This is a genomic window from Pseudomonas sp. 22526 (assembly GCF_052044735.1).
Lineage (GTDB): Bacteria > Pseudomonadota > Gammaproteobacteria > Pseudomonadales > Pseudomonadaceae > Aquipseudomonas > Aquipseudomonas piscium.
This window is the reverse complement of the sequence record NZ_JBQENK010000002.1, coordinates 391,675-449,345: the sequence shown is the minus strand read 5'-3', so window position 1 is coordinate 449,345 and position 57,671 is coordinate 391,675. Positions and strand designations below refer to the sequence as shown.

General features: G+C 62.9%; 45 protein-coding genes, 1 tRNA gene and 1 pseudogene (1 of these 47 running past the window's edge). 24 read left to right on the top strand and 23 right to left on the bottom strand.

What is annotated here, in order from left to right; translation table 11 throughout:
- From rpsO to ACTJKT_RS04420, 3 genes are all read left to right on the top strand, one after another.
- Positions 1-118, top strand: partial view of a 30S ribosomal protein S15 gene (gene rpsO / locus ACTJKT_RS04430; RefSeq protein ID WP_009042128.1) — the end only. The gene continues 152 nt to the left of window position 1, outside the view; 118 of the gene's 270 nt are visible here — the last part of the coding sequence; its start codon lies beyond the left edge, outside the window; it ends in the stop codon at positions 116-118.
- Between the two features lie 195 nt (positions 119-313).
- Complete coding sequence (gene pnp / locus ACTJKT_RS04425; RefSeq protein ID WP_025810051.1) at positions 314-2,419, top strand: polyribonucleotide nucleotidyltransferase; 2,106 nt, start codon at positions 314-316, stop codon at positions 2,417-2,419.
- A gap of 236 nt (positions 2,420-2,655) precedes the next feature.
- Positions 2,656-2,731 (top strand) — tRNA-Thr (locus tag ACTJKT_RS04420).
- A gap of 111 nt (positions 2,732-2,842) precedes the next feature.
- On the opposite strand, the gene ACTJKT_RS04415 is transcribed toward ACTJKT_RS04420, so the two are convergent.
- Positions 2,843-3,703, bottom strand: coding sequence for a LysR substrate-binding domain-containing protein (locus ACTJKT_RS04415; protein WP_440786309.1), 861 nt, complete (start codon positions 3,701-3,703; stop codon positions 2,843-2,845).
- Between the two features lie 133 nt (positions 3,704-3,836).
- Here ACTJKT_RS04415 and ACTJKT_RS04410 point away from each other — a divergent pair, with 133 nt between their 5' ends.
- From ACTJKT_RS04410 to ACTJKT_RS04395, 4 genes are all read left to right on the top strand, one after another.
- Complete coding sequence (locus tag ACTJKT_RS04410; protein WP_440786308.1) at positions 3,837-4,886, top strand: agmatine deiminase family protein; 1,050 nt, start codon at positions 3,837-3,839, stop codon at positions 4,884-4,886.
- Positions 4,887-4,890: 4 nt separating this feature from the next.
- A complete protein-coding gene (gene aguB / locus ACTJKT_RS04405; RefSeq protein ID WP_440786307.1) occupies positions 4,891-5,799 on the top strand; it encodes an N-carbamoylputrescine amidase in 909 nt (302 codons plus the stop codon).
- 2 nt (positions 5,800-5,801) lie between these two features.
- The gene (locus ACTJKT_RS04400; protein ID WP_440786306.1) at positions 5,802-6,905 is read left to right on the top strand and encodes an extracellular solute-binding protein; all 1,104 of its coding nucleotides are present in this window, start codon (positions 5,802-5,804) and stop codon (positions 6,903-6,905) included.
- Positions 6,906-6,987: 82 nt separating this feature from the next.
- Positions 6,988-8,112, top strand: a complete 1,125-nt coding sequence (locus ACTJKT_RS04395) for an agmatine deiminase family protein (RefSeq protein WP_440786305.1) — start codon at positions 6,988-6,990, stop codon at positions 8,110-8,112.
- Positions 8,113-8,201: 89 nt separating this feature from the next.
- Here the strand turns inward: ACTJKT_RS04395 and ACTJKT_RS04390 are convergent, their stop codons facing one another.
- A complete protein-coding gene (locus ACTJKT_RS04390; RefSeq protein WP_440786304.1) occupies positions 8,202-9,332 on the bottom strand; it encodes a hypothetical protein in 1,131 nt (376 codons plus the stop codon).
- Positions 9,333-9,670: 338 nt separating this feature from the next.
- On the opposite strand from ACTJKT_RS04390, the gene ACTJKT_RS04385 reads away from it, so the two are divergent.
- Entirely contained in the window at positions 9,671-9,967 is a 297-nt protein-coding gene (locus ACTJKT_RS04385) for a DUF6388 family protein (protein WP_025810064.1), read from the top strand.
- 58 nt (positions 9,968-10,025) lie between these two features.
- On the opposite strand, the gene nadC is transcribed toward ACTJKT_RS04385, so the two are convergent.
- Positions 10,026-10,874 carry a carboxylating nicotinate-nucleotide diphosphorylase gene (gene nadC, locus ACTJKT_RS04380; RefSeq protein ID WP_097305641.1) on the bottom strand — a complete coding sequence of 283 codons (849 nt, stop codon included), beginning with the start codon at positions 10,872-10,874 and terminating at the stop codon, positions 10,026-10,028.
- A 342-nt stretch (positions 10,875-11,216) separates the two neighbouring features.
- Between nadC and ACTJKT_RS04375 the strand changes: the two genes are divergently transcribed.
- From ACTJKT_RS04375 to ACTJKT_RS04355, 5 genes and pseudogenes are all read left to right on the top strand, one after another.
- Positions 11,217-13,421, top strand: coding sequence for a DUF1631 domain-containing protein (locus ACTJKT_RS04375; protein WP_440786303.1), 2,205 nt, complete (start codon positions 11,217-11,219; stop codon positions 13,419-13,421).
- Between the two features lie 62 nt (positions 13,422-13,483).
- A complete protein-coding gene (ampD, locus tag ACTJKT_RS04370) occupies positions 13,484-14,044 on the top strand; it encodes a 1,6-anhydro-N-acetylmuramyl-L-alanine amidase AmpD (protein ID WP_007922273.1) in 561 nt (186 codons plus the stop codon).
- Positions 14,041-14,877 (top strand): regulatory signaling modulator protein AmpE, encoded by an 837-nt coding sequence (ampE, locus tag ACTJKT_RS04365; RefSeq protein ID WP_440786302.1) that lies wholly within the window; start codon positions 14,041-14,043, stop codon positions 14,875-14,877. Before ampD ends, ampE begins: the two co-directional genes overlap by 4 nt.
- A gap of 240 nt (positions 14,878-15,117) precedes the next feature.
- Positions 15,118-16,257: pseudogene (locus ACTJKT_RS04360) on the top strand (HAMP domain-containing protein); the annotation flags it as partial.
- A gap of 144 nt (positions 16,258-16,401) precedes the next feature.
- Positions 16,402-17,115: a methyl-accepting chemotaxis protein gene (locus ACTJKT_RS04355; RefSeq protein ID WP_440786349.1), complete on the top strand. Its 714-nt coding sequence runs from the start codon at positions 16,402-16,404 to the stop codon at positions 17,113-17,115.
- A gap of 1 nt (position 17,116) precedes the next feature.
- Here ACTJKT_RS04355 and ACTJKT_RS04350 read toward each other — a convergent pair whose 3' ends face one another.
- Positions 17,117-17,905, bottom strand: a complete 789-nt coding sequence (locus tag ACTJKT_RS04350; RefSeq protein WP_440786301.1) for a TatD family hydrolase — start codon at positions 17,903-17,905, stop codon at positions 17,117-17,119.
- Between the two features lie 2 nt (positions 17,906-17,907).
- The gene (gene cra / locus ACTJKT_RS04345; RefSeq protein ID WP_053277430.1) at positions 17,908-18,903 is read right to left on the bottom strand and encodes a catabolite repressor/activator; all 996 of its coding nucleotides are present in this window, start codon (positions 18,901-18,903) and stop codon (positions 17,908-17,910) included.
- Positions 18,904-19,199: 296 nt separating this feature from the next.
- Between cra and ptsP the strand changes: the two genes are divergently transcribed.
- The 5 genes from ptsP (at position 19,200) to ACTJKT_RS04320 (ending at position 28,469) form a co-directional block, all read left to right on the top strand.
- Entirely contained in the window at positions 19,200-22,061 is a 2,862-nt protein-coding gene (gene ptsP, locus ACTJKT_RS04340; protein WP_440786300.1) for a phosphoenolpyruvate--protein phosphotransferase, read from the top strand.
- Complete coding sequence (pfkB, locus tag ACTJKT_RS04335) at positions 22,061-23,002, top strand: 1-phosphofructokinase (RefSeq protein WP_440786299.1); 942 nt, start codon at positions 22,061-22,063, stop codon at positions 23,000-23,002. The genes ptsP and pfkB overlap by 1 nt, the downstream gene beginning before the upstream one ends.
- Positions 23,003-23,013: 11 nt before the next feature.
- On the top strand, positions 23,014-25,356 hold the full coding sequence (locus ACTJKT_RS04330; protein ID WP_440786298.1) for a PTS fructose-like transporter subunit IIB: 2,343 nt from the start codon (positions 23,014-23,016) through the stop codon (positions 25,354-25,356).
- A gap of 590 nt (positions 25,357-25,946) precedes the next feature.
- On the top strand, positions 25,947-26,318 hold the full coding sequence (locus ACTJKT_RS04325) for a DUF6124 family protein (protein WP_038582134.1): 372 nt from the start codon (positions 25,947-25,949) through the stop codon (positions 26,316-26,318).
- 609 nt (positions 26,319-26,927) lie between these two features.
- Complete coding sequence (locus ACTJKT_RS04320; protein ID WP_440786297.1) at positions 26,928-28,469, top strand: alkaline phosphatase D family protein; 1,542 nt, start codon at positions 26,928-26,930, stop codon at positions 28,467-28,469.
- Positions 28,470-28,593: 124 nt separating this feature from the next.
- On the opposite strand, the gene ACTJKT_RS04315 is transcribed toward ACTJKT_RS04320, so the two are convergent.
- Both ACTJKT_RS04315 and ACTJKT_RS04310 read right to left on the bottom strand, forming a co-directional pair.
- Positions 28,594-31,119, bottom strand: a complete 2,526-nt coding sequence (locus ACTJKT_RS04315; protein WP_440786296.1) for a PepSY domain-containing protein — start codon at positions 31,117-31,119, stop codon at positions 28,594-28,596.
- Positions 31,120-31,354: 235 nt separating this feature from the next.
- Positions 31,355-33,628, bottom strand: coding sequence for a TonB-dependent receptor (locus ACTJKT_RS04310; protein ID WP_440786295.1), 2,274 nt, complete (start codon positions 33,626-33,628; stop codon positions 31,355-31,357).
- 204 nt (positions 33,629-33,832) lie between these two features.
- Between ACTJKT_RS04310 and ACTJKT_RS04305 the strand changes: the two genes are divergently transcribed.
- The 4 genes from ACTJKT_RS04305 to ACTJKT_RS04290 all read left to right on the top strand — a co-directional run bounded on the left by ACTJKT_RS04305 (position 33,833) and on the right by ACTJKT_RS04290 (position 35,902).
- A complete protein-coding gene (locus tag ACTJKT_RS04305) occupies positions 33,833-34,513 on the top strand; it encodes a Fe2+-dependent dioxygenase (protein ID WP_124337665.1) in 681 nt (226 codons plus the stop codon).
- A 3-nt stretch (positions 34,514-34,516) separates the two neighbouring features.
- Positions 34,517-35,302, top strand: coding sequence for a tetratricopeptide repeat protein (locus ACTJKT_RS04300; protein ID WP_440786294.1), 786 nt, complete (start codon positions 34,517-34,519; stop codon positions 35,300-35,302).
- 61 nt (positions 35,303-35,363) lie between these two features.
- Positions 35,364-35,627, top strand: a complete 264-nt coding sequence (locus tag ACTJKT_RS04295; RefSeq protein ID WP_009042148.1) for a CopG family ribbon-helix-helix protein — start codon at positions 35,364-35,366, stop codon at positions 35,625-35,627.
- Positions 35,624-35,902, top strand: a complete 279-nt coding sequence (locus ACTJKT_RS04290) for a type II toxin-antitoxin system RelE/ParE family toxin (RefSeq protein WP_009042149.1) — start codon at positions 35,624-35,626, stop codon at positions 35,900-35,902. Before ACTJKT_RS04295 ends, ACTJKT_RS04290 begins: the two co-directional genes overlap by 4 nt.
- Positions 35,903-35,976: 74 nt before the next feature.
- On the opposite strand, the gene ACTJKT_RS04285 is transcribed toward ACTJKT_RS04290, so the two are convergent.
- The 5 genes from ACTJKT_RS04285 to ACTJKT_RS04265 all read right to left on the bottom strand — a co-directional run bounded on the left by ACTJKT_RS04285 (position 35,977) and on the right by ACTJKT_RS04265 (position 41,331).
- Entirely contained in the window at positions 35,977-37,140 is a 1,164-nt protein-coding gene (locus ACTJKT_RS04285; RefSeq protein WP_440786293.1) for a type III PLP-dependent enzyme, read from the bottom strand.
- A 738-nt stretch (positions 37,141-37,878) separates the two neighbouring features.
- On the bottom strand, positions 37,879-39,036 hold the full coding sequence (locus ACTJKT_RS04280) for an osmoprotectant ABC transporter ATP-binding protein OsmV (protein WP_440786292.1): 1,158 nt from the start codon (positions 39,034-39,036) through the stop codon (positions 37,879-37,881).
- Positions 39,033-39,686 (bottom strand): ABC transporter permease, encoded by a 654-nt coding sequence (locus ACTJKT_RS04275; RefSeq protein WP_025806388.1) that lies wholly within the window; start codon positions 39,684-39,686, stop codon positions 39,033-39,035. The genes ACTJKT_RS04280 and ACTJKT_RS04275 overlap by 4 nt, the downstream gene beginning before the upstream one ends.
- A 14-nt stretch (positions 39,687-39,700) precedes the next feature.
- Positions 39,701-40,594 carry a glycine betaine ABC transporter substrate-binding protein gene (locus ACTJKT_RS04270; protein ID WP_440786291.1) on the bottom strand — a complete coding sequence of 298 codons (894 nt, stop codon included), beginning with the start codon at positions 40,592-40,594 and terminating at the stop codon, positions 39,701-39,703.
- 20 nt (positions 40,595-40,614) lie between these two features.
- Complete coding sequence (locus ACTJKT_RS04265) at positions 40,615-41,331, bottom strand: ABC transporter permease (RefSeq protein WP_025806390.1); 717 nt, start codon at positions 41,329-41,331, stop codon at positions 40,615-40,617.
- A 542-nt stretch (positions 41,332-41,873) separates the two neighbouring features.
- Between ACTJKT_RS04265 and ACTJKT_RS04260 the strand changes: the two genes are divergently transcribed.
- Positions 41,874-43,457, top strand: coding sequence for a peptide chain release factor 3 (locus ACTJKT_RS04260; RefSeq protein ID WP_053277444.1), 1,584 nt, complete (start codon positions 41,874-41,876; stop codon positions 43,455-43,457).
- Between the two features lie 583 nt (positions 43,458-44,040).
- Entirely contained in the window at positions 44,041-44,301 is a 261-nt protein-coding gene (locus ACTJKT_RS04255) for a hypothetical protein (RefSeq protein ID WP_440786290.1), read from the top strand.
- A gap of 120 nt (positions 44,302-44,421) precedes the next feature.
- Here ACTJKT_RS04255 and ACTJKT_RS04250 read toward each other — a convergent pair whose 3' ends face one another.
- The 11 genes from ACTJKT_RS04250 to ACTJKT_RS04200 form a co-directional block, all read right to left on the bottom strand.
- A complete protein-coding gene (locus ACTJKT_RS04250) occupies positions 44,422-45,393 on the bottom strand; it encodes a peptide ABC transporter ATP-binding protein (protein WP_053277446.1) in 972 nt (323 codons plus the stop codon).
- On the bottom strand, positions 45,393-46,361 hold the full coding sequence (locus ACTJKT_RS04245; RefSeq protein ID WP_009046966.1) for an ABC transporter ATP-binding protein: 969 nt from the start codon (positions 46,359-46,361) through the stop codon (positions 45,393-45,395). The genes ACTJKT_RS04250 and ACTJKT_RS04245 overlap by 1 nt, the downstream gene beginning before the upstream one ends.
- Before the next feature lie 10 nt (positions 46,362-46,371).
- Positions 46,372-47,298 carry an ABC transporter permease subunit gene (locus tag ACTJKT_RS04240; protein WP_097305621.1) on the bottom strand — a complete coding sequence of 309 codons (927 nt, stop codon included), beginning with the start codon at positions 47,296-47,298 and terminating at the stop codon, positions 46,372-46,374.
- An 11-nt stretch (positions 47,299-47,309) separates the two neighbouring features.
- Positions 47,310-48,320, bottom strand: a complete 1,011-nt coding sequence (locus ACTJKT_RS04235; RefSeq protein ID WP_009046967.1) for an ABC transporter permease subunit — start codon at positions 48,318-48,320, stop codon at positions 47,310-47,312.
- A 73-nt stretch (positions 48,321-48,393) separates the two neighbouring features.
- A complete protein-coding gene (locus tag ACTJKT_RS04230) occupies positions 48,394-49,989 on the bottom strand; it encodes an ABC transporter substrate-binding protein (RefSeq protein ID WP_440786289.1) in 1,596 nt (531 codons plus the stop codon).
- 82 nt (positions 49,990-50,071) lie between these two features.
- The gene (locus ACTJKT_RS04225) at positions 50,072-51,490 is read right to left on the bottom strand and encodes an OprD family porin (protein WP_440786288.1); all 1,419 of its coding nucleotides are present in this window, start codon (positions 51,488-51,490) and stop codon (positions 50,072-50,074) included.
- 172 nt (positions 51,491-51,662) lie between these two features.
- Positions 51,663-53,264: an ABC transporter substrate-binding protein gene (locus tag ACTJKT_RS04220; RefSeq protein ID WP_440786287.1), complete on the bottom strand. Its 1,602-nt coding sequence runs from the start codon at positions 53,262-53,264 to the stop codon at positions 51,663-51,665.
- Positions 53,265-53,569: 305 nt separating this feature from the next.
- Positions 53,570-55,195: an ABC transporter substrate-binding protein gene (locus ACTJKT_RS04215; RefSeq protein ID WP_440786286.1), complete on the bottom strand. Its 1,626-nt coding sequence runs from the start codon at positions 55,193-55,195 to the stop codon at positions 53,570-53,572.
- 113 nt (positions 55,196-55,308) lie between these two features.
- The gene (locus ACTJKT_RS04210; RefSeq protein ID WP_440786285.1) at positions 55,309-55,746 is read right to left on the bottom strand and encodes a hypothetical protein; all 438 of its coding nucleotides are present in this window, start codon (positions 55,744-55,746) and stop codon (positions 55,309-55,311) included.
- 261 nt (positions 55,747-56,007) lie between these two features.
- Positions 56,008-56,571 (bottom strand): cupin domain-containing protein, encoded by a 564-nt coding sequence (locus tag ACTJKT_RS04205; protein ID WP_440786284.1) that lies wholly within the window; start codon positions 56,569-56,571, stop codon positions 56,008-56,010.
- 231 nt (positions 56,572-56,802) lie between these two features.
- Positions 56,803-57,519, bottom strand: coding sequence for an SIMPL domain-containing protein (locus tag ACTJKT_RS04200; RefSeq protein WP_440786283.1), 717 nt, complete (start codon positions 57,517-57,519; stop codon positions 56,803-56,805).
- Between the last annotated feature and the right edge of the window lie 152 nt (positions 57,520-57,671).

Genomic DNA, 57,671 nt, shown 5'->3' with positions numbered 1-57,671 from the left:
CTCCCGTCGTGGTCTGATCCGCATGGTTAACCAGCGTCGTAAGCTGCTGGACTACCTGAAAGGCAAAGATCTGAGCCGCTACAGCGCTCTGATCGGTCGCCTGGGTCTGCGTCGCTAATCAGCGATTGCGCTAGAGGTTGGTTGTTTGCCGTGCGTCAGTGGGTTCCCCGCAGGCGCATGGCAGGCTCCCAGCCTCAAGTTTTATCTGGACAGTAGTTTTACCTGGACAATCTGGCCGGGCCGATTCCCGGAATTGCCCAAGAATTTCGCAAGAAACCAGTTCCCCCAAGAGCCACAAAGAAGGTAGGACACCGTGAACCCGGTAATCAAAAAATTCCAGTTCGGTCAGTCGACCGTTACCCTCGAGACTGGCCGTATCGCCCGTCAGGCCTCCGGCGCAGTATTGGTCACCGTTGACGACGACGTCAGCGTATTGGTGACCGTGGTTGGCGCCAAGCAAGCCGATCCAGGCAAGGGTTTCTTCCCTCTGTCTGTTCACTACCAGGAAAAGACTTACGCTGCCGGTAAGATCCCTGGCGGTTTCTTCAAGCGTGAAGGCCGTCCTTCCGAGAAAGAAACCCTGACCTCGCGTCTGATCGACCGTCCGATCCGCCCTCTGTTCCCAGAAGGCTTCATGAACGAAGTGCAGGTTGTCTGCACCGTGGTTTCCACCAGCAAGAAGACCGATCCGGACATCGCTGCGATGATCGGTACCTCGGCTGCCCTGGCGATCTCCGGCATTCCTTTCGACGGTCCGATCGGCGCTGCCCGCGTTGCTTTCCACGAAAGCACCGGCTACCTGCTGAACCCGACTTACGAACAACTGGCTGCTTCGAGCCTGGACATGGTCGTGGCCGGTACCGAAGAAGCGGTACTGATGGTTGAATCGGAAGCCAAAGAGCTGACCGAAGACCAGATGCTGGGCGCCGTACTGTTCGCCCACGACGAATTCCAGGCTGTTATCCAGGCCGTCAAAGAGCTGGCTGCCGAAGCCGCCAAGCCAACCTGGGACTGGGCTCCTGCTCCAGAAGCCACCGACCTGCTGGGCGCTATCCGCTCCGAGTTCGGCGAAGCGATCTCCCAGGCCTACACCATCACCGTCAAGGCCGACCGTTATGCTCGCCTGGGCGAGTTGAAAGACCAGGTCGTCGCCAAGCTGTCCGGTGAAGAAGGCCAGCCTTCCGCCAGCGACGTCAAAGCCGCTTTCGGTGAAATCGAATACCGCACCGTTCGCGAAAACATCGTTAACGGCAAGCCACGTATCGACGGTCGCGACACCCGCACCGTGCGTCCGCTGAACATCGAAGTCGGCGTTCTGCCGAAGACCCACGGTTCGGCTCTGTTCACCCGTGGGGAGACTCAGGCCCTGGTAGTCGCGACTCTGGGTACTGCCCGTGACGCGCAGTTGCTGGACACCCTGGAAGGCGAGAAAAAAGACCCCTTCATGCTGCACTACAACTTCCCTCCGTTCTCGGTGGGCGAGTGTGGTCGCATGGGCGGCGCTGGTCGTCGTGAAATCGGTCACGGCCGTCTGGCCCGTCGTTCGGTCCAGGCCATGCTGCCAGCCGCCGACGTGTTCCCCTACACCATCCGCGTAGTATCGGAAATCACCGAGTCCAACGGTTCCAGCTCCATGGCTTCCGTTTGCGGTGCTTCCCTGGCGCTGATGGACGCTGGTGTGCCGATGAAGGCACCGGTTGCCGGTATCGCCATGGGCCTGGTTAAAGAGGGCGAGAAATTTGCCGTTCTGACCGACATCCTGGGTGACGAAGACCACCTGGGCGACATGGACTTCAAGGTAGCCGGTACCGCCAAAGGCGTCACCGCGCTGCAGATGGACATCAAGATCAAAGGCATCACCGAAGAAATCATGGAGATCGCCCTGGGCCAGGCCCTGGAAGCTCGCCTGAACATCCTCGGCCAGATGAACCAGATCATTGGCCAGTCGCGTACCGAACTGTCGGCCAACGCTCCGACCATGATCGCGATGAAGATCGACACCGACAAAATCCGTGATGTCATCGGTAAAGGCGGCGCGACCATCCGTGCTATCTGCGAAGAGACCAAGGCTTCGATCGACATCGAAGACGACGGCTCGATCAAGATCTTCGGCGAAACCAAGGAAGCCGCAGAAGCCGCGCGTCAGCGCGTTCTGGGCATCACCGCGGAAGCCGAGATCGGCAAGATCTACGTTGGCAAGGTTGAGCGCATCGTCGACTTCGGCGCATTCGTCAACATCCTGCCTGGCAAGGACGGTCTGGTTCACATCTCCATGCTGAGCGATGCTCGCGTCGAGAAAGTGACCGACATCCTGAAAGAAGGTCAGGAAGTGGAAGTGCTGGTACTGGACGTGGACAACCGCGGCCGTATCAAGCTGTCCATCAAAGACGTGGCAGCAGCCAAGGCTTCGGGCGTTTAACACGACCGCAGCATTGAGCTGAACAAGCAAACGCCCCGACTGGTTCGGGGCGTTTTGCTATCTGCCGGTTTTCCTCCCGCCGCAATCTTTTGTAGGAGCGAGCTTGCTCGCGATCCGATATCAAGGGCGCCAACAGCCCCGAAGGCGACCGCTGCGCGGTCATCGCGAGCAAGCTCGCTCCTACATAGGGAGGCGATATGGCAAAACCCCGGTCCCGGTGCTAGGTTTAGCCCAGCGCCCGTGTAGCTCAGCCGGTAGAGCAGCGCACTCGTAACGCGAAGGTCGCAGGTTCGATTCCTGTCTCGGGCACCAATCAAGCCATCCATGAAGGTCTGTCAGACACCTGCAAATCCCGCCCGGCGCGGGTTTTGTCGCTTCTGGGGGGCCAGATGATTCATGGATACCGTGGCCCCAAGACCCTGTTCATTCCTCCTCAAGCGCCCCAACCAGCCAGTCGCAGAAACTGCGGGTAAGGGCGTCGCCTTCGCTGTCGCGGTGCACCAGCCAGCTCCAGTTCGGGCCGCGCACAGTCTGCTCCGCCAGCGCCACTAACAGTCCCTGATCCCGGGCGCGGCCGGCCAGCAGCTGGCTGACGAGGGCTATCCCCAGGCCTTGGCTGGCGGCGTCCAGCAGCAGGCCGGGGTCGGAGAAGTTCAGACCCTGGCTGTGCTGGCCGACATCGATACCGCCCTGTACCTGCCAATGGCTCCAGTCCATCTCACGCTCGCCGTGCAGGGTGGTGCGCGCATCCGCTGCCTGTTCCAGCAAGGCGGGATGGCAGGCCGGGTACAGGCGGTCCTCCAGCAACACGCGAAAGCTGCATTCGGCCTGGGCGCTGAGGTCGTCGCGCACGGCGATGTCGATGGTCTGGGTGGCCATGTCCGGCGTTTCGTCGGTGGTCAGCAGCCAGAGATCAACCTGCGGATGAAGCCGGTGAAAGTCCGCCAGGCGCGGCACCAGCCAGTGGCGGGCGAAGGCCGGGGTGGTGTTGACCACCAGTTGGTTGGGTTTGCGGTACTGGTCCAGGCGACGGATGCCTACGGCCAGTTGCTGCAGCAGCGACTGGGTGGTGCTGAGCAGGTCGAAGCCGGCATCGGTCAGCGCCACGCTGCGGCCGTTGCGGAAGAACAGCGGCTGTTCGAGGAAGCTTTCCAGGCTGCGAATCTGCTGGCTGATGGCCGACTGGGTGAGGTGCAGCTCTTCGGCGGCCTTGTGGAAGCTGCCCAGGCGGGCGGCGGCTTCGAAGCCGCGCAGGGCATTCAGGGGTGGCCAGTGTTTAAGCATGATCGATAAGCTCAGCTAATCAGGATTCGACAAAATCTATCGTTTGTTCGGTCGTTTTTACAGGCCTAGCATACAAGTCATGACCGCGGTCGCGGTTTTCAGTAATAACAAAATCTTAACTGAAGGCACTTGTATGCAATTCAACGATGCGCAGAACGGCTGGCTCATGCCCGCCGAATGGGTACAGCACGCCGCCTCCTGGATGGCTTTCCCCCATAACCAGGCCCTGTGGGAAACCAGCTGGGGAGTGACCCTGGCCGATGTGCAGGTCGACTTCGCCCGTGTGGCCAACGCCATCGCCCGTTTCGAACCAGTGAAGATGGTGGTCGACCCCTGCGCAGTGACGCGAGCCCGTGAGTTGTGTGGCGCGAATATCGAACTGGTCGAACTGGCGATCAACGATAGCTGGTGCCGCGATTCCGGTCCGAGTTTCGTCTGCCATCCGCGCCTGGGCACGGCCGGGGTCAACTGGCGTTTCAACGCCTGGGGCGGCAAATCGGCCTTCGACCTGGACCAAAGCCTGGCGCGGCGTATTCTCGACAACCTCGGCCTGCAATGCTTCGACACATCGCTGACCAACGAAGGCGGCGCCATCCATGTGGACGGGCAGGGCACCCTGATCACCACCGAATCGGTGCTGCTCAACGGCAACCGCAACCCCGGCATGAGCAAGGCCGAAATGGAGGAAATCTTCACGCGTCTGCTGGGCGTGAAGAAAACCATCTGGCTGCCCGGCGACCCCGACTACGTGACCGGCGACATGACCGATGGCCACGTCGACGGCGTCTGCGCCTTTGCCCGGCCCGGTGCGCTGCTGGTGGACGCGACCCGGGATTCCTCTTCGGTGTATGCCGAAGTCGTGCGCGAGAACCGCCGCGCCCTGGAACTGGCCACCGATGCCCTGGGGCGTCGCTTCGAAATGCTCGAACTCTTCGAAGCCAGCGACGCCGTGGACCAGGAGGCCGAGGTGTTCTGCGCGTCCTACACCAATTTCTACATCGCCAATGGCGCGATCATCATGCCGGCCTACGGTATCGCTGCCGACGACGAGGCGGCGGCGACCCTGCGCCTGGCTTTCCCCGGGCGTGAGGTGGTGCCGGTGCGGATCAACCAGTTGGCCCACGGCGGCGGCGGTGTGCATTGCATCACCCAGCAGCAACCGGCCTGGCCGCTGAAGGGGTAATGCCATGACTCATCTGACCGTCGCCACCACCCAGTTCGCCTGCAGCTGGAACCTGGAGGACAACCTCGACCAGGCCGAGCAACTGGTGCGGGACGCCGCTGCCAAGGGCGCGCAATTGATCCTCCTGCAGGAGCTGTTCGCCACCCCGTACTTCTGCATCGAGCAGGACCACAAGCACCTGGCCCTGGCCCAGGAATATGGCAAAAGCACCGTGCTCAAGCGCTTCGCCGATCTTGCCCGGGAGCTGGGCGTGGTGCTGCCGCTGAGCTGGTTCGAGCGCGCCGGCAACGCCTTCTTCAACTCGCTGGCGGTGGCCGATGCCGACGGCCGCTTGCTTGGCGTCTACCGCAAGACCCACATCCCCAACGCCATCGGCTACCAGGAGAAGGAGTACTTCAGCCCCGGCGATACCGGCTTCCGCGTCTGGGACACCGCTTTCGGTCGGATAGGCGTGGGCATCTGCTGGGACCAGTGGTTCCCCGAGACCGCCCGCTGCCTGGCCTTGATGGGCGCCGAGGTGCTGCTCTATCCCACCGCCATCGGCTCCGAGCCGGGCGCCGCCGGGCTGGATTCGCGCGACCACTGGCAACTGACCCAGCGTGGCCATGCTGCCGCCAACATCCTGCCGGTGATAGCGGCCAACCGTATCGGGCAAGAGGTGGCGACCACCGATCCGCAGCTGCGGATGGAGTTCTACGGCTCGTCCTTTATCACCGATCACAAGGGCAAGCTGCTGGCCGAGGCCGACCGTGACACCAGGGGCGTGTTGATACAGCGGCTGGACCTCGGCGCCATGGCCGACGAGCGCCTGAGCTGGGGCATCTACCGGGATCGCCGCCCGGAAATGTACGGCCCGCTGCTGGGGCTGGACGGTCGCCAAACCCACCAACACTGGCAGCGCCAGGGGGCCTGAAGATGAATCTCATCAAGACGCTGTCGGTGCTTGCGCTGGGCCTTGGCCTGGGCTGCACGCAATTCGCCGCGCAGGCCGAGGACAAGGTCCTGCGGCTGTACAACTGGGCGGACTACTTCGCCCCGCAGACCCTCGCTGCCTTCACTCGCGAGACCGGTATCCAGGTCATCTACGACGTGATGGACAGCAGCGAGACGCTGGAAGCCAAGATGATGTCCGGCCACAGTGGCTATGACCTGATCTTCCCCGGCGACACCGTGGCCGAACGCCTGATGCGCGCCGGTGCCCTGCAGAAGCTCGACCAGGGCAAGCTCGAGCACCTGGATGACATCGAGCCCGGCTTGCGCTCGTTGCAGGCCCGTTATCCGCACTCGCGGCATGCCACCGTGCCCTACACCTGGGGCACCATCGGCCTGACCTGGAACCAGGCGATGATCGACAAGCGTCTGAATAATGCGCCGGTGAACAGCCTGGATATGATCTTCAAGCCCGAGATCGCGGCGAAGTTCGCCGACTGCGGCATCTCCATGATCGACTCGCCCGACGAAGTGCTGGCCGTGGTGCTCAACTACCTCGGTCACGACCCGCGCAGCAGCAAGCCGGACGAACTGGCCGAGGCGGTGGCGCTGCTCAAGGGCATCAAGCCGTACATCCGCAAGTTCCAGTCGCAGCCGGTGACCCAGCTGGTCAATGGCGATATCTGCCTGTCCCTTGGCTACAGCGGCGACATGACCCAGGCCCAGCGTACCGCCGACGAGGCCGGCAAGGGGACGCGCTTTGAGTACCGCATTCCGCGGGAGGGCACCACGGTATGGATGGACACCATGGCCATCCCGGCCGATGCCCGCCACCCGGAATACGCCTATGCGCTGATCAATTTCATCATGCGCCCGCAGAACATGGCGGCGATCAGCAATGCCACCGGCTATCCCACCTCCAGCACCAAGGCCAGGCCGATGGTGGCGGCCGACATGCGCAATAATCCAGATATCTATGTGGACGAGGCCACCTACGGACGGCTGATCCCTGGCAAGGACATTGCGCAGCGCGACATGCGGGCGCGAATGCGCGCCTGGACTACCTTCAAGACCAGCCTTCACGACTGAAGCCGCCAGCTACCAGAGCAGGGCGGGCACCCGGTAACCGGGTGGCCACGCCCTTCAAGATTCACTCAACAGAGAACACCCCATGTCTACACGCCGTGACTTCATCAAGCAGCTGATGGCGGCCAGCGGAGTCGGTGCTGCCGCCTCCCTTGGCCTCGGCTTCGGCGCCCCGCGAATTTTCGCCGCCCCGGCCGGCAACTGGTACATGCCCGACGAGCACGGCCCGCAGGAGCGGGTGATCCTGGCTTTCGGCGCGTCGTCCCGGGTCTGGGAGGATTGGGCGGGCGCGGTGAACGACACCATCGCCCTGCTGGCCAGGACCATCGCCAAGTACCAGCCGGTGACTGTGCTGTGCCGCGCCAACCAGCTGTCATTGGCCAAGAGCAAGTGTGGCACCAGCAATATCGATTTCCTGACCCTGTCGCTGGACGACGTCTGGGTGCGCGACTACGGCGGCTGCTTCGTGGTCGACGGCGCGGGCGGCCTGGGCCTGGTGGACTTCAACTTCAATGGCTGGGGCGACAAGCAGACCTCGGCCAACGACACCCGCGTGGCCGACACCTTGAGCGAGGAGATGGAGGCCGACTACGTCCGTAGCGCGCTAGTGGGCGAGGGCGGCGGTATCGAGGTGGACGGGCATGGCACCGCGATCATCACCGAGAGCTGCTGGATCAACGACAACCGCAATCCGGGACTGGGCAAGGCGCAGATCGAAGCCGAGCTGAAGGCCAACCTCGGCCTGCGCAAGATCATCTGGTTGCCGGGTATCAAGGACAAGGACATCACCGATGCCCACGTCGATTTTTATGCGCGCTTCGTCAAGCCCGGCGTGGTGATCGCCAATCTGGACAAGGATCCCGAGTCCTATGACTACGCCGTCACACGCAAGCACCTGGAGATCCTCAACGCTGCCACCGACGCCGATGGCCGCAAACTGGTGGTCCACACCCTGCCGCCGCCGACCAAGATGCGCAGCAACCAGTACACCCGCGACAACCCGGATTTCGCGCCGGGCTATATCAACTTCCTGCCGATCAACGGTGCAGTGATTGCCCCACAGTTTGGTGACGCGGCGGCGGACAAATACTGCAAGGACCTGCTGACCAGGCTTTATCCGGGGCGGGTGGTGGAGCAGGTCAATATCGACCCGATCGCCGCGGGTGGCGGCGGCATTCATTGCGTGAGCAAGCATCTGCCACGGGTGTGAGGTGGCTTTGGGGGGGTGGATCTGACTCGATCCTTCATACACAACAAAGCCCGCATCGAGCGGGCTTTGTCGTTTTTACCGGCCTTGAATCACTTCACCTTGCTTCTCAGGTCCTCAAGGCTGCGTTTGAGCTGGTCCAGGTTCTGGCTTTGATTGCTGACCTCGCTCTTGAGGCTGGACAGCTCGCTGGAGCTCGAACTGGAGCTAGAGCTGCTGCCGCGTTTGAGGTCGTCGATCTGTCTTTCCAGCTTGTCCAGGGTGCCGGCTTGACTGCTGACCGTGCTCTTGAGGCTGGACAGTTCGCTGGAGCTCGAACCGGAGCTTGAGCTGCTGCCGCGCTTGAGGTCGTCGATCTGACTCGCCAGCTTATCCAGGGTGCCGGCCTGACTGCTGACCGTGTTCTTGAGGCTGGACAGTTCGCTGGAGCTCGAACTGGAGCTAGAGCTGCTGCCACGCTTGAGCTCCTCGATCTGCTTGCCGAGCTTGTCCAGTTCACTGGCTTGGCTACCGACCGTGCTCTTGAGGTTGCTCAGCTCGCTGGAGTTCGAACTTGAGCTTGAGTTGCTGCCACGCTTGAGCTCCTCGATCTGCTTGCCCAGTTTGTCCAATTCACTGGCCTGACTGCTGACCGTGCTCTTCAGGCTGCTCAGCTCGCTGGAGTTCGAGCTGGAGCTTGAACTGCTGCCGCGCTTGAGTTCCTCGATCTGTTTGCCGAGCTTGTCCAGTTCGCTGGCCTGGTCGCTGGTAACGCGCTTGAGGTTGTTCACTTCACTGGCGCTCGAACTGGAGCTGGAGCCGCTGTTGCGCTTGAACTCTTCAAGCTGGGTTTCCAGTTTCTTCAGCTGGTTGGCTTGCTCGCCGGTGGTTTTCTTGAGGTTGCTCACCTCACTGGCATTGGCGCTGGAGCTGCTGCCGGTGTTGCGCTTGAGCTCTTCGATCAGGCGGGCCTGGCTGTTGACCAGGTCCTTGAGCTTTTCCAGCTCGGCGGTGCTGCTCTTGAGGCCGTCCTGCAGCTTTTGCAGGTCGTCCACGGTGAAGCCGCTGGGGCGCACAGTGAACTTGAGGTCCACTTCCTGGTGCAGGGCCGAGATCCTGTCCGAGTACGAGGCGCTGTTGGAGTTGAACTCGATGGCCTGGGCGGGGAGTGACAGGCTGCTGAGGATCAGGGTGGAGAGACTGGTGGCGAGGAGGACGGACGAACGCTGAGTGCGGCTGAACATCACTGGGTTTCCTTGTGAAGTGCCGATATGGCACATCGCTATGACTGCGTTCTTGCCTGCTTGTTCCAGGGGCAAGAAGGCAGTTCGGGGAGAGGAATGTAACAACGTATTTTTCATCAAAGTGCCTTGAGCGAACGGACAGGTTTTTTGTCGGTGCGCTGTAAGGATTCGTAGGCATTCGCAGACAAAGGCCCTATATTCGCAGCCTGTCTGAATGGTTTTCAGATGATCCCGAATGGTTCACGGCCAGATAAATCGGCTTTCACAGCGTTTTTTTGCGGCAAAGAGATCCCAACGATCCAGATCCATCTTCCATTCCCATGATCAGAGAGAACGAGATGATTCCTAAAGAAGCCAGAATTGACGTAGCCCTTGAAAAGTACCTGGCTGCCACGCCTTCCTTGCAGGAAGAAATCAGCGACCTGAGCCCGCAAGAGCAGAAGCAGCAGGCCCAATGGGCGTTCGAGGACGAGGCCGAGTCGCGCGGCATCGAGCCGTGGGAACTTGTGCTGGAGTTGGTGGCCGAGTCGCCCGAGGAGCTCAAGGCCATGCGCCTGGAGGTCCATCAGGAGGTGGCCGAGGCCCTGGGCATGGACCTTCAGGACTACCTGGAACTCAACGAAATCGACGACTGATGCAAAAACGCCAGCCTTTCAGGGGCTGGCGTTTTTCTTCGGGGTACCGCGCAAAGAGTCAGAGGCTCAAGCGCATCGACAGGTCGACCGCCTTCACATCCTTGGTCATCGCCCCGATCGAAATGTAATCGACGCCCGTCTCGGCGATCGGGCGCAAGGTGCTTTCATTGATCCCGCCGCTGGCTTCCAGCTTGGCCTTGCCGGCATTCAGGCGTACCGCTTCACGCATGTCATCCAGGCTCAACTCGTCGAGCATGATGATGTCCGCGCCCGCCGCCAGGGCTTCCTTGAGTTCTTCCAGGCTTTCCACTTCGACTTCCACCGGCTTGCCCGGGGCGATCTTGTGGGCGGCGCTGATCGCCTGGGCGATGCCACCGCACGCGGCAATATGGTTTTCCTTGATCAGGAAGGCGTCGTACAGGCCGATGCGGTGGTTGTGGCAGCCACCGCAGGTCACCGCGTATTTCTGTGCCAGGCGCAGGCCCGGCAGGGTCTTGCGGGTATCCAGCAACTTGACCTGGGTATCGGCGACGAAGTCGGCGTAGTACTGCGCGCGGGTGGCCACGCCGGACAGCAACTGCAGGAAGTTCAGGGCGCAGCGTTCGCCGCTGAGCAGCGAACGGGCCGGACCTTCGAGGTGGAACAGCACCTGGTTGGGGCTGACGCGTTCGCCGTCATGCACCTGCCAATGCACGGCGACCCGCGGATCGAGCTGACGGAACACCGCGTCGACCCAGGCCGTGCCACTGATGATCGCCGCTTCGCGGGTGATGATGGTGGCTTTGGCCAGGCGTTCGGCCGGGATCAGTTGCGCGGTGATATCGCCGCTGCCGATGTCTTCCAGCAACGCACGGCGCACGTTGGCTTCGATTTCGGCGGTCAGGTCGGCGAGGCGTAGATTCGGCATAACGGGCTCCACAAACAAAGTGGCCCGATTATAGGGCCATGGCGCAAGCGAACCCAAGGCGAGCGCCCTCCCGTAGCTGCATTTGGTCGCCTGGCATGAGCCGTTTGCGAGAAAGGGCGGTCGCTATATGAGCGCTATTTCAAAGCCCGCGCAGAGTCTGCTGGCACAAGAAGGGGCTTTTGCCAGATAATCCGACTTCTAATTGACGTCATAGCTTTGACGTCTGTTTGGCTCCCCGATATTTGAAATGCAGCGGCGCGTATCGATGCTCGCTGGGACTCGACTGTGAGCGTCGACCGACCTTTCATTGCGCGGCAGAGAAAACCCTTTCAGGAGGCTTGGATGCACAACGACGGGAATGTAGTGCCTTTGCACAAGGCGGCTACGGATCAGGCGAACGCTTCGCCGCTCGCCCGCCTGCCTGTGATTCTGCTTCAGGTCCGTGACAAGGCCGCCCAGCAACTGCGCCATGGCCTGCAGGAACTGTTCGATAACGCCGACGACACCTTGTTCGAGATGGCCGACCGGGCCCAGAACAATGTCGACCAGAACACCTTTTTCGAAGCCATGCGCGACCTGCGCCTGAAACGCAAAAGCATCGAGCGCGGCTTCCTGGAAAAACTCTTCGAGGCCTTTGTCGGCCTCGTCCACTACGACCCCGCCCCAGCGATCGCCCAGGCCGTCGCCTATGTTCCACCCGCCGATACCTGCCGTGACGACCTGGAGCGCACTGTGGCCCTGGAGGCCATGGTCGCCAAGGCGGGCAACCGTGACGGCTTTGCCCTTGGCCAACTCACCGCGCGCCTGAACGTGCTGCTGGGCAAGCGCCTGGATGACCGCAGCAACCCCCTGGGCCCGGCCATGCTCTGCGAGTACTTCCTCGAATCCGGGCGCAACCTGGGGGTGGAGATCAAGGTCAAGCTGATCATTCTCAAGCTGTTCGAGCGTTATGTACTCAGCGAGGCCGACCAGCTGTACGCCGAAGCCAATCAGCTGTTGGCCGCCACTGGCGTGTTGCCCGAACTCAAGCCGGCGCCGGCGCGCCGGGCCCTCGACCAGGCGGCCGCGAGTATCCAGGCCTCGCCCGAGCCCGGCGTGGCGCAGATGGACGAAAGCGTTCAGGAAGTGTTCGCCGCCTTGCAGGAGCTGCTGCTGCATGTCCGCGGCAGTGTGGTGCCGACCCTGGAGGCGAGCGCCGAAACCCAGCCGATTTCCACCCGCGACCTGCTGCGCCTGCTGTCGCACCTGCAGCACTACGTGCCGGCTGGCACCCAGGACGATTTCGACCTGCGCAACCACTTGGAACAGCTGCTGACCCGGGTCAGTGTGAAAAGCGGCAAGTCACGGGTGGTCGGGGTGGCCGACGAGGATGTGATCAACCTGGTGGCCATGCTCTTCGAGTTCATCCTGGCCGATCGCAACCTGCCGGAATCCTTGAAGACCCTGATCGGCCGTTTGCAGATCCCCATGCTCAAGGTCGCGGTGCTGGACAAGAGTTTCTTCAGCCGCAGCAGCCATCCGGCCCGGCGCCTGCTCAACGAAATCGCCGCGGCGGCCATGGGCTGGGGCAGCTGCGACGATTATCAGCGTGACAGCCTGTACCTGCGCATCGAGCAGGTGGTGCAGCGGCTGCTGAGCGACTTCGTCGACGACCCGGCGATCTTTTCCGAGCTGCTCGCCGAGTTTCTCGCTTTCACCAGCGACGAGCGCCGCCGCAGCGAGCTGCTGGAGCAGCGCACCCGTGACGCCGAAGAGGGGCGGGCCAAGGCCGAGCTGGCGCGGCGTCGCGTCGAGCAGGCACTGAACGAGGGGCTGCTGGGAAAGGTCCTGCCGCTGATGGTCGTCGAGTTCGTGCAACAGGCCTGGAGCAAGGTCCTGCTGCTGACCTGTCTCAAGCATGGCGAGCACTCCAGCGAATGGCGCCAGGGGCTGCAGACCATGGAGCAGTTGATCTGGAGCGTGCAGCGCCACACCGACCCGGATGCCGCCATGCAACTGCTGGCGCTGGTGCCCGACCTGCTCAAGGCGCTGCGCGACGGCTTGAACAGCGCGGCGTTCGATCCGTTCGCCACCAGCGAGTTCTTCAGCCAGCTGGAAGCCCTGCACCTGCAACTGTTCGAGCACATAGGCCAGAGCGCCGAGCCGCAGCAGCCGGGCCTGGCGGGCGAGCAGCCGGCGATGGTCGCAGTCGAGGAGCAGATCATCCTGCCCAGTGCCGAGGAGGGCCCGCTGGAGGCCGCGCCCCTGGCGCTGGCGCCCAACGATCCCGGGGTGCTGCGGGTCGAACAGCTGCGGCTGGGGGCCTGGGTCGAATTCCTCGAGGACGAGGACAACAGCCTGCGCTGCAAGCTGGCGGCTATCGTTCAGCCCGGCGACAAGTACATCTTCGTCAACCGCACCGGCATGAAGGTGCTGGAGCGCACCCGGGTCGGCCTGGCCCTGGAGTTTCAGCGCGGGGCGGTGCGTGAGCTGGACGACACCCTGCTGTTCGACCGGGCGCTGGAGTCGGTGATCGGCAGTTTGCAGCGACTCAATCGCGGCAAGTGATCGCAACCTGGGCGCGGAACGCGGCATACTGAGCCGTCACAGGCTTCGTTGAAGGAATCGGTATGCAGTTGGACCCCGCAAGCGGCTGGTGTCACGGCGTTCGCCATTGCCCGTCACCCAATTTCAACGCACGCCCCGCGGATGAAATCTCCCTGCTGGTGATCCACAACATCAGCCTGCCGCCGGCCCAGTTCGCGACGGGCAAGGTGCAGGAATTCTTCCAGAACCGTCTTGATGTCACAGAGCATCCCTATTTTGCCGGGATCGCCGACCTGCGCGTGTCCGCGCATTTCCTGATCGAACGTGACGGAACCGTCACTCAGTTTGTCTCCTGTCTGGACCGCGCCTGGCACGCCGGCGTGTCGTGGTTCGACGGGCGCGAGAGCTGCAATGATTTCTCCCTGGGGATCGAACTGGAAGGCACCGACGAGTTGCCGTTCACCGATGCCCAGTACGACGCATTGATTGCCTTGACCCGGCAGTTGCAGCAGGCCTTCAAGGCCATTACCCCACAGAGGATTTGTGGGCACAGCGATATCGCTCCGGGGCGCAAGACCGATCCGGGGCCCGGATTCGACTGGGTACGCTATCGCGCGGCCCTGAACGAAGGGGAAGGACAATGAGTTTTCTGGTGTTGCTGCTGGCGGTATGGATCGAGAAATTCTCGGCCTTGCGCCAGCGCGTTCAGCATGACGAGCCGTGGTTGCGCCAACTGTTCCGGCAGGAATCCAGCCCGCGTCTGGCCAAGCGTCCCTGGTGGGTGCTGGCCTTGCTGGTGTTGCTGCCGGCAGTGCTGCTGGGGCTGCTGTTGCTGGTACTGGAACCGCTGGCCTACGGCCTGCTGGCGTTGCCGGTGCATCTGCTGGTGGTGATCTACAGCCTGGGGCGGGGCGACCTGCTGGGCGGCCTCGGGCCGTTTCGCGATGCCTGGCGCCGCGAGGACCTGCAAGCCGCGGCGCATGTCGCCAAGCGCGACCTGGATATCTGCGCCGACAGTGGCGAGCAGTTGCTCGGGCAGGTTCAGGGGCACCTGCTGTGGCAGGCCTACCAGAGCTTTTTCGCGGTGATCTTCTGGTACTTCCTGCTGGGCCCGGTGGCCGCATTGAGCTATCGCCTGCTGGCGCTGGCCGCCGAACACAGCAAGAACCCGGCGGTCGCCGAGCGCGCCGGGCAGCTGCGGCATGCCTTCGACTGGTTGCCGGTACGCCTGCTGGCGGCCAGCTTTGCCCTGGTGGGCAACTTCGTTGCGGTCAGCCGGGTGATGCTCCACGAGTTGCTGAACTGGAACATCAGCGCCGCGCAACTGGTGGAAAAGGTCGGCCTGGTCGCCGCGGAAATCCCCGCGCCGATCACCGGGCCGGACGGCATTCTCAGCCTGGACCGGATCTGGGAGCTGTTGCTGCGGGCCGCGGTGCTCTGGTACGCCGGTTTCGCCCTGTGGACCGTGCTGCCCTGACGGCGAGCCGCGAGTGAGCGCTGGCGAGCCTTCCTGGTCTTGCCAGCGCAGATAAAGCCGTCCTTCCGTCCGCCGTCCGCGCGGTTAACCTTAAGTTACAAACCCTTTTGCCGATTTGAGCTATACAGAAGCAGCGCCAAATAGTGGCTATCTGCCGTGTTCGCGCACCTGCCAATAAAAATAAAAGCAAAAAAAGGGGGACTTCTTGTGAAGAGCTTGCTCTATCCCGCCATTGCCCTGATGAACCGCCTGAGCTTCGGCATGAAGTTCAGCCTGATCAGCGTGCTGTTCTTTCTGCCGATGCTGGTCACCAACTTCTATCTGGTGCGCGACTCCTACCGTGAATTCCAGGGCACCCAGGTCGAGCTGCAAAGCCTGGACCTGCTGGGCAGCAGCCTGACCCTGCGCCGCGACCTGGAAACCCTGAACAACATGGTGCAGATCAACGCGACCCTGGGGCAGTCCGGCAAGGCCGGGGATATCGAAAGCAAGATCGTTACCCTGGAAAAGTCCGTGCTCGAACGCTTGCAGGGCCTGGTCGCAGTCACCGTGGACCCCGAGCAGATCGGCGTGTTCGACGGCAAGCGCGATGAAATGATTGCCGCCTTCAAGGCGCAGCAGGCGGAAAGCTCGCTGCAAAGCAAAAGCGCGCTGATCGGCAAGCTCCTGGGCAGTGCGCAGATTTTCAGCCAGATCATCGCCAGCCAGTCCGGCCTGAGCCGCGATACCCAGAGCGATGTGCGGCAGTTGAGCGAACTGGTGACCAGCGTCACGCCGCAGGTCACGCAGATTCTCGGCGAAGGCCGGGCGATGGGCGCCTATTCCCTGGGCCAGGGTTTTCTCAACTCATCCGCCAGCACCCGCTTTGACGAGCTGTTGGTGCAGATCGAAAAACTCCAGGCCGAATATGGCCTGAAGCTGCAGGATGCGCTGGGCTCGAGCAAGGCCGCCCAAGGCGCGCTGGACAGCCTGGCCAGCGCCAGCAAAGGCAGCCTCAAGCAAGCCAGCGAGCTGTTCGAAGAACAGGTGGTGATGGCCGATACCCTGGATGCGCCCTGGCAGGGCTTTTATGACCAGGTCAGCGGGCTGATGGCGCAGACCTACCAGCTCAACGAGGCGACCCTGAAGTTCCTCGGCGAGGAGTTGCAACAGCGGCTGGGGCAGAACCGTACGCAGATGGTGCTGCTGGTGGTGGCGCTGGCGGCGGTGTTCCTGCTGATCTTCTATCTCTACGGTGGTTTCTACGTCTCGACTCGCACCACCCTCAAGCGCCTGGGCGCGGTGATGGACAAGGTGGCGGCCGGCGACATGACCGTCACCTTCAACGCCCAGAGCCGTGACGAGCTGGGGGAACTGGGTACGGTGTTCAACGGCACCGTGGCGAAGATCCACGACCTGATCGAGCTGGTGGGCAAGACCGTTGGCGAGGTCGAGCGCCAGGCCGGACAGGTGGAAAGCGTGTCGGCCCAGAGCAACCAGGCAGTGGCCGGGCAGCGCAGCCAGATCGAGCAGGTGGCGACGGCGATGAACCAGATGTCCGCCACGTCCCAGGAAGTCGCGCGCAGCGCCGCGGCCGCGGTCAGCAGCGCCCATAGCGTCAACGACGAGACCATCAGCGGGCGCGGGTTGGTGGAATCCCAGCAAGGCAGCATTGCCCAGCTGGCCAGCGAGATCGACCAGTCGGTGCTGGTGATCAATCAGCTGGCCAGCGACAGCCAGGCCATCAGCCGGGTGCTGGAGGTGATCAAGAGCATCGCCGAACAGACCAACCTGCTGGCCCTCAATGCCGCCATCGAGGCGGCCCGCGCTGGCGAGCAGGGGCGAGGCTTCGCAGTGGTGGCCGACGAAGTGCGGACCCTGGCCAAGCGCACCCAGCAATCGACCGAAGAAATCGAGCAGATGATCGTCAAGCTCCACGGTGGCGTGGGGGCGGCGGTCAAGGCCATGGGCGTCAGCCATCAGATGGCCAATGGCACGGTGGGGCAGTCGGAAAAAGTCCAGCAGGCGCTGGAGAACATCCTCGGTGCGGTGGGCATGATCGTCGACCAGAACCAGCAGATTGCCGCGGCGGTGGAGCAGCAGACTGCGGTGGCCCATGACATCGATCAGAACATCGTCGAAATCAACCGCGCTGGCGAGCGCACCGCTGAAGGCGCGTTCCAGACCGAGAACGCCAGCCGCCAGTTGTCGGCGCAGGTGGTGCAGTTGAAGCAGTTGATCAGCGCGTTCCGGGTCTGATTCAGGCGCTGTGGGGCCAGCCGAACAGCACGCAGGCGTTGGCGGTACTGGCCGCCGCCAGCTGTTCGGGGCTGATTGCCATGAGCTCGGCCAGGGCCGCGCAGATCTCTGGCAGGTGTTGCGGGCTGTTGCGCTGGCCCGGGTACATGACGGGCGCCATGTCCGGCGAGTCGGTTTCCAGCACCACCGCGTCCAGCGGCAAGTCGGCGATGACCTTGCGCAGGCGCAGGGCCTGCGGCCAGGTCGCGGCGCCACCCAAGCCCAGTTTGAACCCCAGCTTGATATATTCGCGGGCCTCCTCGCGGCTGCCGGCGAAGGCGTGGATGATGCCGGCGCGCTTGAGCTTGAAGCGCTTGAGGGTGGCAATCACCACAGCATGGCTACGCCGTACGTGAAGCAGGGCCGGCAGCTGGAAGTCCGCGGCCAGTTGCAGTTGCGCTTCGAACAGTTGCTGCTGGCGCTGACGATCCAGCTGTTCGAGAAAATAATCCAGGCCGATCTCACCCACCGCGCACAGCTGCGGGTGGCCCGCCAGGCGGGTCAGCCGGTCGCCCAGCTCGATTAGGTCGGCCGGGCTGTGCTCGTCGAGATAGACCGGGTGCAGGCCAAAGGCGGCATACAGGTCGGCATCGCTTTGCACCAGCTCCCAGAGTCGCTGCCAATTGCGCTGATAAACCCCCAGCACCACCATCCGTCGCACGCCGAGGGCGCGGCTGGCCGCCAGCAGCGCCTGACGATCGGCGTCGAAATCCGGAAAATCCAGATGGGTGTGGCTGTCGATCAGCTCCACGGTCAAGCCTCGTGAATGCGCTGCTTGAAGGTCCGGGCGATGGCGTGCACGCCGGGTTGGTAATGGGCTTCTTCGATGGCGGCCAGGGCTAGTTGCAGGGCCTTGTCGGCGATCAGCTGGTGCTGCTGGGCCATGGCATTCACCGGCAGCGGCAAAAAGTCCAGCAGCTGGGTATCGCCGAAGGTGCCCAGGCGCAGCGGCCGCGACTTGAGCGGGAAGTCGTGCAGCGCGTCGAACACCCCTTGCAGCAGCACATAGGAGGTGGTCACCAGGGCATCCGGCAGATGGCCCAGGCGCTCCAGCAACGCTTCCATTAGCTGGCGGCCGCAGTCGCGGCTGAAAGCTTCGCCCTGTTCGATCAGCACCTGGCCGTCGAAGCCTTCCAGCGCCTGCTTGAAGCCGGCGGCGCGTTCGCGGCTGATGCCCAGCTCGGGGCGGGCGCCGATCAGGGCGATCTGCCGCGGCTGGGGCTGCAACAGGCTGCGGGTCAGGTGCAGGCTGGCTTGTTGATCGTCGCTGATCACCGAGCAGAAAAACTCCGGCTCCATCACCCGGTCGATGGCGATGATCGGCAGGCCCTGGGCCTGCAACAGGCGATAGGTGTCATCCTCGGGTGGCAGGCAGCTGGCGACGAACAGCGCGTCGCAGCGGCGGGCGCGGAACAGTTGCAGCAACTGCCGCTCGCTGTCCGGGGCATCGTCGGAGCTGGCGATCAGCAGCTGATAGCCACGGGCGCGGGCGCCTTGCTCGAGCAACTTGGCGATGCGTGCGTAACTGGGGTTTTCCAGGTCCGGCAGGATGAAGCCCAGGGTCCGGGTGCGCCGGCTGCGCAGCCCGGCGGCCTGAGGGTTGGGCGTGAAGCCATGTTCCTCGACCACCGCCCGGACCCGTTCGACGGTCGCGTTGCTGATGCGTTGCTGTTCGGCCTTGCCGTTGATGACGTAGCTGGCGGTGGTGACGGACACACCGGCCAGTCTGGCGATATCACTGAGTTTCAACCCGGGTTTTCCTTGTTTTCTGGAGCTTGCCCCGACATTTTCGCCAATCCTAACCGATATAGGCAGGCGACCAATGTCGGAACATGCAGCCGACAGGTAGGGCTTCAAGGATGGAAGATTATCGAGTAACGTGCCCAATATTCTAGATTAAACGTTTCAGCACGCGTATTTTCTAGGGATATGGACAGACGGGAACAGGGCCCTGCCAAGCCGACGGTCCCGTTTGTGGCATTAAAGCCGTCTGGCTGATTCACTCAAAACAATACCTAGCGCCCCGGCGCTAAATAGGAGAAAGCATGCTCGAGCTCACTATTGAGCAGATATCCATGGGCCAGTCGGCTGTGGATAAGTCTGCGGCCCTGCACCTGCTCGCCGACAAACTGGTGGCCGACGGCCTGGTCGCCGAAGGTTACCTGGCCGGCCTGCAGGCCCGCGAAGCCCAGGGCTCGACCTTTCTCGGCCAAGGTATTGCCATCCCCCACGGCACCCCGGAAACCCGCGACCAGGTGTTCGCCACCGGCGTGCGCCTGCTGCAGTTCCCCGAGGGCGTGGACTGGGGCGATGGGCAGATCGTCTACCTGGCGATCGGCATCGCCGCCAAATCCGACGAACACCTGCGCCTGTTGCAACTCCTGACCCGCGCCCTCGGCGAAACCGACTTGGGCCAGGCCTTACGCCGCGCCAGCTCGCCGGAAGCCCTGCTGAAACTGCTGCAAGGCGCGCCGCAAGAGCTGGCGCTGGATGCGCAGATGATCGGCCTGGGCGTGGCCGCCGAAGATTTCGAAGAGCTGGTATGGCGCGGCGCCCGTCTGCTGCGCCAGGCCGACTGCGTGAGCAACGGTTTTGCCGCCGTGCTGCAACAGGTCGAGGCGCTGCCCCTGGGCGATGGCCTGTGGTGGCTGCACAGCGAGCAGACCGTCAAGCGCCCGGGCCTGGCCTTCGTCACCCCAGACAAACCGATTCGTTACCTGGGCCAGCCATTGGCCGGGCTGTTCTGCCTGGCCAGCCTGGGCGAGGCCCATCAGGCCCTGCTTGAGCGCCTGTGCGCGCTGTTGATCGAAGGCCGCGGCCATGAACTGGGCCGGGCCACCAGCAGCCGCGCGGTATTGGAAGTGCTGGGCGGCGAGCTGCCAGCCGACTGGCCGAGCGCGCGCATCGTCCTGGCCAACGCCCACGGTTTGCATGCACGCCCGGCGAAGATCCTCGCGCAGCTGGCGAAAAGTTTCGAGGGCGAGGTGCGTGTGCGGATCCTCGACGCACCGGGTTCCGCGGTTTCGGTGAAAAGCCTGAGCAAGCTGCTGAGCCTCGGCGCCCGTCGTGGCCAGACCCTGGAACTGATCGCCGAACCGAACATCGCCGCCGACGCCCTGCCAGCCTTGCTGGCAGCCATCGCCGAAGGCCTGGGGGAAGAAGTCGAGCCGGTTCCGGAAGCCAGCGTGCCCCAGGAAGTGCCGGAAGAAGTCGAGGTGCCCATCAGCGCGCCGGCTTCCGGCAGCCTGCTCCAGGCCATCCCGGCGGCCCCCGGCATCGCCATAGGCCCGGCGCATATCCAGGTGATCCAGCCGTTCGACTACCCGCTGCGCGGCGAATCCACCGCCATCGAGCGCGAGCGCCTGCAACGAGCCCTGGCCGAGGTCCGGCATGACATTGACGGGCTGATCCAGCGCAGCAAGGCCAAGGCCATTCGCGAGATTTTCGTCACCCACCAGGAAATGCTCGACGACCCGGAACTCACCGATGAAGTCGACACCCGCCTCAAGCAGGGCGAAAGCGCCGAAGCGGCCTGGATGACCGTGATTGAAGCCGCCGCCCGGCAGCAGGAAGCCTTGCACGACGCGCTGCTGGCCGAACGCGCCGCCGACCTGCGGGACATCGGCCGGCGGGTGCTGGCGCAGCTGTGTGGCATCGAAACCCCGGCCGAGCCGGATGAGCCCTACATCCTGGTGATGGATGAAGTCGGCCCGTCGGACGTGGCGCGCCTCGATCCGGCGCGGGTCGCCGGTATTCTTACCGCCCGTGGTGGAGCTACTGCCCACAGCGCGATTGTCGCCCGTGCCCTGGGGATTCCGGCGCTGGTCGGTGCCGGTGCCGGCGTGTTGCTGCTCAAGCCTGGCACGCCGCTGCTGCTCGATGGCCAGCGCGGTCGCCTGCATGTGGATGCCGATGCCAGCACCCTGCAACGGGCCACCGAAGAGCGCGACACCCGCGAACAACGGCTCAAGGCCGCCGCCGAACAACGCCATCAACTGGCGCATACCACCGACGGCCATCACGTCGAAGTCTTCGCCAATATCGGCGAAAGCGCCGGGGTGGCCAGCGCCGTGGAAAACGGCGCCGAAGGTATCGGTCTGCTGCGCACCGAACTGATTTTCATGGCCCACCCGCAAGCGCCGGACGAAGCCACCCAGGAAGCCGAATACCGCCGCGTGCTCGATGGCCTGGCCGGGCGGCCGCTGGTGGTGCGCACCCTGGATGTCGGCGGCGACAAACCGCTGCCGTACTGGCCGATCGCCAAGGAAGAAAACCCCTTCCTCGGCGTGCGCGGCATCCGCCTGACCCTGCAACGCCCGCAGATCATGGAAGCCCAGTTGCGCGCCTTGCTGCGTTCGGCGGACAACCGTCCGCTGCGGATCATGTTCCCCATGGTCGGCAGCGTCGATGAATGGCGCGCCGCCCGCGACATGACCGAGCGCCTGCGCCAGGAAATCCCGGTGGCCGACCTGCAACTGGGGATCATGATCGAAGTGCCGTCCGCCGCCCTGCTGGCGCCGGTGCTGGCCAAGGAAGTGGACTTCTTCAGCGTCGGCACCAACGACCTGACCCAATACACCCTGGCCATCGACCGTGGTCACCCGACCCTGTCGGCCCAGGCCGATGGCCTGCACCCGGCGGTGCTGCAACTGATCGACATCACCGTGCGCGCGGCCCATGCCCACGGCAAGTGGGTCGGTGTGTGCGGCGAGCTGGCGGCCGATCCGCTGGCGGTGCCGGTGCTGGTGGGACTGGGCGTGGACGAACTGAGCGTCTCCGGACGCAGCATCGCCGAGGTCAAGGCACGCATTCGCGAGCTCAGCCTGACCCAGGCACAAACCCTTGCAGAACAGGCCCTGGCCGTCGGCAGCGCCAACGATGTGCGCGCCCTTGTGGAGGCCATGTAATGGCAAAGATTCTTACCCTGACCCTGAACCCGGCGCTGGACCTCACCGTCCAGCTGGCGCGCCTGGAACCGGGGCAGGTCAACCGCAGCGAAGCCATGCACACCCACGCCGCCGGTAAGGGCGTGAACGTGGCCCAGGTGCTGGCCGACCTTGGCCATCAACTGACCGTCAGCGGCTTCCTCGGTGAAGACAATCCCCAGGCGTTCGAGGCGTTGTTCGCCCGCCGCGGTTTTATCGACGCCTTTGTCCGTGTGCCCGGGGAAACCCGCAGCAACATCAAGCTGGCCGAACAGGACGGGCGCATCACCGATCTCAACGGTCCCGGCCCGGAGGTCGACGAAGCGGCGCAACAGGCCTTGCTCGCACGCCTGGAACAGATCGCCCCGGGGCATGACGCGGTGGTGGTGGCCGGCAGCCTGCCGCGCGGCGTCAGCCCGCAATGGCTGCACGCCTTGCTGAGCCGTCTTAAGGCACTGGGGCTGAAAGTGGCGCTGGACACCAGCGGCGAAGCCCTGCGTGCCGGTCTGGCCGCCGGACCCTGGTTGGTCAAGCCCAATACCGAGGAACTGGCCGAAGCCCTGGACAGCCCGGTGCTGTCGCTGGCGACCCAAGCCGAAGCCGCCAGGCGCCTGCACGCCCAAGGCGTCGAGCATGTGGTGATTTCCCACGGCGCCGAAGGCGTGAACTGGTTCAGTGCCGCGCCGGCCTTGCAGGCGCTGCCGCCCAAGGTCAGCGTGGCCAGCACCGTCGGCGCCGGCGACTCGTTGCTGGCCGGCATGCTCCACGGCCTGCTCAGCGCCCACGCGTTTGAACAGACCCTGCGCACCGCCACGGCCATCGCCGCCATGGCCGTGACCCAGATCGGTTTCGGCATCACCGATGCCGCGCAGTTGGCACAGCTTGAACAGGGGGTGCGCGTTCATCCCCTCATAGAACAATAAGAGGGTTGGTCATGAAGTTAGCCATTGTTACCGCCTGCCCGAACGGCATGGTCACCAGTGTGCTGTGCGCCCGGCTGCTGGACGCCGCGGCCCAGCGCCAGGGCTGGAGCACCAGCGTCGAAGTGCAGGACACAGCGCACCCGGAACGGCAATTGTCGGCCGCCACCCTCGAAGCGGCCGAGTGGGTGCTGGTGGTCAGCACCGGGCCTGTGGATATGTCGCGCTTTGTCGGCAAGCGGGTGTTCCAGAGCTCACCCTCCGTGGCCTTGCAGGACGTCGACGGCGTGCTGCGGCGCGGCGCCGAGGAGGCCCAGGTATATGCCGCGGCCGAAGCCGTGGCCGAGCCGGCGCCAGTCAGCAAAAGTGTGCCCCGGCTGGTGGCGGTCACCGCCTGCCCGACTGGCGTGGCCCACACCTTCATGGCGGCCGAGGCCTTGCAGCAGACCGCCAAGCGCCTGGGCTACGAGCTGCAAGTGGAAACCCAGGGCTCGGTGGGCGCGCGCAACCCCTTGAGCGCCGAGGCCATCGCCGCGGCGGATGTAGTGCTGCTGGCCGCGGACATCGAAGTGCCCACCGAGCGCTTCACCGGCAAGAAAATCTACCGCTGCGGCACCGGCATCGCCCTCAAGCAATCCGAGGCGACTCTGAACAAGGCCCTGGCGGAAGGGCAGGTGGAGTCGTCAGCGGCGGGAGCCGCCGCGGCCCCGGCCAAGCAGGAGAAAACCGGGGTCTACAAGCACCTGCTGACCGGCGTGTCGTTCATGCTGCCGATGGTGGTGGCGGGGGGCCTGATGATCGCTTTGTCCTTCGTCTTCGGTATCACCGCGTTCAAGGAGGAAGGCACCCTGGCCGCCGCGCTGATGCAGATCGGCGGCGACACCGCGTTCAAACTGATGGTGCCGCTGCTGGCCGGCTATATCGCCTACTCCATCGCCGACCGGCCGGGCCTGGCCCCGGGGATGATCGGCGGCATGCTCGCCAGCACCCTGGGCGCGGGGTTTATTGGTGGGATCATTGCTGGTTTCATCGCCGGTTATGTGGCCAAAGCCATCAGCAAATACGCGCGCCTGCCCCAGAGCCTGGAGGCCTTGAAGCCGATCCTGATCATCCCGTTGCTGGCCAGCCTGTTCACCGGCCTGGTGATGATCTATGTGGTGGGCAAGCCAGTGGCCGGGATGCTCGCCGGCCTGACCCACTTCCTCGACAGCATGGGTACCACCAACGTGCTGCTGCTGGGTGTGTTGCTCGGCGGCATGATATGCGTCGAGCTCGGCGGGCCGATCAACAAGGCGGCCTATGCCTTACCGGCCAAGCAGGAGAAAAGCGGGGTCTACAAGCACCTGCTGACCGGTGTGTCGTTCATGCTGCCGATGGTGGTGGCGGGCGGTCTGATGATCGCCCTGTCCTTCGTCTTTGGTATCACCGCGTTCAAGGAGCAGGGCACCCTGGCCGCCGCCCTGATGCAGATCGGCGGCGACACCGCGTTCAAGCTGATGGTGCCGCTGCTGGCCGGCTACATCGCCTACTCCATCGCCGACCGTCCGGGCCTGGCGCCGGGAATGATCGGCGGCATGCTCGCCAGCACCCTGGGCGCGGGCTTTATCGGCGGGATCATTGCCGGTTTCATCGCCGGCTATGTGGCTAAAACCATCAGCCAATACGCGCGCTTGCCGCAAAGCCTGGAGGCCTTGAGGCCGACCCTGATCATCCCCTTGCTGGCCAGCCTGTTCACCGGCCTGGTGATGATCTATGTGGTGGGCAAGCCGGTGGCCGGGATGCTCGCCGGCCTGACCCATTTCCTCGACAGCATGGGCACCACCAACGCCATCCTGCTGGGTGTGTTGCTCGGCGGCATGATGTGCGTCGACCTCGGCGGGCCGATCAACAAGGCGGCCTATGCCTTCTCCGTGGGGCTGCTGGCGTCGCAGAGCTATGCCCCGATGGCGGCGACCATGGCCGCCGGCATGGTGCCGCCGATCGGCCTGGGCATCGCGACCTTTATCGCCCGGCGCAAGTTTGCCCAGACCGAGCGCGAAGCCGGTAAGGCGGCCCTGGTGCTGGGGCTGTGCTTTATCTCCGAAGGCGCGATCCCATTCGCCGCCAAGGACCCGCTGCGGGTGATCCCGGCCAGCATCGCCGGCGGCGCGTTGACCGGGGCGCTGTCGATGTATTTCGGCTGCAAACTGATGGCGCCCCATGGTGGGTTGTTCGTGATGCTGATTCCGAATGCGATCAACCATGCGTTGCTGTATCTGCTGGCGATTGTCGCGGGGAGTCTGTTGACGGCGGTGGTGTATGCGGTGGTGAAGCGGCCTGAGGTCGCCGAACTGGCGTTGGAGCCGGTCAAGGCCTGACGACTGTTCTGCGTTGACTTCGATGGCGCCCGTGTGGCGCCATCGTTGTTTCTGCCGATCACTGCTGTAGCCGCTGCCGAGCTTGCGAGGCTGCGATCGACCGCGAAGCGGGCGCAGGATTTTGAAACCGCTGGAGGACCTTCGGTCCTATCGCAGCCTCGCAAGCTCGGCAGCGGCTACACAGAACGCAGGTATATCGGCGTTTCTGTAGGAGCGAGCTTGCTCGCGATCAGACTCTCCGGATGACAGGTTTTGTCATGTAAGACGCTGTCTGAAAGTGAGGCACTTCGCTTTCATTTGTAAGGCTTTTCCGAGAAACTCCGGGCCGCTTGCGTCTGGGAATGGCGCTATCTAGCCTCGGGTTCGTCACCGACTTTTTCGGTGATCGGGTCTAGCAGCCCGGGTCAAGACGCAAGCCGCATCATCAGCACTGCATTTTCATTTGCAGGGCTCTGCTATGGCGGCTGTGCGTGGGAGCGCCTGCGGGCGCGCCGGTTTCCTTGACCCGGTCTGCTAGCCCGCGTACAGCCGCCACCTTTCTATATCGTCTAGCAGCGGTGGGTGGTGGCTTCATGTCGAGGAGCCACATCATGAAAAAGCTCGTCCCCGATCCACCCGTTTCCGTGTCGTTCTCGCGCCGCAATCCAGACCACGATCAGGCCAATGAGCAGGTCCGTCAGGCGTTGGCCAATCATCCGGTGGAAGGCTCGTTGCTCGCTGCCTTGAAACCCACCGCTGCGGGCCCAGCGGGTAACGATTCACTCTTCACCGTTCGCCCCGGCATCAGCGCCGAAGAGGCGTTGCTTCACGTTTCCATGCTGCTCAAATCCGCCGAGGAAGTTTCCGACGAGATTACTGAACACGCCAGCGGTATCGAGCGTGGCCTGATCTGGTCGCTGGTGCATTCCGTGGAGATGGCACGTGGTGTGGTGGATGCCTTGCTCGATGGCAATCGTCTCTGATCTGAAATGACTGCCGCAGGCTGCGATCGATTTTGAAGAGGGCGCAGGATCTTGAGATTGCAGGAGGACCTTCGGTCCTATCGCAGCCTCGCGGGCTCGGCAGCGGCTACAGGGACCGTGGGTATATTGGGGCCTTTTGTAGGAGCGAGCTTGCTCGCGAGCAGATCGTTCGGATGACGCGTTTGACCTTGTAGGACGCTGTCTGAAAGTGCGGCTCTTCACTTTCTTGTGTAAGGCCTTTCCGAGAAACTCTGGGCCGCTTGCGCCTGGGAAAGGTGCTGTCTAGCCTCGGGTTTTTCTCTGGTTTTTCAGTGATCGGCTTTGGTCGGATTCTGTTCTGGCGGCTGTACGTGGGGCACCCTCGGGTGCGCCGGGCTCCTGAGCCCCGGTCTGCTAACCCGCGTCCAACTGCCATCCTCAATCGTTTAGTTATTCCATGACTCGCAATGCTCGGCTGTAACACCGCTGTTCATCAGACAGGCGGCGTTATCCTTGACGACCATCGCGAGCAAGCTCGCTCCTACAGTAGAGGCGGGTTGTGGGGCTTGTCATACGCAGTTCATCCACACTGGCTAAGGTTTCCTTTTGACATTGGGTCAGGGAGCAACCATGAGCGATTTCAACCTCGGGCGGCGGCGGGTGATTCAGGTGGCGGGGGCAGGGCTGTTGCTGCCGGGGTTGGCGCCGGCGGTGATTGCCTCGGGCAAGGACCGGCCGAAGATGGTCGATGGCGTGCAGTCCGGGGATCTGCTCGGCGATCGGGCGATGGTCTGGAGCCGTACCGACCGGCCGGCGCGGATGGTGGTGGAGTGGGATACCCGCAGCCTGTTCAGCAACCCGCGCAAGTTTGTCTCACCCCTGGCCGATGCTCGCACTGATTTCACCGCGCGGGTTGAGTTGGGCGGACTGCCCACCGACCAGGCGATTTTTTATCGGGTGTATTTCGAAGACGCTCAGACCGGCGTGCGCAGCAAGCCCTGGTTCGGCCATTTGCGCAGCGTGCCGCAGACCCGCCGCGATATCCGTTTTGTGTGGAGCGGCGACACCGTCGGCCAGGGTTTCGGCATCAACCCGGACATCGGCGGCATGCGCATTTACGAGGCCATGCGCCGACGCCTGCCGGACTTTTTTATCCACAGCGGCGACACCATTTACGCCGACGGCCCGGTGCCGGCGCAGCTGACCACCGAGAATGGCCGGGTGTGGCGCAATATCACCACCGAGGCCAAGAGCAAGGTCGCCGAGACCCTCGACGAATACCGCGGCAACTACCGCTACAACTTGCTGGACGAGAACCTGCGGCGCTTCAACGCCGAGGTGCCGCAGATCTGGCAGTGGGACGACCATGAGGTGGTCAACAACTGGTCGCCGAGCAAGGTGCTGGATGAGCGTTACACCGTCAAAGATATCCACACCCTGGTGGGCCGCGCGCGGCAGGCCTGGCTGGAATACGCGCCGATGCGCTTGCAGAGCGCCGACCAGGGCGGGCGCATCTATCGCAAGCTGAGCTACGGGCCGCTGCTGGATGTGTTCGTGCTGGACATGCGCAGCTATCGCGGCGGCAATGACGACAACCTCGGCGCGGCCAAGCCGTTCCTCGGCCGTGAGCAGCTGGACTGGCTCAAGCAGGGGCTCAAGCACTCCAAGGCGCAGTGGAAGGTGGTGGCGGCCGACATGCCTATCGGCCTCGGCGTGCCGGACGGCGAGGTCAGCCCTGGGGTACCGCGTTGGGAGGCGATTGCCAATGGCGACCCGGGCCCGGCCCAGGGCCGCGAGCTGGAGATCGCCGAGCTGCTGGCGTTCCTGCGCAAGCACAAGGTGCGCAACCATGTGTGGCTGACGGCGGACGTGCATTACTGCGCGGCGCACCATTACCACCCGGACCGCGCGGCGTTCCAGGATTTCGAGCCGTTCTGGGAGTTCGTCGCCGGGCCTTTGAATGCCGGCAGTTTCGGGCCCAACGCGCTGGACAAGACCTTCGGCCCGGAGGTGGTGTTCCAGAAGGCGCCGCCGGCGCAGAACACCTCGCCGTTCGCCGGGTTCCAGTTCTTCGGCGAAGTGCAGATCGAAGGGCAGAGCGGGGAGTTGAGCGTGATCCTGCGGGACCTGGATGGGGTGGCGGTGTTCGAGCGTAAGTTGCAGCCGGTTTAATCACGTACCGGCTTCTGTAGGAGCGGCCGGTCGACGCTCGATTGCCCGCGATGGCGGTATCAAGGCCGCTACCGGCCTTTGGCCTATCGCGAGCAAGCTTCGCTCCTACAGAAGCATGACGGGGTCAGTAGACGTCGCGGCGATAGCGGCCTTGCTCGATTAGGCGTTCGACGACCTCGGCGCCCAACACTTCGTTGAGCACTTGATCCACCCCCGAGGCCATGCCTTGCAGGCTGCCGCAGATGTAGATCGCGGCGCCGTCGGCTAGCCATTGCTTGAGGCGTTCGGCCTGTTGGCGCAGGCGGTCCTGGACGTAGATCTTCTCGGCCTGATCGCGGGAGAAGGCCAGGTCCAGGCGGCGCAGGTCGCCGGCGGTCAGCCATTCCTGCAACTCGTCCTTGCAGTAGAAATCATGCTCGACGTTGCGCTCGCCGAAGATCAGCCAGTTGTCTTGCTGGCCCTCGGCGATGCGCGCCTTGAGCAGGCTGCGCAAGCCGGCCAGGCCGGTGCCGTTGCCCAGCAGGATCAGCGGGCAAGGCTCGGCCGGCGGATGGAAGCCGCTGTTGCGCCGCACTCGCAGGCTGATGCTGGAGCCGACCGGCGCATGCTCGGTGAGCCAGCCGGAGCCGATACCCAGGCTGCCGTCGGAGTGGCGTTCCTGGCGCACCAGCAGTTCCAGCTGGCCATCGCTGGCCAGCGAGGCGATGGAGTATTCGCGCATCGCCAGCGGCACCAGGGCATCCACCAGTGCCTGGGCGTGCAGGCCCACCAGATGGGCACGGTTTTCCGGGAGCTGACGGCTGGCCAGAGCCTGGGTCAGGGCTTCCGTCAGGCCGTCGAGCTGCACCGTGGCGCTGCCGTCCAGGCCCAGGCCGTCGAGGAAGAACTCGATGGCCCATGCGCAGTTGCGCGGCAGCACTTCCACCAGGTCGCCGGCCAGCCAGCTGCTCGGTTGCGGTGGCGTCAGCCCCAGCAGGTAGACACCGGAACCGCTGCTATCCGGGTTCAACAGCACACGTTGGTTCAGGGTCCAGTTGTCGTAGGCGGGGGCCTGCCACAGGTCCACCGGCGCCTGGCCGATCAACTGGCCCAGTTGCTGCTGCCAGTGGCGCAGGGCGTAGCTGTCGCCGCTGTCGACTTCCACCGGGGCGAACAGGGTGTTGCCGCCATGCTCGGCCAGCCAGCCGTGCAGGCGCTTGGCAAAGCCGCAGAAGTGCGGGTATTGCCGGTCGCCCAGGCCCAGTACGGCGTACTTGAGATTTTCCAGGGACAAGGCACGGCTCAGCACCTTGCGCTCGAAGCCCCGGGCGCTGTCCGGCGCTTCACCGTCGCCGAAGGTGCTGACCACGAACAGCGCGTTCTGGGAGTTCAGCAGGTCCTGCTCGCTGACGCTGGCCAGCGGCTGGACCCTGGTTGGTACGCCCGCGGCCTGCAATTGCCCGGCGGTCTGCCAGGCCAGTTGTTCGGCGAAACCGCTCTGGCTGGCGAAACCGATCAGCCAGGCCGAGGCATCGCCGGTGTCGGTGCTCAGGCCCTGGCGCGCGTCCTTGATCTGGCGCTTCTTGCGCCGGCGGTCCAGGTACAGCAGCCAGCCGGTGATAAAGAACAGCGGCATGGTCAGCGAAGCGATAGTCACCAGGATCCGCCCGACAATGCCGAAGTAGCTACCCACGTGCAGGGCATAGATGCTGGTCAGCAACTGCGCCTTGAGGCTCTTGTCGCTGTAGCGGTCATGGCGGCTGACCACGCCGCTGTTCGGGTCGATGGTGATCTGGTTCAGCGCCCGGTCGTGGGGCGAGTTCTTGAGCAGATAGAACACGGTCGCCGGCTGGCCGGCCACCGCTGGCATGCGGATGTTGTAGGAGCTCAGGTCCTTGCCGGCGGTGCTGTAGATGCCCAGCCACATGGCGTTGTAGTCGGCGGTCGGCGCCGGGCCCTTAGGCGGCGCGCCACGGCTTTTCATGCGTTGGCTCTGTGGCGAGTCGGCCAGCAGTTTGTTCAGGCCCTTGTTGTACCACTCGTAGGACCAGGACAAACCGGTCAGCGCCGCCAATAGATAGAACAGCAGGCACCAGGTACCGGCCACGGCGTGCAGGTCCCAGTTGAAGCCACGGCCTTTTTTCGCCCAGTCCAGGGTCAGCCAGGCGCGCCAGCTCGCCACCTGGCGCGGCCAGCGCAGGTACAGGCCGGACAGGCAGAAGAAGATCAGGAGCAGGGTGCAGGCGCCGGTGATCTGCCGGCCGCTGTCGCCCATGGCCAGGAAACGGTGCAGTTGCAGCATCAGGCCGAAGAAGTCCTGGCCCAGGGCGGTGCCCATGAACTCGCCGGTGTAGGGGTCGAAATAGCGCATCTCGCCGCGGCGCTGGCCCGGTGGCGGGGTGAACCAGACGCGGGCGGCGTTGCCGCTGTCGGCTTCCACGGTGAGCATCGACACGGTCTTGCCCGAGGCAGCCTGGATTTTTTCCACCAGTTCGGCGGGCGGCAGGACGCCGGCCGGCTGTTTTTCCACCTGCAGTGTGGAGGGATTGAGGGCACGCAGGATTTCATCCTGGAACGACACGGTCGCTCCGGTAATGCCCATCAAGGCCAGGACCAGGCCGGCGCTGATGCCGAAAAACCAGTGCAACTGGAACAGGGTTTTCTTCAACACATCGACCGCCTCGTTGGTTCTTAAGTCTGTGCCACGGCGCGCATTATGCCGTGAGTTGTCGAGAAACATTCTTTCTTACGCACAAAAGCCCCATTCACCGAAGTGGATGGGGCTTGCGTGGGTGTAGCCGCTGCCGAAGGCTGCGATAGGACCGCAGGTCCTCCAGCGATCTTGAGATCCTGCGCCCCCTTCGGGGTCGATCGCAGCCTGCGGCAGCGGCTACAGGTGAAACCCGTCAGAAGTGGAAGTTGGTGGTGAACAAGGCGGTACGGCCGGCTGCCTGGTTGGCGAAGTGCGCCGAGTAGGCTTTGTCGTAGTAGGTCTTGTCGGTCAGGTTCTGCACGTTCAACTGCAGGTCGACGTTCTTGCTCAGCTTGTAGCTGGCCATGGCGTCGTAGCGGGTGTAGGACGGCACATACACGGTGTTGCCGGCATCGCCATACACCTCGTCGACATAGAACGCACCGCCGCCCACGGTCAGCTTCGGCATCACTTCATAAGTGGTCCACAGGCTGAAGCTGTTTTTCGGCGTGTTCGGCATTTCATTGCCTTTGTTCGAACCGGCGCTGATCACCCCGTTACGACCGTTGAAGCCCGGGTCCACTAGCTCGCTTTTCAGGTAGCTGTAGCCGGCGAAGACTTGCCACTTGTCGGTGATCTTGCCGCTGGCCGACAGTTCCAGGCCGTCGACGCGGGATTCACCGGCGTTCTGGTAGGTCAGGGCGTCCACCAGGATGCGGGTGTTTTTCTTCTCGGTACGGAACACCGCGGCGGTCAGGGACAGGCGGTCGTTGAACACGTCCCACTTGGTGCCCAGCTCGTAGTTGACGGTTTCTTCCGGTTGCAGGTCGCTGACGCTGGCGCCGGCGGACAGCGGGTTGCCGTCCGCACCTTCACCGACCAGGCCGCCCGCTGGCGAGGCCGAGGTGGCGTAGGAGGCGTAGACGCTGCCGTTGTCCGTCGGTTTCCACACCAGGCCGGCCTGCCAGTTCCAGAACTGGCTGTCGTCCTTGATCTTGGTGCGCCCGGTGGCGGTATCGGTGTTGGCCACGGTGTCGAAGGTGTCGTAGCGCAGGCCGACGTTCAGCAGCCATTGCGGATCGAGTTCGATGGTGTCGAACACATAGGCCGCACGGCTGGTGGCTTTGGTGTTGGTGCCGTAGTAGTTGCGGCTGATCGCGCCGGTCCAGGCATCGTCCGGGTTCGGGTTGCTCAGCGAGGTGCAGCTCGGGATGCTGCCCGGATTACAGACCTTGGCGGTGTTGCCGGCGATGTTGTAGCTGCTGACACGAGTCTCTTCACCGGTGAATTCAAGACCGGTGGAGTAGGTGTGCTTGAAGCCCAGGGCCTGGAACTCGCCGAACAGGTCGGTCTGGTTGGTGGTGGTTTCGGTGGTGGACACCCGCGAGTTGGCGCGACGCCACACGGTGCCGTACTTGTTGACGTTGAACTTGCTGTCGTCCGGCTGGGTGAGGATGTAGTCCTGGCCGGTGTTGCCATGACGCAGGGTGTTTTTCAGCGTCATGTTGTCGTTCAGGTCGTGCTCGATGGAGATGGTGCTGATGTCCGCGCGGGTCTTGCGGAAGTCACGGTCCTTCAAGCCATAGAAGTTGTCGCTGTCGCCGCCGTCGGTCGGTTTGTCATGCTTGTGGGCCGTGGCGCTGGCCGAGCTGTAGCCATAGGGAATGCCCGAATCCGGCAGGTCGTCGCTTTCCATGTGGTAGTAGCTGAAGTTGACGCGGGTCGGGGTGCCCAGGCCGAAGGTCAGGGACGGCGCCACGCCCCAGCGATCGTAGTTGACGGCGTCGCGACCGGCCACGTTCTGCTCGTGGCTCATCAGGTTCAGGCGGAAGGCGGCGCTGTCGAGGAACTGGCGGTTCACGTCCAGCACATAACGGCGGGTCTGGTCGGAGCCATAGGTGAAGCCGCCGTTGAGGAAGTCTTGTTGCTTGGGCGTCTTGCTCACCAGGTTGAGGCTGCCACCGGCCGAGCCACGACCGCCGAAGGAGGAGTTGGGGCCCTTGCTGACTTCGATCGATTCGATGTCGAAGATCTCGCGGCTCTGGCCGCCGGTGTCGCGCACGCCATCGAGGTAGGTGTCGCCCTGGGCATCGAAGCCGCGGATGAACGGACGGTCGCCTTGCGGGTTACCGCCTTCGCCGGCGCCGAAGGTAATGCCCGGCACGGTGCGCAGCGCATCCTGCAGCGAGGTGGCGGCGGTGTCCTTGAGCACTTGCTGGGGCACCACGGTCACCGAGCGCGGCGTGTTGACCAGCGGCGCGGTGTACTTCTGCGACGAAGCCTTTTCGACCTGGTAGGACGTCTGGTCCTGGGCTTCGCCGGTGATGCTGGTGGCATCCAGGGAAATGGCATTGCCGGCGGCTTTTTTCTCGGTATTTTCCGCGGCAAAAGCCATGTGGGCTGCGGAGCCGGCGGTGATCGCCACGCCAATTGCAGATGCCAGCAGGCGTGGTGAACCGAGCGGTAATTGTGGTTGTTGGCGCGACATGGTGATTCCCCTCCCCAGGATTTGAGGCGGCGGAATATAAGGCGAACAAGTATTTGTATCAATTGCGAAATATTGCTATTCGCACAGAATTTACATTCTTTACAATTTCGCTTTACGGTTTTTACGTTTTCATTCGTCTGCGCATTTTACATTTGCAATAAGAATCAATATCATTTGCGTCCCTTTGCTTTCAGGTATTGCCTCATGCTCCTGCATATTCCCGGCCTGTTCTCCCGTGAAGAAGTGCTGCGTATCCGTGAGGCCCTGGAGCAGGCGGACTGGGCCGACGGCAAGATCACCGCGGGTTATCAGTCGGCCAAGGCCAAGCACAACCTGCAACTGCCCGAAGGCCACCCGCTGGCCCAGGAAATCGGCGCGGCGATGCTCGAGCGCCTGTGGCAGCATCCGCGCTTCATGTCGGCGGCGCTGCCGCACAAGGTTTTCCCGCCGCTGCTCAACTGCTACACCGCCGGCGGCAGTTTCGACTTCCATATCGACAACGCCGTGCGCCAGCCCAAGGGCAGCATCGAGCGGGTGCGCACCGACCTGTCGTCGACCCTGTTTTTCAGCGACCCGGAGGACTACGACGGCGGCGAGCTGGAAATCCAGGACACCTTCGGCACCCAGCGGGTGAAGCTGCCGGCCGGCGACATGGTGCTGTACCCGGGCACCAGCCTGCACAAGGTCAACGCGGTTACCCGCGGCACCCGTTATGCGTCGTTCTTCTGGACCCAGAGCCTGGTGCGCGAAGACAGCCAGCGCGCCCTGCTGTTCGAGATGGACGAGGCGATCCAGCAATTGACCCGCGACATGCCGGATCACCCATCGTTGATCCGCCTGACCGGCACCTACCACAACCTGTTGCGCCGTTGGGTCGAGGTCTAAGCCGTGAGTTTCCAGTTACGCCGCGAGGAAGTCCTCGACGGCGAGCAGCTGCGCGCCATGCTCGAACAGAGCCCGGCCCGGGCCGCCCAGGCGGTCCTGCTGGCGGCCGGGGAGGGCGTGCTGGATGCCCAGGCGCTGCTCGGGCAGATCCTCCTCGACGGCCTGGGCATCGAGCGCGACCAGGTGCTGGCGCTGCGCTGGTTCACGATCGCCGCCAAGGGCGGGCACCTGATGGCGCGCAATATGCTGGGGCGCTGCTGCGAACATGGCTGGGGCTGCGAGGCCGATGCCAAGGCGGCGGCCGGGCATTATCGCCAGGCGGCCGAAGCCGGGCTGGACTGGGCGCTGTACAACTACGCCAACCTGCTGGCCACCGGTCGTGGGGTCGCTGAAAACCAGGCCCTGGCCTTGAGCTGCTACCAGCGCGCGGCGGCCATGGGCCACGCCAAATCCATGAACCTGCTGGGTCGCTATCTGGAGGAGGGGCGTCACTGTCCCAGGGATGTTGCGGCGGCCTGTGACTGGTATCGCCGTTCCGCCGAGGGCGGGGATTTCCGTGGGCAGTTCAGCCACGCCGCGGTGCTGGCCGATGCCGGGCGTATCGATGAGGCGCTGGGCTGGCTGGCCAAGGCCCTGGAAGGCGGCAACCTGAACTTCCTGCGGGTCGCCCGTGGCGCTTTGTTGCAGGCCGCTCATCCGCAGATCCGCGGCCTGGCCCTGGCGTATCACCAGCGCGCGGCAGAGCTGGGTGACGAGCGGGACTTGGCGCTGCTTGCTGCTCAGGTGTAAATCACTATGATTGAAAGTTAATCACTCTTCATCATTCTGATACGGCGGAGCTCGAAACATCATGACCGCAACTAAAGTGCTGACTGCACATGTGCCGTTGGAGTTGGCCGACAAGGTCGACCAGATGGCCTCCCGGCTGGAGCGCTCGCGCGGCTGGATCGTCAAGCAGGCTCTGGTGGCTTGGGTCGATCAGGAAGAGGAGCGCAGTCGCCTGACTCATGAGGCTTTGGCCGATGTGGATGCCGGGCGGGTCATCGATCACCAGGCGGTCCAGGCATGGGCCGAGAGCCTTATGAATGACAAGCCTTTGCCGGTGCCCAAGTGAGGGAATTGAAATGGACGAGCAAGGCCCTGTCGGACCTGGCCCGACTGTTTGAGTTTCTTGCTCCAGTGAACCGTTCGGTGGCTGCTCGAACGGTGCAATCGCTCACGCAGGCCCCGGATACCCTGCTGACCAATCCGCGTATCGGCGAACAGTTGGAGGAGTTTCAGCCTCGCGATGTTCGGCGTTTATTGGTTGGGCCTTACGAGATGCGTTACGAGATCCAGGATGCAACGCTCTACATCCTGCGGGTCTGGCATGTACGAGAAGACCGCTAGTGATTCGAGTCGCCCGATGCCCTGAATGAAAAAGCCCATGACACGTCATGGGCTTTTTCGTTACGGCGTAGCGCTTACACGTAGAAGGATTTCAGTGGCGGGAAGCCGTTGAACTCCACTGCGCTGTAGCTGGTGGTGTAGGCACCGGTGGACAGCCAGTACAGGCGGTCGCCGATGGCCAGGTTCAGCGGCAGGCCGTACTTGTAGTTCTCGTACATGATGTCGGCGCTGTCGCAGGTGGGACCTGCGATCACCACTTCTTCCGTCTCGCCTTTCTTCTCGGTCCAGATCGGGAACTTGATGGCTTCGTCCATGGTTTCGATCAGGCCGGAGAACTTGCCCACGTCGGTGTAGATCCAGCGCTCCACGGCGGTACGGGATTTACGCGCCACCAGCACCACTTCGCTGACCAGGATGCCGGCGTTGGCGATCAGCGAACGGCCTGGCTCGAGGATGATTTCCGGCAGTTCGTCGCCGAAATCCTCCTTGAGGAAGCGGATGATTTCCTCGGCGTAGGTTTCCAGGCTGTTGGTACGGGTGATGTAGTTGGCCGGGAAGCCGCCGCCCATGTTGATCAGCTTGAGGTGGATGCCGTCTTCTTCCTTCAGGCGCTCGAAGATCACCTTGACCTTGGCGATCGCCGCGTCCCAGACGCTGATGTCGCGCTGTTGCGAACCCACGTGGAAGGACACGCCGTAAGGCACCAGGCCCAGGTCGCGAGCGAGGATCAGCAGGTCCATGGCCATGTCGGTCTGGCAGCCGAACTTGCGCGACAGCGGCCAGTCAGCGGTGGTCGAGCCTTCGGTGAGGATCCGCACATAGACTTTCGAGCCCGGCGCGGCCTTGGCGATGTTGCGCAGGTCGGCTTCGGAGTCGGTGGCATACAGACGCACGCCCTTCTCGTAGAAGTAGCGGATGTCCTTGGATTTCTTGATGGTGTTGCCGTAGCTGATCTGGTCCGGGCTGACGCCGCGGCTCAGCACCTTGTCCAGCTCGTAGATCGAGGCGATGTCGAAGTTCGAGCCTTTTTCCCGCAGCAGGTCGATGATTTCGACGGCCGGGTTGGCTTTTACCGCGTAGTAGACCTTGGCGAACTCGAAACCGGCGCGCAGGTCATCGTAGGCCTGGGCGATCATCGCGGTGTCGATCACCACGAACGGGGTTTCTTGCTTGTCGGCGAACGCCTTCATTTTCTGAAAGGTTTCGCGCGCGAAATAGTCTTCGACCTGAATCGACATACCTGGGAGCTCCTAATGGCAAACGGGTAAAAACAATGGGTGCAAATGAACGTCCTCCGTATCCCCACTTTGGTTCGCCTACTTCCCAAGGCATGTCGCCGAAAGCAAAAAGGCCACGGGCGTATTTGCCCTTGGCCTTGCTGTCTCGTCGTCAGTACTTGAGCCGGATGGATCGTTTCCAGCATGGACGTTCGGCGCGAACTTTAGGGCGTGAGGGGCCTGAGATCAACAAAAAATGTCGCGTTTTTGCACGCGTTCGTCGCGTGGCCCGAGCCTGTCATTTATGTAACCGAGCCAGATGACAGGCTGATGTTCCCTGGACGGGGATGCTGCGCAGGGATTTGGCGACGAACGAGAAGGCCTGGCGAGACAAAACGCAGCTTGATAAATGACCTCTCCAGACAAACCCTGCCCCTGTAGGAGCGAAGCTTGCTCGCGATCGGCTGCGCAGCGGCCGCAAAACCTGCCACCGCGTTTGGCCTGGAGAAAATCATTGCCCGGATGGACGCTATCGCGGGCAAGCCTCGCTCCTACAAAACCGCGCAGGAGCCCAGACACTGTAGCCGCTGCCGAAGAATGAGGCTGCGATTGCCTGCGGAGCAGGCGCAGATCTGGCACCTCGGTGTATCAGATACACCGAGGTGCCGGGACTCACGGCCGCTTTGCGGCCGATCGCAGCCTCGTGCCTCGGCAGCGGCTACAAGAGCGGATCGTCCGTGATGCAGGCGATGCAGCAGGTCAGGCCAGCGCAGTCTCGGCCGGCGAGACGATGTTGGTCTTCATCCCCCGCGAGCGCCCGGAGCTGAGGTAGGCGGCAATCGATTCCTGGGTCACTTCGCCGAGGAACACCCGTTCTGCATCCAGTACCGGCAGCCACGAACGGTTGAACTCGTACATCCGCGACAACAGGATCCGCAGGTGTTCGTCGTAGGCCGCAGTGGCGTTGAACTCACGGAGGAATTGCGCGCAGGTACCAGTCTGGCGGTGCAGGTCGCGGCGGCGCACATAACCCAGGGCCTTGTTCTCGGCGCAGGTCACGACCAGGTAGCGGCGGTCGTGTTCGTCCATCAGTTCCAGGGCGTCGGCCACCGGGGTTTGCGGGCTGACCGACGGCGCGTTGTCGGCGGCGTCCTCGGCCTTCACCAGCAGCAGGCGCTTGAGGGTGCTGTCCTGGCCGACGAAGTTGCTGACGAAGTCGTCCGCCGGATGGGCCAGCAGGGTGTCCGGGTGGTCGATCTGCAGCAGCTTGCCGGCGCGGAAGATGGCGATCTTGTCGCCGAGCTTGATGGCTTCGTCGATGTCGTGGCTGACCATGATCACGGTCTTGTTCAGCGCCCGCTGCATCTCGAAGAACTCGTTCTGGATCATCTCGCGGTTGATCGGGTCGACCGCGCCGAAAGGTTCGTCCATCAGCAGCAACGGCGCATCGGCCGCCAGCGCGCGGATCACCCCGATCCGCTGTTGCTGGCCGCCGGACAGCTCGCGCGGATAACGGTGCAGGTACTGCTTGGGTTCGAGCTTGATCATGCTCATCAGCTCGCGGGCACGCTCGTGGCATTTCTGCTTGTCCCAGCCCAGCAGGCGCGGCACCACCACGATGTTCTCCTCGATGGTCATGTTGGGGAACAGGCCGATCTGCTGGATCACGTAGCCGATGTTGCGGCGCAGGGTCACTTCGTCCAGGCCGGTGGTGTCTTCGCCGTTGATCAGCACCTTGCCCGAGGTGGGCATGATCAGGCGGTTGATCATTTTCAGCGTGGTGCTCTTGCCGCAACCCGATGGCCCGAGGAACACACAGATTTCGCCTTCATTGACGGTCAGGCTTACGGAGTCAACGGCGGTGATGGTCTTGCCGTTGCTTTGGAAGGTCTTGGTCAGGTTCTGAAGTTCGATCATTTGAGTAACCCTTTTGGAGTCAGCGAGCGTTGCAGCCATTGCAGAAGCAGGTCGGCGAAGATGGCCAGGAGACTGACCAGCACCGCGCCGACGATCAGCATCGACATGTCGCTGCGGCTGATGGAAGCAAGAATGAGCACACCCAGGCCGCCAGCGCCGATGGTGGCGGCGATGGTCATCACACCGATGTTCATCACCACGGCGGTGCGCACGCCGGCGAGGATCACCGGCACGGCGATCGGCAACTCGACCATGCGCAGGCGCTGGCCGAAGGTCATGCCGATGCCGCGGGCGGCTTCGCGGATCCCCGGCTCGACGCCGGTCAGCGCCAGGTAGGTGTTGCGCATGATCGGCAGCAGGGAATAGAGAAACACCGCGGTGATCGCCGGCAGCGGCCCCAGGCCCTGGCCGAATTTGGAATAGAACGGCAGCAGCAGGCCGAACAACGCGATGGACGGGATGGTCAGCAGCACGGTGGCGCTGGCTTGCAGTGGGCCGGCCAGGGTCGGGAAGCGGGTCATCAGGATCCCCAGGGGCACGCCGAAGAGGATCGCCAGGGTCACGGCGATGCCCACCAGGGTGATGTGCTGCCAGGTCAGCTGGATGACTTGCTGCCAGTCGAGATGGGAAAAGGCGTTGAGCAATTCCATGGCTTTTTCCTCCCTCAATTCAGTGGATGCCGGCGCAGGAAATCTGCGGCAACGGCGGATGGGCTTTCATGGTCGACGTCGACCCGGGCGTTGAGCTGGCGCATGGTCTGGTCGTCGAACAGTTCGGCCAGCGGCTTGAGGTCGGCGGCCAGTTGCGGGTGGGCGTCGAGGTAGGCCTGGCGCACCACGGGGGCCGCGGTGTAGTCGGGGAAGTAATGCAGGTCGTCGTTCAGCAACTTCAGATTGAAGGCATTGAGCCGGCCGTCGGTGGTGTAGACCAGGCCGGCGAACACCTGGCCGTTGCGCAGGGCGGTGTAGACCAGCCCGGCGTCCATCTGCCGGATGTTCCTGCGGGTCAGGTCCATGCCGTACAGCTTGACCATGCCTTGCAGACCGTCGGAGCGGTTGGCGAATTCGGTGTCCAGGGCAATCAGGTGGTGGTCCTGGCGTTCGGCGTCGAGGACGTGTTTCAGGTCGCTGACGCTGTTGATCTGCGGGTATGCGTCCGCGACGTTTTTCGGCAGGGCCAGGGCGTAGGTATTGCTGAACTTCGACGGCGTCAGCCAGACCAGGCCTTTTTTCCCGTCGAGTTCCTTGACCCGTTCATAGGACTCTTGGCTGTCGAGTTTTTCCGTCACGTGGTTGTAGGCCACCAGCGATACCCCGGTGTACTCCCAGAGCATGTCCAGCTGCCCGCTTTCATGGGCGCTGCGCGCCAGGTTGCTGCCCAGGCCGCCGGTGACCCGGGTGTCGTAGCCCTTGCTGCGCAGGTACTGTGAGGTGATTTCCGCCAGCAGCGTCTGCTCGGTGAAGACCCGGGCGCCGATGCGGATCAGCGGCTTTTGCGCGGCTTGGGCAATTCCCGCGCACAGCAGGACGCAGCCTATGATCAAAGCTATTTTTTTCATGTGAATTCCTTCGCGCAGGCTTAAGACGGGCGCAGGCCGCGTTCCAGCCAGAGGCGGCTGGCCAGTGTCACCAGGCCGTCGAGCAGCAGGGCCAGCAAGGCGGTGCAGGCCGCGCCGAGCAGCAGTTGCGGCTGATTGTTCAGGGCGATGCCGGGGAAGATCAGGCTGCCGAGGCTGTTGGCGCCGATCAGGAAGGCCAGCGGTGCGGTGCCGACGTTGATCGCCAGGGCTACGCGCACGCCACCGACGATGATCGGCACGGCGTTGGGCAGCTCGACTTTCCACAGCACCTGGCGCGGCGTCATGCCGATGCCGACGGCGGCTTCCTTGAGGGAACCCTGGACGTTTTTCAGGCCTTCGTAGGTGTTGCGCACGATGGGCAGCAAGGAGGCGAGGAACAGGGCGAAGATGGCCGGCCCGCTGCCGATGCCGAGGATCCCCAGGGCGATGGCCAGGACGGCCAGGGGAGGGACGGTGTTACCGATGTTGAACAGCTGCATGAAGCGCTCGGCACGCCCGACCATCTGCGGTCGGCTGAGGAAGATGCCGGCGGGTATCCCCACCACTAGGGCGGCGAACATTGAAGCGAGTACCAGGTACAGATGGGCTTGCAGGTAAAACAACAGATCGTCGCGGTAGTGTTCGATCGTACTGATGCCGATCCAGTGGACCAGCAGGGCCAGGAGAGCGATAACCGCCGCGCCTCCTATCAGCCCTTTGCCATAGCGAATAGCCACAGGCGGACTCCTTTTTTATGTCGGCGAGCCTTCTTTCGTGTGGCAAGGCCATACCTGGCTGCCAAAAGAACGGTCGCGAGAAGCAGCTCGTCGCTGCGCTGGAAACAGCGCGGGATCGAGCCATACGCATAGCCTCGTCAGGCTAACTTGCTGATTTTTCTACCCCTGACGAAAGCTCGTAACAGGGGAGTGGACGCCTCCACCTTTTAAAAGGTTCCATATTTGGCCGCGTTTGGCCACCCTCGATCCCGTTACTCCGATATCTCTGACGCCTGGCCGCCCGTAGCCGCTGCCGAGCGCAGCGAGGCTGCGATCGGCGGCGCAGCCGTCGCAAAACCAGGCGGCGCGGTGGTTCAGTCAAACCGTGTATTCAGTGTTTGCGAGCGCTACGCGCTCGATCGCAGCCTCGCTGCGCTCGGCAGCGGCTACAGGGAACGTACAGTGCAGGGGTTGCAGGGCCCAGGGCCGAACGGTGGTCCGTGGAGCTTGCTTTGCGCTATACTCGCCGCCCTTTTTTTGAATCACCTGCCAGGCGATTTCCCATGACCAAACAGGCCGCCGAAGTCGCGAAACGCCGCACTTTCGCCATTATTTCCCACCCGGATGCGGGTAAAACCACCATCACCGAGAAGCTCTTGCTGATGGGCAAGGCGATTGCGGTTGCCGGTACGGTGAAGTCCCGCAAGTCCGACCGCCACGCCACCTCCGACTGGATGGAGATGGAGAAGCAGCGGGGTATTTCCATTACCACGTCGGTCATGCAGTTCCCTTATCGCGAACACATGATCAACCTGCTCGACACCCCGGGCCACGAAGACTTCTCGGAAGATACCTACCGCACCCTGACCGCGGTGGACTCGGCGCTGATGGTGCTTGACGGCGGTAAGGGCGTAGAGCCACGGACCATCGCCCTGATGGACGTCTGCCGTCTGCGCGACACGCCGATCGTCAGCTTCATCAACAAACTCGACCGCGATATCCGCGACCCGATCGAACTGCTCGACGAAATCGAAGCGGTCCTGAAGATCAAGGCGGCGCCCATCACCTGGCCGATCGGTTGCTACCGCGACTTCAAGGGCGTGTACCACCTGGCGGGTGACTACATCATTGTCTACACCGCAGGCCACGGCCACGAGCGCACCGAAACCAAGATCATCGAGAAGCTCGACTCCGATGAAGCCCGTGCCCACCTGGGTGACGAGTACGAGCGCTTCATCGAGCAGCTGGAACTGGTGCAGGGCGCCTGCCACGAGTTCGACCAGCAGGAGTTCATGGACGGCCAGCTGACCCCGGTGTTCTTCGGTACCGCCCTGGGCAACTTCGGTGTCGACCACGTGCTCGACGCCGTTGTCGACTGGGCGCCGCTGCCGCTGGCGCGCGTGGCCAACGAGCGCAGTGTGGAGCCGCAGGAAGAGAAGTTCACAGGCTTTGTGTTCAAGATCCAGGCGAACATGGACCCGAAACACCGCGACCGTATCGCCTTCATGCGCATCTGCTCGGGCAAGTACGAGAAAGGCATGAAGATGCGCCACGTGCGCACCGGCAAGGACGTGCGTATCGGCGATGCGCTGACCTTCTTCTCCTCCGAGCGTGAACAGCTCGAAGAAGCCTACGCCGGCGACATCATCGGCCTGCACAACCACGGCACCATCCAGATCGGCGACACCTTCACCGAAGGCGAGGCCTTGGGCTTCACCGGTATCCCGCACTTTGCCCCGGAGCTGTTCCGCCGCGTGCGCCTGCGCGACCCGCTGAAATCCAAGCAGCTGCGCCAGGGCCTGCAACAGCTGGCCGAAGAAGGTGCGACCCAGGTGTTCTTCCCCGAGCGCAGCAACGACATCATTCTCGGCGCCGTTGGTGTGCTGCAGTTCGATGTGGTCGCCAGCCGCCTGAAAGAGGAATACAAGGTCGAGTGCTCCTACGAGCCAATCACTGTGTGGTCCGCGCGCTGGATTGATTGCAGCGACAAGAAGAAACTCGAGGAATTCTCCAACAAGGCCGTGGAAAACCTGGCGCTGGACGGCGGCGGTCACCTGACCTACCTGGCCCCGACCCGGGTCAACCTGGCGCTGATGGAAGAGCGCTGGCCCGACGTGAAATTCCGCGCGACCCGCGAGCATCACTAAGGTCTGAGCCAAGCCTCATAAAAAGCCCCGCGGCCCAAACCGCGGGGCTTTTTTATGCCCAGAACCTACCCATTCCCGTAGGAGCGAGGCTTGCCCGCGATAGCGTCCGCCCGGCCAATGAATTTCTCCCGGCAGAACCGCGGTGACAGGTTTTGGGGCTGCTGCGCAGCCCATCGCGAGCAAGTTTCGCTCCTACAGGTAGGTGGCGGGGCTATGGGCGTGGATCGAACCATGCGTGCTTTTGTAGGAGCGAGGCTTGCCCGCGATGGCGTCCGCTTGGGCAATGAATTTTTTCAGGCAGAGCGGCAGTGGCAGGTTTTGGGGCTGCTGCGCAGCCCATCGCGAGCAAGCTTCGCTCCTACAGAGGCGTGGTGTGCCGAATCAAATCCCGCATGCCCCGTAGGAGCGAGGCATAACCGGAGGTTTTAAGGCCTAGTCGAAAGCCGTCTATCCAGTGGGCGAATAGATAGCTTCCTATCTGGCAAAGCGCCGGCTTCGGGGCTAGGTTTCATACGAAGCCTCGCCTTGCAGGTCAGGGCCTGTGGCCATTATTGATTCACCTACGCAAAGGGACGGAATCAACATGAATGTTTTCCAACGGGTGGTGCTGTTGCTCAAGGTGCTGGTGCTGTTGTCGCTGGGCATGTCCGCGGCCTGGGCCAGTGACCAGGCGGCGCGGGTGCCGGGTTTCTGGGGGCCTGGGCATCTGCAGAACGGGGTGCAGATGATCGCCAGATCGGAATCCGAACCGGGCGATCAAGGGCAGGGTGGCAGCGAGGGCGATGACGACTCGACCACCGACGAGCCGGATACCGACAGCGAAGACGAGGCTAGCCAGGGCTGAGCCGAGGTCCGCGGAAAAAAGAAAACCCCCTCTGCCGGACTGATGCGCAATCCGGCAGAAGGGGTTTGGTCAACACTGATCAGGCGCCGCGGGCAACCGCGGCGCCTTTTTCTTGCCCGGTCAGCCGAGGAACTGCTCGGCGTAGTGGCAGGCCACCTGGCGGGTGTCGAGCAGGCGCAGGGCCGGCTCTTCGGTGCTGCAACGCTCGGTGGCATACGGGCAGCGCTTGTGGAACGCGCAGCCGGATGGCGGGTTCAGCGGGTTGGGCAGCTCACCGACGATCTTGATCTTCGGCTTGTCCGGGTCCGGGTGAATGGTCGGCGTGGCCGACAGCAGCGCCTGGGTGTAGGGGTGCAGGGGACGGGTGTAGATGTCCTCTTTCGGGCCCATTTCCACCGGACGGCCGAGGTACATCACCATCACGTGGTCGGCGACGTGACGCACCACCGCCAGGTTGTGGGAGATGAACACGTAGGCGGTGTTGAACTCCTGCTGCAGGTCCATGAACAGGTTCAGCACCTGGGCCTGGATCGACACGTCGAGGGCCGAGGTCGGTTCGTCCGCCACCAGCACTTTCGGTTGCAGCATCATCGCCCGCGCCAGGGCGATACGCTGGCGCTGGCCGCCGGAGAACATGTGCGGGTAGCGCTGATAATGCTCGGGGCGCAGGCCCACCTGCTTCATCATCGCCTGGACCTTTTCACGGCGCTCGCTGGCCGACAGCTTGGTGTTGATCAGCAGCGGTTCGGCCAACTGATCGCCGATCTTCTGCCGTGGGTTGAGCGAGGCGTAGGGGCTCTGGAACACCATCTGCACGTCTTTGCGCAGTTGCTTGCGCTGGGCCTTGTCGGCGCCGGCGACTTCCTGGCCGGCGATTTTCAAGGACCCGGAGGACGGCTCTTCGATCAGGGTCAGGGCGCGGGCCAGGGTGGACTTGCCGCAGCCGGATTCACCGACCACCGCGAGGGTCTTGCCGGCTTCCAGCTCGAACGACACGCCGTTGAGGGCGCGCACGGTCGCATGGCCCTTGAACAGGCCGCGGGACACTTCGTAGTGGCGGGTCAGGTTGCGGGCGGTAAGAACGACGGCCATTACGCCACCTCCTGATTCAGCGGGTAGAAGCAGCGCGCGAGGCTGGCGGCTTTCGGATCGAGGCTTGGACGCTGCTGGCGGCAGTTTTCCTGCACGTACGGGCAGCGCGGCGAGAGCAGGCAGCCTTGCGGACGGTCGTAGCGACCGGGAACGATGCCCGGCAACGTGGACAGGCGCGCGGCGCCCATGCTGTGCTCGGGAATCGCCGCCAGCAGCGCTTCGGTGTAGGGATGGGCGGGGATGTCGAACAACTCCGGCACCTTGCCCACTTCCACCGCTTGCCCGGCGTACATCACGCACACGCGCTGGGCGGTTTCGGCGACCACGGCCAGGTCGTGAGTGATCAGCACCAGGCCCATGTTCTGCTCGCGTTGCAGGTTGAGCAGCAGGTCCATGATCTGCGCCTGGATGGTCACGTCCAGGGCGGTGGTCGGTTCGTCGGCGATCAGCAGTTTCGGCTCGCCGGCAATCGCCATGGCAATCGCCACACGCTGGCTCATGCCGCCGGACAGCTGGTGCGGGTAGGCGTCCATGCGGCTGGCGGCGCCCGGGATCTCGACTTTTTCCAGCAGTTCGATGGCGCGCTTGCGGGCCGCCTTGCCGGACATCTTCAGGTGCAGGCGCAGCACTTCCTCGATCTGGAAGCCCACGGTGTAGCTCGGGTTCAGCGCGGTCATCGGGTCCTGGAAGACCATGGCCAGGTCCTTGCCGACGATCTGCCGGCGTTGCCGGGCGCTGAGCTTGAGCATGTCCTTGCCGTCGAAGCTGAGGGCATCGGCGGTGACGATGCCGGGATGCTCGATCAGTCCCATCAGTGCCATCATGGTCACGGACTTGCCGGAACCGGATTCGCCGACGATGGCCAGGACTTCGCCCTTGTCCACGTTCAGGTCCAGGCCATCCACCACGGGAACGGCCTGGGCGTCGCCGAAGCGTACGTTGAGATTCTTGATTTCTAGCAGTGACATGGGAATCTCCTCAGGCGGCGTTCTTGAGTTTCGGGTCCAGCGCATCGCGCAGGCCGTCGCCCATCAGGTTGATTGCCAGCACGCTGAGCAAAATGGTCAGACCGGGCAGGCTCACCACCCACCAGGCGCGTTCGATGTAGTCGCGGGCCGAGGCCAGCATGGTGCCCCACTCAGGGGTGGGCGGCTGGACGCCAAGGCCGAGGAAGCCCAGGGCTGCGGCATCGAGAATCGCCGAGGAGAAGCTCAGGGTCGCCTGGACGATCAGCGGCGCCATGCAGTTGGGCAGCACGGTGATGAACATCAGGCGCGGCAGGCCGGCACCGGCCAGGCGCGCGGCGGTCACGTAGTCGCGGTTCAGCTCGCCCATCACCGCGGCGCGGGTCAGGCGCACGTAGGACGGCAGCGATACCACGGCGATGGCGATCACGGTGTTGATCAGGCCTGGGCCGAGGATGGCGACGATCGCCACGGCCAGCAGCAGGGACGGCAGGGCCAGCATGATGTCCATCAGGCGCATGATGGTCGGGCCGAGCAGGCGCGGGAAGAACCCGGCGAACAGGCCCAGGAGGATGCCCGGGATCAGCGACATGACCACCGACGACAGGCCGATCAGCAGCGACAGGCGCGAACCGGTGATCAGGCGCGACAGCAGGTCGCGGCCCAGTTCGTCGGTGCCGAGGATGAATTGCCATTGGCCGCCTTCGAGCCAGACCGGCGGGGTCAGCAGGAAGTCGCGGTATTGCTCGCTCGGGTTATGCGGGGCGACCCAGGGCGCGAAGATCGCGCAGAAGACCACCAGCAGCATGAACAGCAGGCCGGCCACCGCGCCCTTGTTGCGCGAGAAGGCTTGCCAGAATTCCTTGTACGGCGAGGGGTACAGCAGGCTTTGATCCACGGCCACGGCGGATACGGCTACTGAGGAGGTTGGAGTGCTCATGAGTATTGTCCTCAGCGCTGGTGGCGAATGCGTGGGTTGGCAAAACCGTAGAGGATGTCCACCACGAAGTTGACCAGGATCACCAGGCAGGCGATCAACAGGATGCCGTTCTGCACCACGGGATAGTCCCGGGCGCCGATGGCTTCGATCAGCCATTTGCCGATGCCGGGCCAGGAGAAGATGGTTTCGGTCAGGACCGCACCGGCCAGCAGGGTGCCGACTTGCAGGCCGACCACGGTCAGCACCGGGATCAGCGCGTTGCGCAGGCCATGGACGAACACCACGCGGGCGGGCGACAGGCCCTTGGCCTTGGCGGTGCGGATGTAGTCTTCGCGCAGCACTTCGAGCATCGAGGAGCGGGTCATCCGCGCGATCACCGCCAGCGGAATGGTGCCGAGCACGATGGCCGGCAGGATCAGGTGGTGCAGGGCATCGAAGAAGGCGCTGGTGTCATCGGCCAGCAGGGTGTCGATCAGCATGAAGCCGGTTTTCGGCTCGATGTCGTAGAGCAGGTCGAGCCGTCCGGAAACCGGGGTCCAGCCCAGGCTCACGGAGAAGAACATGATCAGGATCAGGCCCCACCAGAAGATCGGCATCGAATAGCCGGCGAGGGAGATACCCATCACCCCATGGTCGAACAGCGATCCTCGTTTCAGTGCGGCGATCACCCCGGCCAGCAGGCCGATCACGGCGGCGAACAGCATCGCGGCCGAGGCCAGTTCCAGGGTCGCCGGGAACAGGGAAGTGAATTCGGTCCACACACTCTCGCGAGTACGCAGGGATTCACCCAGATCGCCCTGGGCGAGTTTGCCGATGTAGTCCAGGTACTGGGCGTACAGCGGTTTGTTCAGACCAAGGCGTTCCATTGCCTGGGCATGCATCTCAGGGTCTACCCGGCGCTCGCCCATCATGACTTCCACGGGATCGCCGGGAATCATGCGAATCAATGCGAACGTCAGCAAGGTGATGCCGAAGAATGTGGGAATCAACAACCCCACACGGCGGGCAATAAAACTAAACATCTTCTGGTGTACCTCATCAGCCGGTTAGGCGTGTCCGGCATCCCTGGGGTCAGGGATGCCGGGCGTTTCTTATCTACTTCACCTGGGTGGTAGCGAAGTTGTTGGTGGTCAGGGGGCTCTGGTGGTAGCCCTCGACGTTCTTGCGCATTGCGGTGAACATTTTCGGATAGGCCATGGGGATCCAGGGTTGTTCCTTGTCGAAAATGTCCTGGGCCTGTTCATAGAGTGCGGTTCGTTTTGCCGGCTCGGACTCGGCGCGGGCCTCATCGATCAGGCTCTGGAACGCTTTATTGCACCAACGAGCGTAGTTTTCGCCGTTTTTGGCGGCCTCGCAACTGAGGTTGGGGGTCAGGAAGTTGTCCGGGTCCCCGTTATCCCCCGCCCAGCCGGCGGAAACCATGTCGTGCTCGCCGTTCTTGGCGCGCTTGAGCATCTCGCCCCATTCCATGACGCGGATATCGATCTTGAGGCCGATCTTCGCCAGGTCGGACTGCATCATCTGCGCGCCGAGCAGTGGGTTGGGGTTGGTCGGGCCGCCGCCGTTGCGGGTGAACAGGGTGAAGACCGTACCTTCCGGTACGCCGGCTTCCTTGATCAGGGCGCGGGCCTTGTCCAGGTCGCGGGCCGGGTTGCCCAGGCTGGTGTTGAAGCCCAGCAGGGTTGGCGGGTAGGGACCGGTGCCGACCAACGCGTTGCCCTTGCCGTACAGGCTGTTGACGTAGGCTTCCTTGTCGAAGGCGATGTTGATGGCCTGACGGACACGCGGGTCGCTCATGTACTTCTTGGTGGTGTTCAGGGCCACGTAGCCCACGGTCATGGCGGCCAGGTCGTCGACCTTCAGGTTGGTGTCGGCCTTGATGCTCGGGATGTCGTCCGGTTTCGGATACAGGGCGACCTGGCACTCGTTGGCCTTGAGCTTCTGCAGGCGCACGTTGTTATCGGTGGTGATCGCCAGGATCAGCGCGTCGGCCGGTGGCTTGCCGCGGAAGTAGTCCGGGTTGGCCTTGAACCGCACCTGGGCGTCCTTGGCGTAGCGCTGGAAGACGAACGGGCCGGTGCCGATCGGCTTGCTGTTCAGCTCGCCGGGCTTGCCGGCCTTGAGCAACTGGTCGGCGTATTCGGCCGGGAAGATCGAGGCGAAGGCCATGGCCACGTCGGCCAGGAAGGGGGCTTCGCGACGGGTCAGGGTGAAGACCACGGTGTGGTCGTCGGTTTTCTCGACGCTTTTGAGCAGCTCCTTGAAGCCCATGCTCTCGAAATAGGGGAAGCCCACGCTGGACTTGTCATGCCACGGGTGTTTCGGGTCCAGCTGGCGCTGGAAACTCCAGAGCACGTCGTCGGCGTTCATCTCGCGGGTCGGCGTGAAGTAATCGGTGCTGTGGAACTTGACGCCTTTGCGCAGGTGGAAGGTGTAGGTCAGGCCGTCCGGGCTGATCTCCCAGGACTCGGCCAGGGCCGGCTCGATGTCCGTGGTGCCGGGCTTGAAGTCCACCAGGCGGTTGAAGATGGTTTCCGCCACCGCGTCGGCAGTGACTGCAGTCGTGTACTGGACCATATCGAAGCCTTCCGGGCTGGCTTCGGTACAGACCACCAAGGGCTTGGCCGAGACGCCTGCGGCGACGCTCAGCAGTGCGGCAGCGATGGCCGCTCTTAGGGGAAGCATTTTCATCTAGAACCCTCTGCAATCGGTTGAACCAGAGTAGCTGGAATGGCGAATTCGTCATGAATTCGCCATTCCAGCCGGCGTGTTTTTAGAGAATGTTGAACGGGATGGTGGTGACCAGGCGGAACTCGTTGATGCTGCCGTCGACCTGGTTTTCGCTGGCACGGTGGGCAGTGTAGGTCGCGCGGATCGCGGTTGCCTTCAGCGGACCGCTCTGGACTGCGTACGAGGCGCCAATGCCGTATTCGTAGTGGTGTTCACCGTCCATTGTCTTCACGCTGTCATAAGCGCCGCCCTTGTAGTGAGTACCGTCGATACCCCAGCCACGAGCCTGGTAGATGTTGAACTTCAGGCCTGGCACGCCGTATTCGGCCATGTTCAGACCGTAGGCGACCTGGAACGACTTCTCGTTCGGGCCGTTGAAGTCGGACAGCAGGGAGTTGGCCAGGTAGATGCCGTTGGTTTCATGCAGGTAGTCGAAGTACTCGTTACCGGCAATTTCCTGGTAGGAGAAGGTCAGACTATGTGCCTGGTGGGTCAGCCCCAGCGACAGCGAGTAGGTGTCGTTGTCGATTTCACCCATCTTGGCTTTGCCTTCGTCCACGGTCTTGTAGTAGTTCAGGCCGGTGGTCAGGCTCAGTACCTGGCTGTCGCCCAGCTCGTGGGTGGCGCCGAAGTAGTACTGTTTCCAGAGGTCTTCTGCCTGGGTTGCCCAAAGGCTGGTTTTGAGGCTGGCAAATGGCTGGTAGGAAACACCGAGGGTGTTGACGTGATCGGCTTCGATGAGCGTATCGGTGTATTCGCTGCGGAACTTGCTCAGGCTCTGCTCGGTACGCGGCGATACCCGGTCGAAGGTCGCGGCGTCGAAACTCAGGTTGTTCAGTTCTTCGCTGTGGATCGAAATCCCCTGGAAGCTCGAAGGCAATGCACGGTTGCCGATGACATCGACCTGCGGGCTGCTGAAGTTCTGGCGACCGGCGGTCAGGGTGGTGTTGGAGATACGTGCCTTGATATTGGCCAGGCCCAGTTTGCTCCACTGGCCTTCGGCATCGCCGCCGTCCTTGGTCAAGGTGCGGTTGTTGCCGAGACCGCCAACGCCTGGAATGGGCGTACCGCCATTGGCGGCTGCAAGATTCTTGCGGTCGCGTTCAAGGGCGATCGCATTGTAGGCGGCCACTTCGGTACTGATACCCACAGTGCCCTCGGTGAAGCCCGAGTTGTACTTGAGGATGGTGCCTTGAACCCAGTTGATACGACGATCGGTGGTCTGCAACGAGTCGTTCTTGTTGTAGCGGAACTTGCCCCCACGCTTCAGTTGTTCGTTGGCATACCAGTTACGGGTCGAACCAGTGATCGACTGACCTTCGATGAAGCCAGTGGCTTCAGCCTGGGCGCTATTGGTGTTGACGGTTACCGGGGTGAACGCCTGGCTCTGGGACTCCGCATGGGCCATGGCCGTGATGCTGCTGATGGCCAAGGCCAGTAACGCGGTGTTGCTCGGTTTCATGGGTGAAGCTCCTTTGCTTTCTTTATTTTTATGCCGGTCTTTTTGGGTTGACCGGCTTTTGCTTTACAACTCATTCAAGGCATCGCAAACGTTTGCATGAGGCGTGATCGCCGAATTCAGGCAACAGATTTGCGTGGGGGCGAATATCGCCCCCAGCGGCCTGGCTAATCATTTATTGGTCGATGCTGACGCCCGAGAACACGTTGCGGCCGAAGGGGCTGACCTTGAATCCTTCGACTTTGGCGCTCAACGGCTGGTTGACCGTCGAGTGGGCGACAGGGGTGATCGGTACCTGCTGCTTGAGCAACTGCTGGGCCTGTTGGTAGAGCACCGTGCGCTGTTCGCGATCGGTGACGATCTTGGCCTGCTTGATCAGCTTGTCGTACTGCGGGTCGCACCACATGGAGTAGTTGTTGCCGCCAATGGCGTCGCAGCTGTACAGGGTGCCGAGCCAGTTGTCCGGGTCACCGTTGTCGCCGGTCCAGCCGATCAGGCTGATGTCGTGCTCGCCATTCTTGGTGCGCTTGATGTACTCGCCCCATTCGTAGCTGACGATCTTCACTTTCAGGCCGATCTTGCCCCAGTCGGACTGGAGCATTTCGGCCATCAGCTTGGCGTTGGGGTTGTAGGGACGTTGCACGGGCATGGCCCAGAGGGTGATTTCCGTGCCTTCCTTGACCCCGGCGGCCTTGAGCAGCTCACGGGCCTTTTCCGGGTTGTAGGCGGCGTCCTTGATGCTGGTGTCGTAGGACCACTGGGTCGGCGGCATGGCGTTGACCGCCAGCTGGCCGGCGCCCTGGTATACGGCGTTGAGAATGCCTTGCTTGTTCACCGCCATGTCCAGCGCCTGGCGCACTTCGAGCTGGTCGAAGGGCTTGTGGCGAACGTTGTAGGCGATATAGCCGAGGTTGAAGCCGGGCTTTTCGATCAGTTGCAGTTTCGGGTCTTTTTTCAGCGCTTCGACATCGGCTGGCCGCGGGTGCAGGGTGATCTGGCATTCGCCGGCCTTGAGCTTCTGCACACGCACCGAGGCATCGGTGTTGATGGCGAAAATCAGCTGGTCGAGCTTGACCCTGCTCGGGTCCCAGTACTGCTTGTTGGCGGTGTAGCGGATGTTCGAGTCTTTCTGGTAGCTCTTGAACGCGAACGGCCCGGTGCCGACCGGCTTCTGGTTGATCTCGCTGGGCTTGCCGGCCTTGAGCAGCTGGTCGGCGTATTCGGCCGAGAGAATCGCGGCGAAGCTCATGGCGATGTTCTGGATGAACGCGGCGTCCACCGAGTTCAGGGTCATCACCACGGTCAGCGGCCCGGTCTTCTCGACCTTGGCGATGTTCTTGTTCAGGCTCATCCCGTTGAAGTAGGGAAACTCGGTCGGGTAGGCCTTGCGGAAAGGGTGCTCGGCATCGAGCATGCGGGTGAAGGTGAAGACCACGTCGTCGGCGTTGAAATCACGCGTCGGCTTGAAGTACGGCGTGGTGTGGAACTTCACCCCTTCGCGCAGGTGGAAGGTGTACTGCAGGCCGTCCGCGGAAATATCCCAGCGAGTGGCCAGGCCCGGCACCACATTGGTCGCGCCTTTTTCGAACTCCGCCAGGCGGTTGTACAGCGGCTCTGCCGCGTCGTTGTCGGTGGCGGTGGTGTATTGCGCGGTGTCGAAACCGGCCGGGCTGCCTTCGGAGCAGAACACCAGGCTGTTGCCGGCCGCCAGGCTGGCGGAGGTCGCGGTCAACAGACCGGTGCCCAACAGGGCGGATAAAACCAGGGAATGACGCATGACGATCCCTCTCCCTTTTTATTGTTTTGATCGATGAGCAGTCGCCCCATCCGGAGGCGGTCATGTCATTGATCCCAAGTCTCGCTTGCAGCAAATGCCGGGCAATGGATGCACCACTCCATGCTTTGACGGTAGGGGTCGCCGCATGGGTAGTAAATGCCAAAGAGCCTGAAAGACATGTAGGGAACTTCCGAAATGCCCGTACTCACCACGATGGGGCGCAGCAAGAGGAAGAGCGTTCGAGTTCCGGCAGTCCTGGCAGGTAAGGCAACGGCGACATCAGCTGACGTCGCCGTTGCCGACCCTTATTTGCTGATGCTGACGCCGTAGAACGAGTTCAGGCCAAAGGGGCTGATCTTGAAGTCCTGCACGTTGGCGCGCATGGGTTGGAACACCGTCGAGTGTGCGATAGGTGTCATCGGGACTTGGTCTTTGAGGAGGTGTTGCGCCTGCTTGTACAGCTCGGTGCGTTTGGCCACGTCCGGGGTGGCCTTGGCTTGCTTGATCAGTGCGTCGTACGGCTTGTCGCACCATTTGGAGAAGTTGTTGCCGTTCATGGCGTCGCAGCCGAACAGGGTGCCGAGCCAGTTGTCCGGGTCACCATTGTCGCCGCTCCAGCCGATGATCATCGCCTGGTTCTCGCCGCCCTTGGAACGCTTGATGTACTCGCCCCATTCGTAACTGACGATGTTGACCTTCAGGCCGATCTTCGCCCAGTCGGACTGCAGCATTTCAGCCATCAGCTTGGCGTTCGGGTTGTACGGACGCTGCACGGGCATGGCCCACAGGGTGATCTGGGTGCCTTCCTTGACGCCGGCTTCCTTGAGCAGCGCCTTGGCTTTCTCTGGGTCGTACTTGGCATCCTTGATGCTGTCGTCATAGGACCACTGGGTCGGTGGCATGGCGTTGACCGCCAGCTGGCCGGCGCCCTGGTAGACCGAGTCGATGATCTGCTGCTTGTTCACCGCCATGTCCAGTGCCTGACGAACCTTGAGGTCGGCCAGCGGGTTGGCGTCGGTGCGGCCCTTGAGCACAGGCATCACGTTGTAGGCGATGTAGCCGAGGTTGAAACCGGCCTGCTGCGGCAGCTTGAGGGTCTTGTCCTCGCCCAGGGCCTTGAGGTCGGCCGGGCGCGGGAACAGAGTGACCTGGCATTCGTTCTTTTTCAGCTTCTGGATGCGTACCGACGGGTCGGTGGTGATGGCGAAGATCAGGTTGTCGATCTTCACGTCTTCAGGCTTCCAGTACTCCTTGTTGCCGGTGTAGCGGATGTTGGAGTCTTTCTGGTAGCTCTTGAACACGAACGGGCCAGTGCCGATCGGCTTCTGGTTGATGTCGCCCGGCTTGCCTTCCTTGAGCAGCTGGTCGGCGTACTCGGCGGACTGGATGGAGGCGAAGCTCATCGCCAGGTTCTGGATGAACGCGGCGTCCACGGTTTTCAGGGTGAACTTGACGGTCTTGTCGTCGACTTTCTCGACCTTGGTGATGTTGGTGTCCATCCCCATGTCGGTGAAGTAAGGGAATTCGGTCGGGTACGCCTTGCGGAACGGCATGTCCTTGTCGAGCATGCGGTTGAACGTGAAGAGCACGTCGTCGGCGTTGAAATCACGGGTCGGCTTGAAGTACGGCGTGGTGTGGAACTTCACCCCATCGCGCAGATGGAAGGTGTAGGTCAGGCCATCGTCGGAAATGTCCCAACTGGTCGCCAGGCCAGGAACGACGGCGGTGCCGCCACGCTCGAACTGGCTGAGGCGGTTGAACATGGTTTCTGCTGAGGCGTCGAAGTCGGTTCCGGTGGTGTACTGGCCTGGGTCGAAACCGGCCGGGCTCCCTTCGGAGCAGAACACCAGGTTAGTCGCCGCCTGGGCGAAGGGTGCGCTGGCGAGCAAGCCGGCGCTGACTAAAAGCGGAATGACTGCTTGTTTGAACATGGTTGCCTCATGATTTGTTGTCATTTTTGGTGTAGAGGGCGACCTTATGAGTCGACCCGCCGATACTTATGCAGGCCCCATACCCAATGCAAGATGCGGGGCCGTCACAAGCATCAAGGAGTGGAACGAACGTACAGGAATGACGCATTTGTATAAATATTGACGAATTTGACCCTATGCGCTGGTTTTTTCTGGTGCACAGGTTGCCTTCTTACGGGGCGGTCAGGGTGAGTCGTGCCTTCGGTTGGTGCGTTGCTGGAGCAGGTGTCGACCGGCTTCTGGTTGAACCGACTGGCCTGGCCAGCCTGGCGCAAATGTCTGGCGCATTGGGTTGACCGGATGAAGCAGGGCGGCTTGGTGGGGGAGGCCGTGGAAAACGGATGCCCGGGATCTTGCCGGCGATGGCGGGTGAACAGCACATCGGCGGCGGTGTTGACGTTGTGGCTCGCAGTGAAGTTGTCACTGTGGAGGTTGCGGGTGGCGTGTGACAGTGGGATGCCGAGGATCAGCCCCGCTGTCCGCCAAACCTGGAGCGGAAAGGTCTTACGCATGCAAACCTCATTTTTTCTTTTTCTAGGGCGTATCTGAGGATTGGCCTTGTGGGCCGGGGCAACTCGCCTTCTATGGGGAGTGGATGCAGCCCCATGGACCCTGTGCGGCGATGGCGATCGCTTGTTATGTGGTTGATTGACGATTCGCCGATGCCGAAATTAAGTCATGCTGAAATCGTGGTCAACGAAAATTAAGCGTGACTAACATTTCTCTTGCGCACGGGGTGTCTGTGAGGTTGCGCAGGCGGCCACGGGCCGGGTTCAGGCCGCTGAATGGTCGTCGAACAGACCCATGGTCGTGACGGTCAATACTTCTGCCGGGCCGTTGCCGGCATTAGCCAGGTAGTGAGGTTTGGTCGAGTCGAAGTGCACCGAGTCGCCGGCACCGAGGGGGTACTGGTGCCCCTCGATGGTGTAGACGATCTGCCCCGCAAGAACGTAGGAGAACTCGGAGCCATCATGGGAAATCAGTTCCGACTGGTAGCCCACCGGTATGTTCATCTTCACTGCGTTGATCAGGTTGCCGGGAAAGGAACTGGACAGCCGCTCGTAGGCCAGAGGCTGGCCTTCGATGGTGTAGCGCACCCGCTTGCCGTCGTGGGAGTCGGGTTGTACCTGGGTCGGCTGGTCGAACAGGGCGTTCAGCGGAACGTTCAGGGACTTGGCAATGTTGACCAGGGAGGAGATCGAGACGCCGGTGAGATTGCGTTCCGCCTGGGAGAGGAAACTGGCGGTCAGACCGGATTCGCTGGCAATCTGGCGCAGGGTTTTCTTGGCGGCGCGGCGATAGCGACGCAGGCGTTCGCCGATGCGGTCTGCGGTCATTGGAGAGACTCTTATAGGAAAGGCGCAGTATACCCGGTGGCCGTCAATGACGTCTGACAGGCGCAATACCGGGGGCGGTAACTTTAGCATCACCGACGCGGCTGAACTCAACCCTACACCCCCCCAAAAAAAGGCGAGTCCCTCAGGCTCGGGTTGAAATAGTTGGTAAAAAACCGCGGTAACCTGATTTTGTGCTGGAGGTTACCGCCGTCTGGGAAGGCAGGGAAAAGGTTACTGCATCAGGACTTCGATCGAGCCATCGGCGGTCATGCTGACCTGGCTGGTGCCGGCTTCGACTTCCGGAGTGACCGGCGCCGCATCCATGCCCGCGGCTTTCATCATCATCGGCCCGCGCAGGTACGGCTGTGGATAACCGTTGCTGTTGAGGTTCAGGTTGACGATCTTGTAGCCCTTGCCGCCCAGCGCCTCGGTGGTCAGTTGCGCGCGTGCCTTGAAGGCGTCGACCGCTTCCTTGAGGAGCTTGTCTTCGCTGGCCTTGCGGGTCGGGTCGGCGATGGCGAAGTCCATGCCGCCCATCTTCAGGTCGGTCAGCAGTTCGCCGGTGAGCTTGGACAGCGCGGCGAAGTCCGAGCTTTCCAGGCGCAGCTCGGCGCGTTCACGCCAGCCGGTGATCTTCTGGCCCTTGGTGTCGTAGATCGGGTAGCTGTTGCGGCTGCCCTGGCGCAAGGTGATGTCCTTGACCTGGCGTGCCTGGCCCAGGGCCTTGTTCATGGTGGTGGTGATTTCCGCGGCGAGCTTGGCCGGGTCGGCGTTCTGCGATTCGCTGTAGAGGGTGACGATCATCAGGTCGCGAGCCACTTCCTGACTGACTTCGGCGCGCAGGGAGATCTGGTTGTAATGAAGCTCATCGGCGGCCAGGGCCGGCAGGCTGGCGAGAGTGCCGACACTGAGGGCGAGAAGGGCGGCGCTGCGACTGAATGTGTGCATGAAAACTCCTTGAGTACGGTCCGCAGGTATTGGGTCCCAGCCTGCGTGAAACCATCAGACTCTAGCTTTTATTGTCTGGTTCGGCCCGTTAACAACTTCTATACATCTATAGGGTGTGGCAGGGCGGCGAGCGCTTTGCGCTCTATCGCGGG

Bases quoted from the DNA above. Each gene is read 5' to 3' on its own strand.
- ACTJKT_RS04415 (WP_440786309.1), bottom strand. From the start codon at position 3,703: ATGCTTAAACACTGGCCACCCCTGAATGCCCTGCGCGGCTTCGAAGCC.
- ACTJKT_RS04355 (WP_440786349.1), top strand. From the start codon at position 16,402: ATGAACCAGATGTCCGCCACGTCCCAGGAAGTCGCGCGCAGCGCCGCG.
- ACTJKT_RS04375 (WP_440786303.1), top strand. From the start codon at position 11,217: ATGCACAACGACGGGAATGTAGTGCCTTTGCACAAGGCGGCTACGGAT.
- ACTJKT_RS04200 (WP_440786283.1), bottom strand. From the start codon at position 57,519: ATGCACACATTCAGTCGCAGCGCCGCCCTTCTCGCCCTCAGTGTCGGC.
- ACTJKT_RS04205 (WP_440786284.1), bottom strand. From the start codon at position 56,571: ATGACCGCAGACCGCATCGGCGAACGCCTGCGTCGCTATCGCCGCGCC.
- ACTJKT_RS04320 (WP_440786297.1), top strand. From the start codon at position 26,928: ATGAGCGATTTCAACCTCGGGCGGCGGCGGGTGATTCAGGTGGCGGGG.
- ACTJKT_RS04220 (WP_440786287.1), bottom strand. From the start codon at position 53,264: ATGCGTCATTCCCTGGTTTTATCCGCCCTGTTGGGCACCGGTCTGTTG.
- ACTJKT_RS04285 (WP_440786293.1), bottom strand. From the start codon at position 37,140: ATGTCGATTCAGGTCGAAGACTATTTCGCGCGCGAAACCTTTCAGAAA.
- ptsP (WP_440786300.1), top strand. From the start codon at position 19,200: ATGCTCGAGCTCACTATTGAGCAGATATCCATGGGCCAGTCGGCTGTG.
- pfkB (WP_440786299.1), top strand. From the start codon at position 22,061: ATGGCAAAGATTCTTACCCTGACCCTGAACCCGGCGCTGGACCTCACC.
- ACTJKT_RS04395 (WP_440786305.1), top strand. From the start codon at position 6,988: ATGTCTACACGCCGTGACTTCATCAAGCAGCTGATGGCGGCCAGCGGA.
- ACTJKT_RS04275 (WP_025806388.1), bottom strand. From the start codon at position 39,686: ATGGAATTGCTCAACGCCTTTTCCCATCTCGACTGGCAGCAAGTCATC.
- ACTJKT_RS04390 (WP_440786304.1), bottom strand. From the start codon at position 9,332: ATGTTCAGCCGCACTCAGCGTTCGTCCGTCCTCCTCGCCACCAGTCTC.
- ACTJKT_RS04400 (WP_440786306.1), top strand. From the start codon at position 5,802: ATGAATCTCATCAAGACGCTGTCGGTGCTTGCGCTGGGCCTTGGCCTG.
- ACTJKT_RS04305 (WP_124337665.1), top strand. From the start codon at position 33,833: ATGCTCCTGCATATTCCCGGCCTGTTCTCCCGTGAAGAAGTGCTGCGT.
- ACTJKT_RS04240 (WP_097305621.1), bottom strand. From the start codon at position 47,298: ATGAGCACTCCAACCTCCTCAGTAGCCGTATCCGCCGTGGCCGTGGAT.
- ACTJKT_RS04270 (WP_440786291.1), bottom strand. From the start codon at position 40,594: ATGAAAAAAATAGCTTTGATCATAGGCTGCGTCCTGCTGTGCGCGGGA.
- ACTJKT_RS04250 (WP_053277446.1), bottom strand. From the start codon at position 45,393: ATGGCCGTCGTTCTTACCGCCCGCAACCTGACCCGCCACTACGAAGTG.
- ACTJKT_RS04410 (WP_440786308.1), top strand. From the start codon at position 3,837: ATGCAATTCAACGATGCGCAGAACGGCTGGCTCATGCCCGCCGAATGG.
- nadC (WP_097305641.1), bottom strand. From the start codon at position 10,874: ATGCCGAATCTACGCCTCGCCGACCTGACCGCCGAAATCGAAGCCAAC.
- ACTJKT_RS04295 (WP_009042148.1), top strand. From the start codon at position 35,364: ATGACCGCAACTAAAGTGCTGACTGCACATGTGCCGTTGGAGTTGGCC.
- aguB (WP_440786307.1), top strand. From the start codon at position 4,891: ATGACTCATCTGACCGTCGCCACCACCCAGTTCGCCTGCAGCTGGAAC.
- ACTJKT_RS04235 (WP_009046967.1), bottom strand. From the start codon at position 48,320: ATGTTTAGTTTTATTGCCCGCCGTGTGGGGTTGTTGATTCCCACATTC.
- ACTJKT_RS04245 (WP_009046966.1), bottom strand. From the start codon at position 46,361: ATGTCACTGCTAGAAATCAAGAATCTCAACGTACGCTTCGGCGACGCC.
- ACTJKT_RS04210 (WP_440786285.1), bottom strand. From the start codon at position 55,746: ATGCGTAAGACCTTTCCGCTCCAGGTTTGGCGGACAGCGGGGCTGATC.
- ampE (WP_440786302.1), top strand. From the start codon at position 14,041: ATGAGTTTTCTGGTGTTGCTGCTGGCGGTATGGATCGAGAAATTCTCG.
- ACTJKT_RS04280 (WP_440786292.1), bottom strand. From the start codon at position 39,036: ATGATCGAACTTCAGAACCTGACCAAGACCTTCCAAAGCAACGGCAAG.
- ACTJKT_RS04230 (WP_440786289.1), bottom strand. From the start codon at position 49,989: ATGAAAATGCTTCCCCTAAGAGCGGCCATCGCTGCCGCACTGCTGAGC.
- ACTJKT_RS04215 (WP_440786286.1), bottom strand. From the start codon at position 55,195: ATGTTCAAACAAGCAGTCATTCCGCTTTTAGTCAGCGCCGGCTTGCTC.
- ACTJKT_RS04260 (WP_053277444.1), top strand. From the start codon at position 41,874: ATGACCAAACAGGCCGCCGAAGTCGCGAAACGCCGCACTTTCGCCATT.
- ACTJKT_RS04225 (WP_440786288.1), bottom strand. From the start codon at position 51,490: ATGAAACCGAGCAACACCGCGTTACTGGCCTTGGCCATCAGCAGCATC.
- ampD (WP_007922273.1), top strand. From the start codon at position 13,484: ATGCAGTTGGACCCCGCAAGCGGCTGGTGTCACGGCGTTCGCCATTGC.
- ACTJKT_RS04325 (WP_038582134.1), top strand. From the start codon at position 25,947: ATGAAAAAGCTCGTCCCCGATCCACCCGTTTCCGTGTCGTTCTCGCGC.
- ACTJKT_RS04330 (WP_440786298.1), top strand. From the start codon at position 23,014: ATGAAGTTAGCCATTGTTACCGCCTGCCCGAACGGCATGGTCACCAGT.
- ACTJKT_RS04255 (WP_440786290.1), top strand. From the start codon at position 44,041: ATGAATGTTTTCCAACGGGTGGTGCTGTTGCTCAAGGTGCTGGTGCTG.
- ACTJKT_RS04385 (WP_025810064.1), top strand. From the start codon at position 9,671: ATGATTCCTAAAGAAGCCAGAATTGACGTAGCCCTTGAAAAGTACCTG.
- ACTJKT_RS04310 (WP_440786295.1), bottom strand. From the start codon at position 33,628: ATGTCGCGCCAACAACCACAATTACCGCTCGGTTCACCACGCCTGCTG.